Below are 50,320 nucleotides of genomic sequence, written 5' to 3'. Positions count from 1 at the left end.
GTCGGCGTCAAGTGCGCGACCATCACGCCGGACGAGGCGCGGGTCGAGGAGTTCGGCCTGAAGAAGATGTGGAAGTCGCCGAACGGCACGATCCGCAACATCCTCGGCGGCGTCATCTTCCGCGAGCCGATCGTGATCTCGAACATCCCGCGGCTGGTGCCGGGCTGGACCAAGCCGATCATCATCGGCCGTCACGCCTGCGGCGACCAGTACCGCGCCACCGACCTCAAGGTGCCCGGGCCCGGCTCGCTCACGCTGAAGTTCCAGCCGGCCGACGGCGGGGAGCCCATCGAGCTCGACGTGTTCGACTTCCCCGGCGGCGGCGTGGCGATGTCGATGTACAACCTCGACGACTCGATCCGCGACTTCGCGCGCGCGTCGATGCGCTACGGCCTCGACCGCGGCCTTCCGGTGTACCTCTCGACGAAGAACACGATCCTCAAGGCCTACGACGGCCGCTTCAAGGACCTGTTCGCCGAGGTGTTCGAGGCCGAGTTCAAGGCCGAGTTCGAGGCTGCGGGCATCACCTACGAGCACCGGCTCATCGACGACATGGTCGCCGCGGCGCTCAAGTGGGAGGGCGGCTACGTCTGGGCGTGCAAGAACTACGACGGTGACGTCCAGAGCGACACCGTCGCGCAGGGCTTCGGCTCGCTCGGGCTCATGACCTCGGTGCTCATGACGCCCGACGGGCGCACCGTCGAGGCGGAGGCCGCGCACGGCACGGTGACCCGCCACTACCGCATGCACCAGCAGGGCAAGCCGACCTCGACGAACCCGATCGCCTCGATCTTCGCCTGGACGCAGGGCCTGTCCTACCGCGGCAAGATGGACGGCACGCCCGAGGTGACCGAGTTCGCCCAGACGCTCGAGCGCGTCTGCGTCGAGACGGTGGAGCAGGGCAAGATGACCAAGGACCTCGCGCTGCTCATCGCGCCGGACGCGCCCTACCTCACGACCGAGGAGTTCCTCGACGCGATCGACGAGAACCTCCGCGCGGCGATGGGCGCCTGACCCACCCGCACCGCACGACGGCCCCCGGACACGAGTCCGGGGGCCGTCGTGGTCCGCAGGGCGCTACTCGCCGCTGCCCTCGGCGTGCCAGCCGCCGTGGCCGAACGTCCGATGGACCCACTCCCGGAACGAGCGCCCCTCGCCGTAGCCCGCGTCCGCCTCGAAGGCGACCGTGCCGGACGGTTCCGGCAGCGCGGCCGCTTCGGTGTCGTCGATGGTGCACCGGATGTACTCGGTGGTGATCTCGCTGATCTGGTCGCGGTCGATGAACCGGTGACCGTGCTCCGTGGAGACGATGACTCCGTCGAACAGGTCCTCGGACGCGATCTCGAGCACCTTCGCCAGGGTCCCGAACTGCTTCCCGGTCGAGGACAGCATCGGAACGCCGAGGGTGGCGCCCTCGTACGAGACAGGCTGGGCGTCGTCGGTCACTGGGGGCTCCTCGGCGGGACGGGCGGGCGGGTGGATCCGGGCACGGTCGACAACGCTACGCCGCACGCCTGAGTCGCGGACGCTGACTCGCGCATGGCGGCCCGGGTCGGGGCGTCGCGGCGGGGACGAGATGACCGCCGCGGCTGCGGGACCGCCGGGGTCCGGCGTCGGTCCGGACTGGTTGGATGGCGGCGTGCTCACCGTCGTCACCGCGAACGTCAACGGGGTGCGGGCGGCGGCGAGGCGCGGCGGCCTGGCGTGGCTCGCGGCCAGCGGTGCGGACGTGCTGTGCCTGCAGGAGGTCCGGGCGACCGACGAACAGTTCGCGGAGGTGCTCGCCGACGCCGGCCTCGGGCACCTGCACGTGGCGCACACGGAGGCCGAGGCCAAGGGCCGGGCCGGGGTCGCGGTGCTCACCACGGCGCCGCACCGGGCGGTGCGCACCGGCGTCGGTCCGGAGGAGTTCGCCGGATCGGGGCGCTGGATCGAGGTGGACGTCGACACCGCGGTGGGACCGCTGACCGTGGCGAGCACCTACGTGTTCACCGGCGAAGCCACGGACGAGCCGCGGCAGGCGGAGAAGTACCGGTTCCTCGACGCGGTCGAGGCGCGCCTGGTCGACCTGGGCCGGCCGCGCCGGCGCCGGCAGGCGATCGTGTGCGGCGACCTCAACGTGGCGCACCGCGAGGTGGACATCAAGAACTGGCGCGGCAACCGCGGCAAGGCGGGTTTCCTGGAGGGGGAGCGGGCCTACCTCGACCGGTGGTTCGACGTCCACGGCTGGACCGACCTCGGCCGGGCGCTCGGCGGCGACGGGCCCGGCCCCTACACCTGGTGGTCGTGGCGCGGTCGCGGGTTCGACACCGACGGCGGCTGGCGCATCGACTACGCGCTCGCCACGCCGGGACTCGCGGCGCGCGCGGTGAAGGCGGAGGTCGGCAAGGCCGCCTCGTACGCCGAGCGCTGGAGCGACCACGCCCCGCTGAGCGTCACCTTCACCTGACCGGCACCGCCGATGAGCTCGGGCTGGATCGTGATGTCCGACCCGGAGGGCAACGAGTTCTGCCTCGACTGAGGCCGCTTCAGCCGCTCGACGCCGGCGTGCCCACGGCCCGGGCGAGCCCGGGTGCCAGGGGCAGCCCGGGCAGCAGCACCGCCTGGAGCGCGTGGTAGACGTCGGGGGCGCCGGCCCACGTGCGCTCGGACGGGTGGTTGCCGGCGTCGAGCTCGTGCCACCAGGCGCCGGGGCGCGCGGGGTCGAGCAGGTGCCGGTGGACGAACTCCGCGAGCTGCTCGTAGCGCCCGGCCCACGTCGCGTCCGCGGTGCTGCGGTGCAGCGCCCACGCGGCGCCCATCGCCTCGCACACCACCCAGTGGAATCGCTCGCGCACCACCGGGGTCCCGTCGAGGTCGGTCGTGTAGACGAGCCCGCCCTGCGCCTCGTCCCACGCGTCGCGCCAGGCGACGGCCGCGAGCTCGCGGGCTGCCGGGCCGAACCACGCGGGCACGTCGTGGCACGCGCCGAGGGTGAGCACCAGGCGCGACCACTCGAACGCGTGCCCGGGCGTGACGCCGAACGGCCGGAACGGGTGCCGAGGGACGTCGCGGTTGTAGTCCGGCAGCACGCGCCACCGGGCGTCGAAGTGCTCGGGCACCCGCCAGGACGCCGCGCGGGCGGCCTCGAGCATCCGCGTGCACACCGCCGTCGCCCGGTCGCGCCAGGCCGTGTCGCCGGTGGCGTCCGCTGCCGCCAGGAACGCCTCGACGAGGTGCATGGCCGCGTTGCCGCCGCGGTAGTCCTCGCGGTCGGTGAAGCCGGCGGCGTAGGACTCGTACGGCATCTGCGCGTCCTCGTCCCAGAAGCGGTCGAGCACGGTGCCCAGCGCCGCCTCGAGCAGGACGTGGGCGCGCGGGACCCCGGCCACCGACGCGGTCGACGCCGCGAGAACCACGAAGGCGTGCCCGTAGGCCTCTTTGCGGCCGCCGGGGGAGTCGAGGTCGCCGACCCACCCGCCGTGCTCCTGGTCGCGGTAGATGTCGAGCAGCGCAGCGGTGCCGGCGCGGGCCGCCTCGCGGTCGTCCTCGCGGCCGAGCATCGCGCCCAGCGCCAGGCAGTGCACCATGCGGCACGCGATCCACAGGGGCCGCCCGCGCGAGGGGTCGAGGCCGCCGTCGCGGGTGCGCCAGCCGAAACCCCCCGCGGGATGGGCGGATCCGGCCGCCCAGCCGAGGAGGCGCCGGGCCTCGGCCGCGCGCCACAGCGCGTGCGCCGCGCCCGCCGCCGAGGAGGGGTCGAGCAGGCTCACCGGGCCCGCCGCCGCAGCAGAGCCGGCTTGCCCGGCCGTCCGCAGCGCCGGGGGCCGGGCAGGCCGGTCATCCCGGGACGCGCGGGTCGGTCACCCGCTCGCGGATCGCCGCCGCGGCGTCGTCGTCCGGGGCCGCCTGCGCCTCGAGCTCGGCCTCCACGCGCTGCCGGTAGCGGGCCACCTCGCGCTCGCGGGTCGCGTCGTCCCAGCCCAGCACGTCGCCCATGAGCCGGGCCGCGTGCGGCGCCGCGCCGAGACCGCGGTCGCCCGCCTCGAGGTAGAGCCGGGTGCGACGCGTGAGCACGTCCTCGATGTGCAGCGCGCCCTCGTGGCTGGCCGCGTGCACGATCTCGACCGCCAGCGTGCCGGCGCCTCCGGGCACCTCCCGCGCGAGCTCGGGCTCCTCGTCGACGTGGAGCAGCAGCTCCGGCAGCAGCCGGCCGTAGCGGTGCGCGAGCCGGTCGAGGTGGGCGGCGTCGATGTTCTCCGTGCCGGGCCAGCCGGCGAGCTCGGCGAGCAGCGTCTCGGGCTCGCACGCCCCGAGCAGGGGGACCTCCGCGCTGCGCGAGGGCGGGAGCAGGTCCGGCCGGCCGGGGAAGAGGTCCTCGCCGCACGCGTCGACGGCGTCCTCGGCCATGACGCGGTACGTCGTGTACTTGCCGCCGGTGATCGTCACCAGGCCGCGCAGAGGGGAGCGCACGGTGTGCTCGCGCGAGATCTCCGACTCCGCCAGCCCCTCGGTGTCGACCAGGGGGCGCAGCCCGGCGTAGAGCCCGATGACGTCGTCCTCGGTGAGCCCGGAGGTGAGCGCGGCGTTGGCCTGCTCGAGCAGGTAGGAGATGTCGGCGTGCGTCGCGGAGGGGTGCGAGAGGCCGTGGTGCCACGTGGTGTCGGTGGTGCCGATCACCCAGGACCGCCCCCACGGCAGGACGAACAGCACCGACGTGCGCGTCCTGGTGATGAGGGCGACGGACGCGTCGATCCGGTCGCCGGGCACCACGATGTGCACGCCCTTGCTCGGCCGCATCCGGATCGGCTGCTCGACGCCGGCCAGCTGCTCGGTGATGCCGGCCCACACGCCGGTGGCGTTGACGACCACCGTGGCGGGCACGTCGTGCGACTGCCCCGTGGTGGCGTCGAGGACCTGCGCGCCCACGACGCGCTCGCCCTCGCGGGCGAACCCGACGACCCGGGCCCCGGCGACGAGCGAGGCGCCGTGCGCGGCGGCGGTGCGGGCCAGCTCGAGGGTGTGCCGGGCGTCGTCGACCTGCGCGTCGTGGTAGCGGATGGCCCCGGCGAGAGTCTCCTCGCGCAGCGACGGGAAGGCGCGCAGCGCGGCGGACTTGGACAGGTGGCTGTGGCGGGGGAGCGACGGCACCAGGCCGCCGAGCGTGTCGTAGAGCGTGAGGCCCGCGCCGACGTACGGCCGCTCCCAGATGCGGTGCGCCAGCGGGTAGAGGAACGGCAGCGGGGTCACGAGGTGCGGCGCGAGGTGGTCGAGCAGCAGGGCCCGCTCGCGCAGCGCCTCGCGCACGAGCGTGAAGTTGAACTGCTCGAGGTAGCGCAGGCCGCCGTGCACCAGCTTGCTCGACCGGCTCGACGTCCCCGCGGCGAAGTCGCGCTGCTCGACCAGGCCCACCGAGAGCCCGCGCAGCGCGGCGTCGAGGGCGATGCCGCAGCCGGTGACCCCGCCGCCGACGACGAGCACGTCGACCCCGGCGCGCAGCCGGTCCCAGGACTGCGTGCGGTAGTCCGCGTCGAGGCGGCCCGGCTCGCTCATCGCAGCGGCCCCGCTCCGTCGCCGGGCGTGGCGTCGACGAACGCGGGGCGGTGCAGGCCCGCGTCGTGGAACGCCGCGAGCACGGCCTCGCGCACCGTCTCGACCTCCGCGACGTCGACCAGCGCGATCGCGGAGCCGCCGAACCCGCCGCCGGTCATCCGCGCGCCGAGCGCCCCGGCGCCCAGCGCGGTGTCGACCACGAGGTCGAGCTCGAGGCACGAGACGGCGAAGTCGTCGCGCAGCGACACGTGCGACGCCGTCAGCACCTCCCCGACACCGCGCAGGTCGCCCCGGTCGAGCCGCTCCACCACGTCGCGCACCCGGCCATTCTCACCCACCACGTGGCGCACGCGAGCCCGCAGCACGGGGTCGGGCAGCCGGGCGAGCGCGGCGTCGAGGTCGGTCACGTCGCGCAGGGCCGGCACGCCGAGCATCCGGGCCGCCGTCTCGCAGGCGGCGCGGCGGTCGGCGTAGCCGCCGTCCACGAGGGCGTGACGCGCCCTGGTGTCCACCACCAGCAGCGCGAGGCCGTGCGCCGCGGGGTCGAACGGCACCTGACGCACCGCCAGGCTTCGGGCGTCGAGCAGCAGCAGGTGGCCCGCCCGGCCCAGGGCGCTGGCCATCTGGTCCATCACGCCGCAGGGCACGCCGACGAACTCGTTCTCGGCCCGCTGGGCGAGCAGCGCCGTCTCCACGAGGTCGAGATCGGCGCCTGCGAGGGCCAGCAGGGCGCCGGCCGTGGCGAGCTCGAGGCTGGCCGACGACGACAGCCCGGCCCCGAGCGGCAGGTCGCCGTCCACGAGCACGTCAGCCCCGACGACGGGGACGCCCCGCTCCGCCAGGGCCCAGGCGACGCCCGCGGGATAGGCCGCCCAGCCCGTCACCGTGCCGGGCGCGAGGTGGTCGAGGTCGACGTCGACGGGCTCGGCCGCGTGCCGGTGCGTCACCAGGCGCAGCACGCGGTCGGGACGCGGTGCGGCCCGCACGGTCGTGCCCAGCGTGAGCGCGAGCGGCAGGACCCACCCGTCGTTGTAGTCGGTGTGCTCGCCGATGAGGTTCACCCGCCCCGGCGCCCGCCAGGCCACGGTGGGCTCCCGGCCGTGCACGGCCGCGAAGGCGGCGGAGGACCCGGTCCCCACCTCGCCGTCCGCGGGGGTCACGACGGGCCGGCCGCGCGCAGCCGGGCGGCGACGTCCTCCGGGGTCCGGTCGTTGACGAACGCGCCCATGGCGGACTCCGAGCCGGCCAGGTACTTGAGCTTGTCGACGCTGCGCTGCACCGAGAAGAGCTCGAGGTGCAGCGCGGCGAGGTCACGTCGCTCGCGCACCGGCGCCTGGTGCCACGCGGCGATGTAGGGCAGCGGGATGCCGAAGAACGCGTCGCCCCGGCGGAGCAGGTCGAGGTAGACGTCGGCGAGCTCGTCGCGCTCGACGTCGGTGAGCGCTGCCAGGTCCGGCACGCGCCGGCGCGGGTAGAGGTGCATCTCCACGGGCCAGCGCGCCGCGAACGGCACGAACGCCACCCAGTGCTCGCTCTCGAGGACCACGCGGCTGCCGTCGGCCAGCTCGGCGTCGACGACGTCGTCGAACAGGTTCCGGCCGGTGGCGGCCAGGTGGCGTGCGGCGGAGTCCAGCTGCGCCCGCGTGACCGGGGTGACGAACGGATAGGCGTAGATCTGGCCGTGCGGGTGGCGCATGGTGACGCCGATGGCCTCGCCGCGGTTCTCGAACACGAACACCTGCTCGACGCCGGGCGTGCGCGAGAGCTCGGAGGTGCGGTCGGCCCAGGCCTCGATCACCAGCCGGGCCCGGTCGTGGTCGAGGTCGGCGAACGACGCGTCGTGGTCGGACGTGAAGCACACGACCTCGCACCGGCCCCAGGCCGGATGGTGCACGTGCACGCCGTCGTCCGCCACCTCGGACGGCGTGCCGACGAAGGCCGGGAACCGGTTCTCGAACACGACCACGTCGTAGTCGTCGCTGGGCACCTCGGTGAGGCGCCCGTCGCGGCTCGGGCACAGCGGGCAGTCGTCGGGCCCGGGCAGGAAGGTGCGGTCGAGCCGGTGCGCGGCCACCGAGACCCACTCGTCGCGCAGCGGGTCGTGCCGCAGGTCCGGCGCGTCCCCGCGGGGGTCGAGGTCGCGCTTGTCGATCGTCTCGCGCTCCGGCGACGAGTCGTCGTCGAAGTGCAGCAGCTCGCGTCCGTCGGCGAGCGTGACCACCGTGCGGCGTACGGGCCTCACCTCGCCCCCTCGTGCAGCTGCTCGACGGGCAGCCCGCGCCGGGCGACGACGACCTCAGGGACGCGCTCGCGCAGCACCGCCAGCGCCTCGGGCGGCATCTCGTCGTCGGTGATGAGGATGTCGGCGACGTCGAGCGGCACGATCGTCGACAGGCCGACGGTGCCCCACTTCGTGTGGTCGGCTACCACGACGAGGCGCCGGCCGGCCTCGACGAGGGCGCGGTCGGTCTCGCTCTCCATGAGGTTGGGCGTGGTGAAGCCGCTGCGCTCGTCCATGCCGTGGACGCCCAGGAAGACGAGGTCGAGGTGGAGGCTGCGCAGCGCGGCCACCGCGACCGGTCCGACGAGCGCGTCGGAGGGGGTGCGGATCCCGCCGGTGAGGACCACGGTCTGGTCGGAACGGCCGCTGGACAGCACGACGTCGGCGATCCGCATCGAGTTGGTGACGACGGTGAGGCCGGGGATGTCGCGCACGAGGTGCGCGAGGGTCCACGTGGTGGTGCCCGCCGAGATGCCCACGGCCGAGCCGGGCGAGATCAGCTCGGCGGCCACGTGGGCGATGGCGTCCTTCTCCACCTGGGCCCGCACCTGCTTGGCCTCGAAGCCGGGCTCGTGGTTGCTGCGCTCGCCGATCGCCATCGCGCCGCCGTGCACCTTGGTGAGCAGGCCGCGCTGGGCGAGGGCGTCGAGGTCGCGCCGCACCGTCATGTCGCTGACGCCGAGGGACTCGACGAGGCGGCTGACGCGCACCGCGCCCAGCCGCTCGAGCTCGTCGAGGATGTGCGCCTGGCGCTGCGAGGCGAGCGCGGTCACGCCGGACCTCCTTCACGCACCACGGCGACACCGCCCGCCGGCACAGTGACCGAGCCGGCGACGTGCTCCCCGCTCACGAGGTCGAGACCCTCGGCCGCGACGGTTGCGGCGGAGTCGGTGTGGTTGAGCACGAACAGCCACGAGCGGTCGTCGGAGCGACGCCGCACCACCTCGACACCGGGGACCGTCGCCGTCACCGGGACGACGCCCGCCTCCGCCACGACCCGTCCCACGATCCGCGCGGTCGTCGCCGCGTCGGTGCGGGTGGCGACGTACCACGCGACGCCCTCGCCGAGGGGGTGGCGGGTGACCGCCGGCATGCCGGGCACGGGACCGTCGACGTAGCGCACGACGGCCTCGGCGCCCTCGAGCCGGAGGTCCTCGGTCCAGACGTCCGCGCGGCCGCCGTCGTCGAGCGACACCGACTCGCCGGCCAGCAGCGGCGCGAACTCCTCGACGACGATGCCGAGCGTGTCGCGGAACGCGCCCGGGTAGCCGCCCGGTCGGATGTGGTCGTCGCGGTCGACGACGCCGGAGAAGTACGTGACCAGCGCGTGCCCGCCGCCGCGCACGTACGTGTCGAGCCAGGGGCCCACGGCGTCGTCGACGAGGTAGAGGGTGGGCACCACGACGAGGTCGTAGCCGTCGAGCGGGGCCCCGGGCGCCACGACGTCGACGGTGACGCCGAGCTCCCACAGCGCCTCGTGCAGGGCGCGGGCACGGTCGGGGTAGTGCACGTCGACGCTGGGGTGGCTGTCGAGCTCGCAGGCCCACCAGGCCTGCCAGTCCCACACCAGCGCGACCGACGACTGCACCCTGCTGCCGGCCACCTCGCCGAGCCGCTCGAGCAGGCTGCCGAGCTCCACGACCTCGCGCCAGAGCCGCGTCCCGGTGCCCGCGTGCGGGATGAGGCCCGAGTGGAACTTCTCCGCCCCAGCCACGGACGCCCGCACCTGGAAGACGTTGAAGCCGTCGGCGCCCCGGGCCACCTGCTGCAGCGCGTCGCGACGCAGCGCGCCCGGCCGCTTGGCCGGGTTGCGCGGCTGCCAGTTGACCGCGCTCGGCGACGTCTCCATGAGCAGCCACGGCTCGCCACCGGCGAGTCCGCGCACGGTGTCGGCGGAGAGCGCCGCCTCGACGTGCGTGCGGGGGTCGGCGAAGTCGGGGTAGTAGTCGTTGGAGACGACGTCCAGCTCGCGGGCCCAGGCCCAGTAGTCGAGCTGGTTGAACCTGGTCATCACCATGAGGTTAGTGGTGACGGGGATGCCGGGGGACAGCCGGTGCAGCACGTCCCGCTCGGCGACGAGCTCCTCGAGCAGCAGGTCGGAGGCGAACCGGCGGTAGTCCAGCTGCTGGGTCGGGTTGGCCCAGGCGCCGTCCGGGGTGATCCGCGGCGGCAGCACCTCCGCCAGGGACCCGTATCGCTGGCTCCAGAACGCGGTGCCCCACGCGCGGTTGAGCCCGTCGACGTCGCCGTAGCGGTCGGCCAGCCAGTCGCGGAACCGTCCGGCGCACGTGTCGCAGTAGCAGCGGGCGGTGTGGCAGCCGTACTCGTTGCCCACGTGCCACATCACCAGGGCCGGGTGCCCGTGGTAGCGCTCGGCCAGCGTCTCGACCAGCGCCAGGGCGCGCTCGCGCCACACGGCGGACGACGGGCAGTAGGCCTGGCGCGCGCCCGGCCAGCGCCGCCGGCCCTCGCGGTCGACGGGCAGGGCCTCGGGGTGCGCCGCGGTCAGCCACGGCGGGGGCGACGCGGTGGCCGTGGCCAGGTCGACCCCGATGCCGGCGCCGGCGAGCCCGTCGAGCACGTCGTCGAGCCAGCCGAGCTCGTAGCGGCCGGGTGCGGTCTCGAGGTTGGCCCAGGAGAAGACGCCCACCGTGGCCAGCGACACCCGCGCCTGGCCCATGAGCTCGAGGTCGTGCGCCCAGACCTCGCGCGGCCACTGGTCGGGGTTGTAGTCACCGCCGAACATCAGGCGACCGGGAAGCCAAGCCACGTGCGCAGCGTGGACCCGTCGGGACCCAAAGTCAACAATTGGCAACAGATCCGCTCACGCGCCCTCTGGTGCCCTTTGTGGGGCGTTGCGTCCGGCAAACGCCGGATATACCCCGGTATCAGCGGCTTTAGCGCGGGTCGTGCCCCGTGGCGACGCGACACGAAGAAATGTCAACGAAACATCTTCCCTCGGGAACGCTCGGGGCCTACAGTGCGGTCCTGTTGGGATCTGTGGGATCCCGTTGCTTCAGGAGGTAGCATGACGCAGGGTGCCTCGTTCGGGGACCAGACTTCGTTGGTGAGCCGGCGGCGCGTGCTCCAGGGCCTGGCCCTCGGTGCCGGGGTCGTCGCGGCCTCGCCGCTGCTCGCGGCCTGCGGGTCCTCGGAGAGCCCGGGCGCCACGGGCTCCGCCTCGGGCGGCGCAGGGTCGCCCAGCGGCACGGTGACGTTCGGCTCGAACGCCTCGGACGCGGTTCCGAAGGCGGCCTACCAGTCCGTGTTCGACGCGTTCACGAAGGCGTCGGGCGTGCAGGTCAAGGTGAACTCGGTCGACCACAACACGTTCCAGGAGCAGATCAACACCTACCTGCAGGGCACGCCCGACCAGGCGTTCACCTGGTTCGCCGGCTACCGCATGCGGTTCTTCGCCGACCAGGGGCTCTCGCAGCCGATCGACGACGTGTGGTCCAAGGTCGGAAGCCAGTTCAACGACTCGTTCAAGCAGGCCTCGACCGGCAACGACGGGCACCAGTACTTCGTGCCCTTCTACTACTACCCCTGGGCCCTCTTCTACCGGAAGAGCGTGTTCCAGGAGCTCGGCCTCGACGCCTCGAAGATCACCACGCTCGACGAGCTCAAGGCCGCGATGAGCACCATGCAGAAGAAGGGCCTGATCCCGATCGCCTTCGGCGACAAGGACGGCTGGCCCGCCATGGGCACCTTCGACTACATCAACCTGCGCACCAACGGCTACGACTTCCACGTCTCGCTCATGGCGGGCAAGGAGTCGTGGACCGACCCCAAGGTCAAGGCCGTCTTCCAGAACTGGGCCGACCTGCTGCCCTACCACCAGGAGGGCGCGCTCGGCCGCACCTGGCAGGACGCGGCCGGTGCGCTGCTCAACAAGAAGGCCGGCATGTACCTGCTCGGCATGTTCGTGGGCCAGCAGTTCCCCGACGGCCCGGACCGCGACGACCTCGACTTCTTCCCGTTCCCGGCGATCGAGTCCGCGTACGGCACCGACACGGTCGAGGCTCCCATCGACGGCTTCATGCTCTCGAAGGCGACCGACAACGTCGACGGCGCCAAGGCCCTGATGGAGTACCTGGCCAGCCCCGACGCGCAGAACATCTACCTCGCGTCCGACCCGAACAACGTCGGCACCAACAACGGCACCGACACCAGCAAGTACAACGCCCTCCAGAAGAAGGCGGCCGAGCTGGTGGGTCAGGCCAAGCACATCTCGCAGTTCCTCGACCGCGACACGCGTCCCGACTTCGCCTCGACGGTCATGATCCCGTCGATCCAGCAGTTCCTGGCGAAGCCGACCGAGATCGACCCGCTCCTCGAGAGCATCGAGCAGCAGAAGCAGGCCATCTTCTCGAGCTGACCTGAGACGCTTCTCGCCATGGCGACCTCCGCAGCGACGGCGGCGACGACGGACAAGCGCCGTCGTCGCCGCCGCTCGGTCTTCTCACGCTCGGACAAGATCGTCCTGAGCCTCCTCGTCGGCGTCCCGACGTTCATCGTCATCGCGCTGGTGTGGGTGCCGACGATCCTGTCGATCATCCTGTCGTTCACCTCGTGGAACGGCATCGGCGGGATCGGTCGCATCAAGTTCGTCGGGCTGCGCAACTACGAGCAGATCTTCACGATCTACCCCGCCTTCTGGTCGGCGGTGCGCAACAACGTCCTGTGGCTCGTCGTGCTCCTGCTCATCGCGACGCCCCTGGGGATGCTGCTCGCCTACCTGCTCGACAAGGGGCTCAAGGGCAGCTTCTTCTACCAGACCGCCTTCTACATGCCGGTCGTGCTCTCGCTGGCCGTCATCGGCATCATCTGGCAGTTCATGTACGCGCCGGAGCTCGGTCTGATCAACAACGTGCTCGGCAAGACCGCGCCGGGCGACCAGATCGACTGGCTGGGCAACAAGGACCTCAACATCTGGGCCGCGCTGGTCGCCGCCTCGTGGCGCCACGTCGGCTACATCATGATGATCTACCTGGCCGGCCTGAAGGGCGTCGATCCGACTCTGCGCGAGGCGGCCGCCATCGACGGTGCCTCCGAGTGGCAGACGTTCGTCCGGGTGGTGTTCCCGGCGATGCGGCCGGTCAACGTGGTGGTGCTGGTCATCACCATCATCGAGGCGCTGCGCGCGTTCGACCTCGTGTTCATCATCAACGGCGGCCGCAACGGACTCGAGCTCCTGTCGGTGCTCGTCTACGACAACATCGTCGGCGAGGCCAGCCGGATCGGCTACGGCTCGGCCATCGCCGTCATCCTGCTGCTCATATCGATCGGACCGATCATGTACTACCTGATCAACGCCTTCCGCAAGGAGAACGCGTGAGCGCCGAGGCCGTGCCGAGCGGCGCGGCGCTGGTCCGGGACACCACGCACGACGAGGCCCGCGCCCGGGTGGGCCGGCGTCGGCGGCGGCGGCACTGGGTGTCGTACACGGTGCTCACGGTGCTGTCGGTGCTGTGGCTGATCCCGATCCTCTGGACCTTCTACCTGTCGTTGCGCCCCTACGACGAGACCCAGAGCGCCGAGAGCATCTTCAGCCGGCCCAAGACGCTCAACTTCGACAACTACGTCCACGCGTGGCAGCAGTCGGACTTCCTGCACTTCTTCATCAACTCGGCGATCATCACGATCCCTGCGGTGCTGATGACGCTCTTCCTTGCATCGCTGATCGCCTTTGCGGTGAGCCGGTACTCGTTCCGGTTCAACCTCGCGCTGCTGCTGGTGTTCACCGCGGGCAACCTGCTCCCGCCGCAGATCATCCTGGTGCCGCTCTACCGGATCTACCTGGCGCTGCCCCTCCCGCACGTCCTCAACGACAAGGAGGTCTGGTACGACTCCTACTGGGGCGTGGTGGCCATCCACGTCGCGTTCCAGATGGGGTTCGCGGCCTTCGTGCTGAGCAACTTCATGAAGGCGCTGCCCTCCGAGCTCACCGAGGCGGCGCTCGTCGACGGGGCCTCGGTCTGGCGGCAGTACCGCTCGATCATCCTGCCGCTCTGCCGGCCCGCCCTCGCGGCGCTCGGGGTGCTGCTCACGACCTGGATCTACAACGACTTCCTGTGGGCACTGGTGCTCATGAGCACCGGGGCGAAACGGCCCATCACCGCCGCCCTGAACAACCTCAAGGGCGAGTACTTCACCGACCTCAACCTGCTGGCTGCCGGCGCCATGATGGCGGCCATCCCCACGCTGATCGTGTTCTTCGTCCTCCAGAGGCAGTTCGTCGGCGGCCTCACCCTGGGGGCCACGAAGGGCTAGGCGCGGGGCCGGCGGCGTCCGGCGCGCCGGGTCCCCCACAGCGCCCCCCGTCCTTGCCTAGGATCGGCGCATGGACGGGCCTCACGCCGGGCGAGCGGCGCGCCGCCGAGCGGGGGAAGCGTGAGCGAGTTCCTGCTCAACCTCGGCGTGGTGCTCGTGTTCACGCTGATCGGTGGTTTCTTCGCCGCTGCCGAGATCGCCCTGGTGTCGCTGCGCGAGAGCCAGGTTCACCGGATCGCCGCCGAGCGCGGCCGCCGGGGCGCCCGGCTGGCGGCGCTCACGTCGGACCCCAACCGCTTCCTCGCGGCCGTCCAGCTCGCCGTCACCACGGCGGCCTTCCTGTCCGCAGGGTTCGGCGCCTCGCAGATGTCGCCGCAGGTGGCGCCGCTGCTGGAGAACATCGGGCTGTCGGCGGGGGTCGCCGACGCCACGGCGTTCGTGCTGGTGACGCTCCTGCTGGTGTACCTGTCGCTCGTGCTGGGCGAGCTGACCCCCAAGCGGATCGCGCTTCAGCGCGCGGAGGGCATCGCGATCGCCACGGCGGCCCTCATCGACCGGCTGGCACGGGTGGCCCGCCCGTTCATCTGGCTGCTCTCGGTGTCGACCGACCTTCTCGTGCGCGCCGTGGGCGGCGACCCCACCGCCAACAAGGAGATCATCACCGAGGACGAGCTGCGCGGGATCGTCGCCTCGCAGGAGACCCTCACGGCGCAGGAGCGCGCGCTGATCGACGACGTGTTCGACGCCGGCGAGCGCGAGGTGCGCGAGGTGATGGTGCCGCGCACCGAGGTGGACTTCCTCGACGCGACGCTGCCGGCGTACAAGGCCGCTCGGGCGGTCTCGGACATGCCGCACTCGCGCTACCCCGTGTTCCGCGGCTCCCAGGACGACATCGTGGGCTTCGTGCACATCCGCGACATCCTGAACCCGGACGTCGTCGACCGCGGGATCCGGCTCGAGGAGCTCTGCCGCGAGGTGCTGTCGCTGCCCGGGAGCAAGCAGGTGCTCCCCGCGATGTTCGAGATGCGCGCCGCCGGCGCCCACCTCGCGATCGTCGTCGACGAGTACGGCGGCACCGCCGGCATCGTGACGCTCGAGGACCTCGTCGAGGAGCTCGTGGGCGAGATCCGCGACGAGTACGACCTCGAGGAGGTCGTGTCCCGTCCCGTGGGCGGCGACCTCGAGGTCGACGGGCTGCTCAACCTCGACGACTTCGAGGACCAGACGGGGATCGAGCTGCCCGAGGGCCCGTACGAGACCGTCGCCGGCTACGTCGTCGCCGCCCTGGGCCGCCTGCCGGAGGTCGGCGAGACCGTGGAGCTCGAGGGCACCGTGCTCACGGTGACCGAGCTCGACGGCCGGCGTGCGGCCCGGATCCGCGTCACCCGCCCCGGGACAACCGGGTCGCGGGAGGGCGGGGCGCCGGTGGAAGAATCCCCCGCATGACCCAGCCCCGCGTCCTGTCCGGCATCCAGCCCACCGCCGGCTCGTTCCAGCTCGGCAACTACCTCGGTGCCGTGCGCAACTGGGTCTCGCTCCAGGACGACCACGACGCGTACTACATGGTGGTCGACCTGCACGCGATCACGGTCGAGCAGGACCCGGTCCGGCTGCGCGAGAACATCCGCCTCGCCTACGCCCAGATCATCGCCGCCGGCGTCGACCCGTCGGCGTCCACCCTGTTCGTGCAGAGCCACGTGCCCGAGCACGCGCAGCTGTGCTGGGTCATGGAGTGCATGACCGGGTTCGGCGAGGCGTCGCGCATGACGCAGTTCAAGGACAAGTCCGCGCGCAGCGGGTCCGACCACGCCTCGGTGGGCCTGTTCACCTACCCGATCCTCCAGGTCGCCGACATCCTCGTGTACCAGGCCGACGGCGTCCCCGTGGGCGAGGATCAGCGCCAGCACCTCGAGCTCACCCGCGACCTCGCGCAGCGGTTCAACCACCGCTACGGGCCCACGTTCACCGTCCCCACGCCGCTGATCGTGAAGGAGACGGCGAAGATCACCGACCTCCAGGACCCCACGGCGAAGATGAGCAAGTCGCTCCCGCACGGAGCGGTGTTCCTGCTCGACGACGCCAAGGTGATCGCCAAGCGGATCCGCTCGGCGGTCACCGACAGCGAGAGCGAGGTGCGGTTCGACCCGGTCACCAAGCCCGGCGTCTCCAACCTGCTCACGATCCTGGCCACCCTCACCGAGCGCAACGTCGAGTCGGTCGCGAAGGACTACGACGGCAAGGGCTACGGCGCGCTCAAGGCCGACACCGCCGACGCCGTCGTCGCCTTCGCCGAGCCGTTCGCGGCGACCGTGCGCGAGCTCGTGGGCGACCCGGCCGAGCTCGCCCGGCTCATGGCGCAGGGCGCGCACCGTGCCCGCGAGGTCGCCTCCACCACGCTGGCCACCGTCTACGACCGGCTGGGCTTCCTGCCGGCCGGAGGGTGAGCGGCACCCGCCTCATCGGGGTCGCCGTCGCGGTCCCGGACCCCTGGGGCGCCGAGCTGGAGGCCTGGCGGGCCTCGTTCGGCGACCCCCTCGCCTCGGCGATCCCGGCGCACGTCACCCTGCTCCCGCCCACCGCCGTGGCCGACCCGGACCTGCCCGGGGTCGAGGAGCACCTGGCGGCGGCGGCCGGCTCGGTCGCGCCGTTCCGGGTGCTGCTGCGCGGCACGGGCACCTTCCGCCCCGTCTCCCCGGTGGTGTTCGTGGCGATCGCCCGCGGGATCAGCGCCTTCGAGGCCCTGGAGCGGCGGGTGCGGTCCGGCCCGCTCGCCCGCGACCTCGACTTCCCCTACCACCCGCACGTCACGGTCGCCCACGACCTGCCCGACGCGACGCTCGACACCGCCTTCGACGCCCTCGCCGGCTTCAGCGCCGAGCTCGAGGTGCGCGAGTTCGTCCTGTACGTGCACTCCGAGGGTGCCTGGCACCCGCGGTCGACCTTCCCGCTGGGCGGTGCCCGGCGTCCGTCCGGAACCTCGACCGGCTGAGCGGCCCGGTCAGGACTCCGGCCGCTGCGGCGGACGGATCACCCGCACGTTGCCGCTGGAGCCACCCGCACCGGACGACGGCGGCCGCTGCGGCGACGGCGTGCGCCCCGGGGCCCGCGGCTCGGTCCGTTGCTGCTCGCCCGGGCCTTCCTCGCGGTCGTGAGCGGCCTCGTCCACCCGCGCCGCGGGGCGCGCACGCGGGGGCGCGGGGGGCTCCTCGACGTCGTCCTGACCCGCCGGGGCCGCGGCGGCCGGGGTGGTGCCGGCCGGCGGCACCTCGATGCCCCCGACCAGGGGGACCGGCCCGGTCTCGTCGCTCGCGGACGCCGACCCCTCGGCGAGCGGCCCGGAAGCACCGGCCGGCTCCGGCTGCGCGGCCGGCGGCGCAGGTGCGGCACCGGCCGGCGCCGGGCGCGAGGGCGGCCGCTGCACGCGGACCCCGGTGCCGGTGGGAGCGGCAGGCTGCTCGACCCGGTGCGCCGACGCGGCCGGCGCCCCCGTCGTTCCGGGCGCCGGCCCCTCGGCAGGAGGCTCGGGCCGCGCGGAGCCGTCGTCGCGCGACCACCGGCGCAGCCACAGCACGCCGAGCAGCAGCACGACCACGACGGCGACCACGGTGGCCACCATCACGGGGGAGGTGCCCGACGCCGCGACGGCCGCCGTCGTGCTGGCGGCGGCCGCAGCCACCCCGGGTGCGGCGGCGACGGGGCTCGAGGTCGTGGTGGCCGGCGGGTCGCCGGGCTCGACGAGGGTGCCGACGGGCCGCAGCTTGCCGAGGTTGGCGAAGCCCCAGTCGAGCAGGGAGCGGGCCGCGCTCTCGGTGGGCTCGTGGATCTGGAACAGCGTCACCACCAGCGTGTGCCCGTCGCGGCGGGCCGCCCCCCAGAACGTGCGGTGCGCGATGGAGGTGAAGCCGGTCTTGCCGCCGATCGTGCCCGGGTAGCCGTGGATGAGCAGGCGGTTCTGGCCGTAGATCTTGTAGGTGTGCCGCTTCTGGCCGGGCTTGACCGGCCGTCCGGGGAAGTCGTAGCTGATGGTGCGGGTCACCGTGCGGAAGTCCGGGATCGCGAGCGCGGCCCGGGCCATGAGCGCCATGTCGTAGGCGCTGCTGCGCTGGTGGGGGGCGTCGAGCCCGCTGTCGTTGCTGACGACGGTGTCGTCGGCGTGCAGGTGGGCGGCCATGGCCCGCATCTCGCGCACCGTGTGGACCATGCCGCCGTTGGCGTCGGCGAGCGCCGCGGCGGCGTCGTTCGCGCTGGGCAGCAGCAGGCCGTGCCACAGGTCCCACACGGTGTACGTGGCCCCGGGGACGATGCCCACGTGGCCGCCGTCCGCGCTGGCCTCGTCGTAGGTCGCCGTCCAGACCATGTTCCGGTCGAGCTTGGGCATGAGGGTGACCGCGGTGAGAGTCTTGAGCGTGCTCGCCGGGTACACGCGGGTGTGCGCGCCCTTGGCGGCCAGCACCTCGCCCGTGGTGAGGTCGGCGAGCAGCCAGGTGTCGGCCTGCACCGACGGCAGCTTGGTCGCGCCGGCCTGCCGGTGCACCACGATCCCGGGCGAGGCCAGCTCCGGGCCGCCCACGACGTCGGACCCGGCAGCGGCCGCCGCCCGTGCCGCCACGTCGTCGCCCGCCGTCGCACGCGCCGCTGCCCCGGTCGCCGCGGACGCCGGGACGCCGGCGGCGAGGAGGAGGCCCGTCGCGCAGGCCACGACCCGCACGACGGCCCAGCGGCGAGGCGTCAGCACCCAGGGAGGGTAACCCGGTGCGGCCCCCGCGGTGACCACCTCGACGCCGCCGGAGCCGCGGCACGCGCTCCCCGCGCGGCGAGGCGGGAGCCGTCCGCACTAGCGTGAGCGCGTCACCTCGAGGAGGTCCCGCATGACCCGCCGCACGGAGTCCGGACTGCCCTTCAAGCCGGTGTACGGCCCGGACGACCTCGCCGGGTGGGACCCGGCCGAGCGCATCGGCGAGCCCGGCGCGTTCCCGTTCACGCGCGGCGTCTACCCCACGATGTACACCGGCCGCCCCTGGACGATGCGCCAGTACGCCGGCTTCGGCACCGCGGCCGAGTCCAACGCGCGCTACCAGCAGCTCATCGCGGCCGGCACGACCGGCCTGTCGGTCGCCTTCGACCTGCCCACGCAGATGGGCTTCGACTCCGACCACCCGCTCGCGCACGGCGAGGTCGGCAAGGTGGGGGTGGCGATCGACTCCATCGAGGACATGCGCGTGCTCTTCGAGGGCATCCCGCTGGGCGAGGTCTCGACGTCGATGACCATCAACGCCCCCGCGGCAGTGCTGCTGCTCCTCTACCAGCTCGTGGCCGAGGAGCAGGGGGTCGCCGCCTCCGAGCTGACGGGCACGATCCAGAACGACGTGCTCAAGGAGTACATCGCCCGCGGCACCTACATCTACCCGCCGGCCGCCTCGATCCGCCTGATCACCGACATCTTCGCGTACTGCCGGGCCGAGATCCCGCGGTGGAACACGATCTCGATCTCCGGCTACCACATGGCCGAGGCGGGGGCGACGCCCGCGCAGGAGATCGCGTTCACCCTGGCCGACGGCATCGCCTACGTGCGCGCCGCCGTGGCCGCGGGGATGCACGTGGACGAGTTCGCCCCCCGGCTCGCGTTCTTCTTCGTGTCGCGCACGACCATCCTTGAGGAGGTGGCCAAGTTCCGTGCCGCGCGCCGGATCTGGGCCCGCGTCATGAAGGAGGAGTTCGGCGCGCAGGACCCGAAGAGCCTCATGCTGCGCTTCCACACCCAGACCGCCGGCGTGCAGCTCACGGCCCAGCAGCCCGAGGTCAACCTCGTGCGCGTGGCCGTCCAGGGGCTCGCGGCGGTGCTCGGGGGCACCCAGTCGCTGCACACGAACTCCTTCGACGAGGCCATCGCCCTGCCGACGGCCAAGGCGGCCCGCCTCGCGCTGCGCACCCAGCAGGTGCTCGCCTACGAGACCGACGTGACCGCCACGGTCGACCCGTTCGCCGGCTCCTACGTCGTCGAGTCGCTGACCGACGAGGTGGAGGCGGCCGCCCTCGCGCTCATGGCCCAGGTGGAGGAGCTCGGCGGCGCCGTGGCGGCGATCGAGCGCGGGTTCCAGAAGGGCGAGATCGAGCGGTCGGCGTACGCGGTGGCCCAGCAGATCGACGCCGGCGAGCGCGTGGTCGTGGGGGTCAACCGGTTCACCGTCGACGAGGAGGAGCACTACGAGCCCCTCCGCGTGGACCCCACCATCGAGGACACCCAGCGCGAGCGGCTGGCCCGGCTGCGCGCCGAACGCGACCAGGCGGCGGTCGACGCCGCGCTCGAGGCCGTGCGCGCGGCGGCGCGCGGCACCGACAACGTCCTCTACCCGCTGCGCGACGCCCTGCGTCTGCGGGCCACGGTGGGGGAGGTGTCCGACGCCCTGCGCGACGTCTGGGGCCTCTACACGCCGGCCGTCGTCTTCTGAGCTCGGATCCGTCCCAGGCGGGGAGGCCGGTTGCGGGCGGGGAGGCGTGTTCGGGCGGTGCGGGTCGGGCCGCCCGTCTCTCCGGGCGGTCAGGCTTGATCCCTGCGAGCCGGGCGGCCCGACCCTCCCCTCGCGCAGGGGTGCGGTCGGATGCGAGCCCTGGGGACGTGGTGCCGGTGCCGGTGCCGGTGCCGTGGCCGTTGCGGGCGGTGCGGGTCGGGCCGCCTGTCTCTCCGGGCGGTCAGGCTTGATCCCTGCGAGCCAGGCGGCCCGACCCGCCCCTCGCTGACGTCGGGGCGTGTCACAGGGCCGTGGACCGTGTCTACGGGTGGTCGAGTCGCCCCCGGTGCTGCCCTATGCCGGGTGGTGGTTGCGGGCGGTGCGGGTCGGGCCGCCCGTCTCTCCGGGCGGTCAGGCTTGATCCCTGCGAGCCAGGCGTCCCGACCCGCCCCTCGCTGTCGCCGGGCCGGGTCGCCGGAGGGTCGAATCGCGGGCTCGCGCCCACTGCGCGCCCGCCTCCGGTGGGGTCCGGATGCCGAACGTGGGGGTGGTCCGGGAGGGCTCGGAACTCACGGTTCGTTCACCTCGGTCACGGATCGGTTGCGGAGCCGGACGGCGACGCCGCTCGGGTCTCGACCACCACGCCGCGACCACTAGGGTCGGTCTGTTCACGCGCCCGGCCGAGCGGCCGGGCCTCGGAAGGAGACCCCCTTGCTGAAGGGCCTGAAAGTAGCCACCGTGCTCGCAGCCGGTGCGCTCGCGCTCGCCGCTTGCGGCAGCAGCACTGCCGACAACACGAGCAGCTCGCCTGCCGCGTCGTCGTCGGCGCCTGCCACGACCGTCAAGGTCGGCATGGCCTACGACATCGGCGGCCGCGGCGACAAGTCGTTCAACGACTCCGCCGCCGCCGGCCTCGACCAGGCCAAGACCGAGCTCGGCGTCGAGACCAAGGAGCTGTCCGCGGTCCCGAACGAGACCGACGCGCAGAAGGCCGCGCGGCTCACCCTCCTGGCGCAGGGCGGCTACGACCCGATCATCGCGGTGGGCTTCGCCTACGCGCCGGCGCTCAAGACCGTCGCGGCGAAGTTCCCGAACGTCCACTTCGCGATCGTCGACGACTCGACGATCACGGCGAACAACGTGGCCGACCTCATCTTCGCGGCCAACCAGGCGTCCTACCTGGTCGGCGTGATCGCGGCGCAGGCGTCCAAGACGCACAGCGTCGGTTACATCGGCGGCGTGAACGTGCCGCTGCTGGTCTCCTTCCAGAAGGGCTTCGACGCCGGCGTGAAGGCGACGGACCCGACCGCGAAGATCCAGGACAAGTACCTCACCCAGCCCCCGGACTTCAGCGGCTTCAACGCCCCTGACAAGGGCAAGGCCACCGCGGCCGGCATGTTCGACGCCGGTGCCGACGTCGTCTACGCCGCCGCCGGCGGCTCGGGCTCGGGTGTGTTCACCGCCGCCAAGGCGGCCAAGGGCTGGGCGATCGGCGTCGACTCCGACCAGTACCTCTCGGCCGACCCCGCGGTGAAGGACGTCATCCTCACCTCGGCGCTGAAGAACGTGAACGTCGCGGTCTTCGACGTCATCCAGGCTGCGGTCAAGGGCTCGCCGCTGTCCGGCGTGCAGACCTACGACCTCAAGAACGGCGGCGTGGGCTACTCCAAGTCCAACCCCGCCGTCCAGCCCTACGAGGCCAAGGCCGACGCCGCTGCCCAGGCGATCATCTCGGGCAGCATCACGGTGCCCGGCTCCTGACCTGACACCGGCTCGGGAACGACCACGGCTTCGGCTCGGACGCGATAGCGTCCGAGCCGAAGCACGTCAGGGCAGGGATGGAGGAGAGGGTCATCGCCACCGACAGCCCCGCGGGCGACATCGCCGTCGCGCTCCGAGGGATCACCAAGACGTTCCCCGGCGTCCGCGCGAACTACGACATCGACATCACGGTGCGCCGCGGCACCGTGCACGCCATCGTCGGTGAGAACGGCGCGGGCAAGTCGACCCTCATGAAGACGCTGTACGGGATGCACCGCCCCGACGAGGGCACGATCGAGATCGACGGCGTCCCGGTCACCCTGCGCTCGCCCTCGGACGCCATCGCGCGCGGCGTCGGCATGGTGCACCAGCACTTCCAGCTCGCCGACAACTTCACCGTCCTCGAGAACGTGGTGCTCGGCGACGAGCCGACGTCCGCGGGCTTCCTCAACCTCGGCGCGGCCCGCGCCCGGATCGAGGACATCGGCCGCACCTACCGGCTCACCGTCGACCCGGACGCCCTCGTCGAGGACATCGGCGTCGGCGACCGCCAGCGCGTCGAGATCATCAAGGTGCTCTTCCGCGGCTGCCGCACCCTCATCCTCGACGAGCCCACCGCGGTGCTCGTGCCGCAGGAGGTCGAGCAGCTGTTCCGGGCCCTGGCCGAGCTGAAGAGCCAGGGGCTCACCGTCATCTTCATCTCGCACAAGCTCGACGAGGTGCTCTCGGTGGCCGACGAGATCACCGTGATCCGCGGCGGCACCACGGTCACCACGGTGCTGCCCAGCGAGGTCGACGCGCGGCAGCTCGCCGAGCTGATGGTGGGCAGCGAGCTGCCCTCGCCCGGCACTCGCGAGTCGACCGTCACGGACCGCACGGTGCTCGAGGTTGAGGGCCTGTCGCTGGTGAACGACGCCGGCCGGCAGGTGCTCGCGGACATCGGGCTCACGATCCACGCCGGCGAGGTCGTGGGCATCGCCGGGGTCGAGGGCAACGGCCAGGCCGAGCTGGTCGAGACGATCATGGGGATGCACACGCCCGCGAGCGGCACCGTGCGGCTCGAGGGCGAGGACATCACCGGCTGGAGCACCCGCGCGCGGCGCGAGGCCGGCGTCGGCTACATCCCCGAGGACCGCACGCGCCACGGGCTGCTGCTCGAGGCGCCGCTGTGGGAGAACCGCGTCCTCGGCCACCAGACCCAGGCGCCCAACGCCAAGGGCGTGCTCATCGACCGGCGCGGCGCGCGCACGGACACCCAGCGGATCATCGACGAGTACGACGTGCGCACCCCCGGCATCGACGTCATGGCCTCGTCCCTGTCCGGCGGCAACCAGCAGAAGCTGATCGTCGGCCGGGAGATGAGCAACGACCCCCGCCTGCTCGTGGCGGCGCACCCCACGCGCGGTGTCGACGTCGGCGCGCAGGCGGCCATCTGGGACGAGATCCGCAAGGCGCGCGCCGAGGGGCTCGGCGTGCTGCTGATCTCCGCGGACCTCGACGAGCTCATCGGGCTGTCGGACACGATCAGGGTTCTGCTGCGCGGCCGCTTCGTCGCGGAGGCCGATCCGCTCACGGTCACTCCGGAGCAGCTCGGGTCCGCGATGACCGGCGCCGGAGGTGGGGAGTCGTGAGGAAGTTCGCCTTCGCGCTGGCCGCGCCGCTGCTGGCGCTGGCCTTCGCCTTCCTGGTCACCACGATCATCCTGATCGTGTCCGGGCACCCGCCGATCGACACGTACAAGCAGATGTGGGACTACGGCATCCAGCCGGACAGCCTCTCGCTGACGCTCAACCTGTCGACGACGTACTACCTGGCCGCCATCGCCGTCGCGATCGGGTTCAAGATGAACCTGTTCAACATCGGCGTCGACGGCCAGTACCGGCTCGCCGCGCTGTTCGCCGCCTACGTCGGCGGGCAGATCTCGCTGCCCCCCGTGCTGCACGTGACCGTCATCATCGCCACGGCGATGATCGTCGGCGCGCTGTGGGCGGGGGTGGCGGCCGTGCTCAAGAACCGCCGGGGCGTGAGCGAGGTCATCTCGACGATCATGCTCAACTACGTCGCCACCGGCATCATCGCCTTCCTGCTCACGGAGGGCCGGTTCGGCGTCCTGGCCGAGGGCAGCAACAACATCGGGACGCCGACCATCCCCGACAGCGGGCACGTGCCGGGGATCCCGCTGATCCCGGACGCGTTCGACCCCGTGTACGGCCTGATCTTCCTGGCCGCCGCGGTCGGCATCGGCTACTGGTGGATGCTCAACCGCACGAGGTTCGGCTTCGACCTGCGCGCCACCGGGCTCTCGCCCACGGCAGCCGCGGCCAGCGGCATCAACGGCAAGCGCATGGTGCTGTTCGTGATGCTGCTCTCCGGCGCGCTGGCCGGCCTCATCGGTATGCCGCAGCTGCTCGGCGTCTCCATGACCTACAACCTCGACTTCCCGGCGGGTCTCGGCTTCACCGGCATCGCGATCGCGCTGCTCGGCCGCAACAGCCCGATCGGCATCGTGTTCGGCGCGCTGCTGTGGGCCTTCCTCGACTCCTCGCGCCAGATCCTCGACCTCACCGGCGTCTCCAAGGAGATCGTCACGATCATGCAGGGCGTGGCGGTGCTCTCGGTGGTCGTCGCCTACGAGCTGGTCCGGCGCTACAGCATCCGCGCGCAGCAGCGCGAGGTGGGACGCCAGCTCGCGGCCGAGACGCCGATGGCGGAGGCCGCGGCATGACGACCAAGCTCGGTCTCCCGACCCCCGGCGAGGTCGCCGGCACCGTCGCGCTCCAGCGGCGCACCGTCCGCCTCACCGGCTGGCGGCTCGCGGTGGCGCTCGCCGGCCTGGTCGCCGTGATCTCGGCGGTGCGCATCATCACTGGGGCCCAGGAGCTCGACTCCGCCGGCACCATCGCCGCGGCGATCGGTTTCGCGATCCCGCTGGGGATGGCCGGTCTCGGCGGCCTGTGGTCCGAGCGCTCCGGCGTCGTCAACATCGGCCTCGAGGGGATGATGATCCTCGGCACGTGGGGCGCCGGCTGGGCCGGCACGCTCTACGGACCGTGGTGGGGTCTGCTGGCCGGCGTCGTGCTCGGGGCGATCGGCGGCCTGGTGCACGCGATCGCGACGGTGACCTTCGCCGTCGACCAGATCGTCTCCGGCGTCGCGATCAACCTGCTGGGGCTCGGCGTCACGCAGTACCTGTCCACGCTGGTGTTCCCGAACCAGCCCACCCAGTCCGACCAGATCCCGCCGATCAGCACGTTCACGATCCCGGGGCTCTCGGACTGGTCGGCGAGCCTCGCGGACCACCAGTGGTTCTTCGTCTCCGACCTCGGCAGCATGGTGCACGCGGTCACCACCGACGTCCCCTACACCACGCTCATCGCCGTGGCGCTGCTGCCGATCACGTTCTACGTGCTCTGGCGCACGGCGTTCGGCCTGCGGCTGCGCTCCTGCGGCGAGGCGCCGTACGCAGCGGAGTCGCTCGGCGTCAACGTGTACTTCCACAAGTACGTCGCCGTCGTCGTGTCCGGCGGCCTGGCGGGCTTCGGCGGCGCGGTGCTGGCGACGGTGCTCTCGGGCATCTACCGCGAGGGGCAGACCCAGGGCCAGGGCTTCATCGGCCTGGCCGCGATGATCTTCGGCAACTGGCGTGTGGGCGGCCTCGCCTCGGGCTCGCTGCTGTTCGGCTACACGCAGGCGATGCAGCTGCGCAGCGGCGACGCCGTGCACGCGCTGCTGCTCGTGATCGTGATCGGCCTGGTGCTCTTCGCCCTGTTCCGTGCCTACCGGCGTGCCGTGACCCCCGCGGTGGGTGCGCTCGTCGTCGCCGTCGTCGTGTTCCTCTGGTACCGCGCGACCGACCAGCTGCCCGACCAGGTCGCCTACGTGACCCCTTACGTCGCCACGCTGCTCGTGCTCTCGCTCGCCTCGCAACGACTACGCATGCCCGCGGCGGACGGGCGCCCGTACATCAAGGGTCAGGAGCACTGACCCGTGCCCGTCGAGGTCGACTGGGACCGGCTGCACGACGCGGCGGTCGAGGTCATGCAGCGCGCCTACGCGCCCTACAGCCGGTTCAAGGTGGGGGTGGCGGGGCTGGTCGACGACGGCCGCGTGGTGGTGGGCTGCAACGTCGAGAACGCCGCCTACGGCGTGGCCCTGTGCGCGGAGTGCGGCATGGTGTCCGCGCTGCACGCCGGCGGCGGCGGCCGGCTCGTGGCTGTGTCGTGCGTGGACGCCGACGGCGACGCGCTGATGCCGTGCGGCCGGTGCCGCCAGCTGCTGTGGGAGAACGGCGGACCCGACTGCCAGGTGATGTCGCCCGAGGGCGTGCTCACGATGGCGCAGGTCCTCCCGCTCGCGTTCGGCGCGGGGGACATCGACAAGGTCACCGGGGAGCCGCATGACTGAGCCGTTCGCCGCGGTCGACGTGATCGTGGCCAAGCGCGACCGCCACGAGCTCACCGACGCGCAGATCGACTGGGTGATCGACGCCTACACCCGCGGTGCGGTGGCCGACGAGCAGATGTCGGCGCTGGCCATGGCCGTGCTGCTCAACGGCATGACCCCCCGCGAGATCGCCCGGTGGACGGCGGCCATGATCGCCAGCGGCGAGCGGATGGATTTCGCGTCGGTGGGCCGCCCGACCTCGGACAAGCACTCGACCGGCGGCGTCGGCGACAAGATCACGCTGCCGCTGGCCCCGGTGGTGGCCGCGTGCGGTGCGGCGGTGCCTCAGCTCTCCGGCCGGGGCCTCGGCCACACCGGCGGCACGCTGGACAAGCTCGAGTCGATCCCCGGGTGGCGCGCGTCGCTGACCAACGACGAGATGCTGGCGGTGCTGCGCGAGGTGGGCGCCGTGGTGTGCGCGGCCGGCGACGGCCTCGCGCCCGCGGACAAGAAGCTGTACGCGCTGCGCGACGTCACGGGCACGGTGGAGGCGATCCCGCTGATCGCCAGCAGCATCATGAGCAAGAAGATCGCTGAGGGCACCGGCGCGCTCGTGCTCGACGTCAAGGTCGGCTCCGGTGCGTTCATGAAGACCCACGAGCGGGCCGCGGAGCTCGCCCGCACGATGGTGGCGCTGGGGGAGGACGCCGGCGTGCGCACCCGCGCGCTGCTCACCGCGATGGACACCCCGCTCGGCCTCACCGCCGGCAACGCCCTCGAGGTGCGCGAGTCGGTCGAGGTGCTCGCCGGCGGCGGCCCGGCCGACGTCGTGGAGCTCACCCTCGTGCTGGCCCGCGAGATGCTCGACGCCGCGGGCGTGCACGGGCCGGACCCGGCGGACGTGCTGGCCGACGGCCGGGCGATGGACGTGTGGCGCCGGATGATCAGCGCCCAGGGGGGCGACCCCGACGCGCCGCTGCCGGTCGCCGCGGAGACGCACGTCGTGACCGCCTCGAGCAGCGGGGTGCTCGCCCGGCTCGACGCCCTCGCGGTGGGGCTGTGCGCCTGGCGCCTGGGCGCCGGGCGGGCCCGCAAGGAGGACCCGGTGAGCGCGGGGGCCGGCGTGGAGATGCACGCGAAGCCGGGCGACCCGGTCGTGGCCGGCCAGCCCCTGCTCACCCTGCACGCCGACGACGCCGAGCGGTTCGAGCGGGCCCTCGCCGACCTCGACGGCGGCATCGAGATCGCCCCGGAGGGCACGCCGGTGTCGCGGCTGCCCCTGGTGCTCGAGCGGATCGGAGCCTGACCGTGTCACCTCAGCTGGTCGCCGCCCCCACGCGGATCCCCGTCCCCGGCGGCAAGACCATCGACGAGTACGTCGGCCGCGTCACCACCGGCACGGAGTCGGCCTCGGTGGCGCACATGGTGGCGCCGGGCGGCTGGGACGAGCCGGCCCAGACGCCCGAGTTCGACGAGATCACGGTGGTGCTGCGCGGCGTCGTCCGCGTCGAGCACGACGGCGGCACCCTCGACGTGGCCGCCGGCCAGGCGGTGATCACGCGGGCGGGGGAGCGGGTGCGCTACTCCGCGCCGACGGCGGACGGGGCGGAGTACGTGGCCGTGTGCCTGCCCGCCTTCGCACCGGACCTCGCCCACCGGGACGACTGAGCCCGCGACGCCCGGCCGGTACGGCGGGCGCGGTGCGGTCAGGCGCGGTGGTCAGGCTTGAAGGGGTCGCGCCGCGGCGCGTTGGAGATCTCCGCACGGGGGCAGGTCGCCAGGGTGAGTCCGCCGGCGTGCAGGGCGTCGTCGCACAGGGCGTTGACGCTCCACCCCATCGACGCTCCGGCCGGGGTGATCGTGACGCGGTAGATCGTGACCTCGTGGCGCACCGGCGTGTCGTACATGACCGCGACCGTGCCCATGAGCCGGGCGTCCCCGCGGGTGCCGCCGACGCCGTTCCAGGGGCGGTCGTAGCGCTGCCACACCGACGCCGAGGCGTTCCACACCCCGCCGGCCGACACGTCGTCGGCGCGCAGGGCGGCCAGCACCAGGCTCGCGACCCGGCTCTCCAGGACGGCGGCGGGTCGGATGACCTCGACGCGGTCGAAGGTCTCCACGGGTGCGGTCAGGGGGTCCACCTCGTTGTCATCGGCACGTGAGTGGCCGGGTTGAGTCCTGTCGCCCGACCGGTCCGGTGAGGCGGATACGGTGGGCGGGTGAGCGTCGAGACCGGACCGATCCACCCGTCATCAGCCCCGCGCGACCCGGATGCCGGACGCGGCGCAGCCCTGCCGCAGGAGCTCGTGCGTCGCGCCCCCAAGGCGCTGCTGCACGACCACCTCGACGGCGGCCTGCGCCCGGCCACGATCATCGAGCTGGCGGCGCAGGACGGCTACGACGCCCTGCCCACCACGGACGCCGAGGCCCTCGGCCGGTGGTTCGTCGAGGCGGCCGACTCCGGGTCCCTCGAGCGCTACCTGGAGACCTTCGCGCACACCGTCGGCGTCATGCAGACGCCCGACGCGCTCGCGCGGGTCGCGTCCGAGTGCGCCCAGGACCTCGCGGCCGACGGGTGCGTCTACGCCGAGGTGCGCTTCGCCCCGGAGCTGCACGTCTCCCAGGGGTTGTCCCTGCCCGAGGTGGTCGACGCCGTCCTGCGCGGGTTCCGTGAGGGCGAGATCGCGGCCGCGGACGCGGGGCACCCGATCCGCGTGCGGGCGCTGCTCACCGCGATGCGGACGGCCGCGCGCTCGCGCGAGATCGCCGAGCTGGTGGTGCAGTACCGCGACCGCGGTGTCGTCGGCTTCGACATCGCCGGGGCGGAGGCCGGCTTCCCGCCCTCACGCCACCTCGACGCGTTCGAGTACCTGCGGGGCGAGTCCTGCCACATCACGATCCACGCGGGCGAGGCCTTCGGCCTGCCGAGCATCCACGAGGCCGTGGCGTTCTGCGGCTGCGAGCGGCTCGGGCACGGCGTCCGCATTGTCGACGACATCACCGTCGAGCCGGACGGCACCGCCCGGCTGGGCCGGCTCGCGCAGTACGTCCGCGACCTGCGCATCCCGCTCGAGCTCTGCCCGTCGTCCAACGTGCAGACCGGGGCGGCCCCCTCGATCGCCGAGCACCCCATCGGGCTGCTCTCGCGGCTGCGCTTCCGGGTCACGGTCAACACCGACAACCGGCTCATGAGCGGCACGTCGATGACGCGGGAGATGCTGCTGCTCTCGGAGGCCTTCGGCTGGGGGCTTCCGCAGATGCAGTGGGTGACGGTGAACGCGCTCAAGAGCGCCTTCCTGCCCTTCGACGAGCGCCTCGAGCTGATCGAGAAGGTGGTCAAGCCCGGGTACGCCGCGCTCGCCTGATCCGGCCGCGCGCGCCGGACCGGGAGCGCGTCAGGAGCCGGACGCGGCCCGGGCCGCGAACTCGACCACGAGCACGACACCGGTGAGCAGCAGGAGCACGGCGGCGGCCACGTGCGCCCGCCGGACACCCGCGGGGGTCAGCGCCCGTCGCGAGCCGGCCACCACCGCGGCCACGACGGCCTTCGTGCCCACCAGGGTGCCGAAGAAGCCGACGAGGAACGCCACCGCCGACCACGGCGACTCGGCCCACGCCGCCACGAGGACCGGCCCGCCGACCACGATCCAGAACAGCCACGGGTGCGGCGAGAGCAGGTTCACCAGCGCGCCTCGGCGCAGCGACCCGGCCCGCGGCTCGAGCTCGATGCCCACCGCGCGCTCGCGCAGGGCGTCGACGCCGAGCCACACCACGTAGAGGCCGCCCACGACGCCGAGGATCCCCGCCGCGCGGTTGGGCAGCTCGCGCACCAGCAGCACGGCCACGGCGATCATGAGCGTGTCGGTCACCAGCGGCGACAGGGCGACGCGGAGTCCGGCCGCGAACCCCCGCGCCAGCGCGCTCGTGACGACCAACGCCAGCAGCGGCCCGGGTGCCAGCCCCGCCCCGAGCCCCAGGCCCAGGCCCACCACGAGGAAGCGCACGGGCGCAGCCTAGGTGGACTCCCCGATCCAGCGTTCGAAGTCCTCAGGCGCGACGTTGCTGCCGCAGATGACGGTGGCCACGCGCCGCCCGGCGAACCGGCCGGGATCCTCCAGGACGGCGGCCACGCCCAGCGCCGCGGACGGCTCGACGACCAGACCGGCTGCCCGGTACAGGATCCGCATCCCGGCCTTGATGCTGGTCTCGGCCACGAGCGCGACGTCGTCGACCACCTCCAGCAGGTCGTCGAGGACCTCCGGGATCGGGAACCGGCCCGCCACGCCGTCGGCGATGGTCTCGACGGACTCGGTGGTGACCACCGAGCCGCGGCGCCAGGACAGAGCCATCGCGGGGGCACCCGCAGGCTGGACCGCGATCACCTCCGTCGACGGGGACAGCTCGCGGAGCACGGCGCCGACGCCGCTCGCCAGGGCCCCACCCCCGAGGGCGACGATGACGACGTCGAACGATTGCGTCGCCGCCGCGAGCTCGAGACCGATGGAGGCGGCTCCCTCGCACGTGCCGAGGTCGAGGCTGTCCTCCACGAGGTAGCTGCCGGTCGACTCGGCATGCTCTCGGGCGAGCGCCCGCGGCGTCTCGATGTCGGGCCCCTCGAGGTGCACGGTCGCCCCGGCCGAGCGCATGCGCGCCACCTTGAGCGGATTCGCGTTCTCCGCTGCGAAGACCGTGACGGGTACGCGGCGGCGAGACCCGCTGTGTGCCAGCGCCAGCCCCAGGTTGCCCGCGCTGGCGCAGACGGCCGAGGTGTGACCCGAGGCCGTCATCCCGGCCAGCACGACCTCGGTCCCGCGCGCCTTGAAGCTGCGCACAGGGTTGAGTGTCTCGACCTTCAGTGTCAGGGAGCAGCCCACCTCGGCGCTCAACGGCGGCGACTCGAACTGAGGCGTGTCGAGGAACATCGCGTCGATGACCGTCGCGGCTCGACGGACCCGCTGGAGCGCAACACGTGCCATGCGCTCGGACCCTAGCGGCTCGGACTCTCGTGGCCCGGACCCTCGTGGCCCGGACCCGGAGCTGTCCGGGTCCGGACGCCAGTGCGCGCGCCGGCCACTGACTGCAATCGGCGTGCCGAGGTGGAGGTCGTGCGCCCTGCTGGTCAGGGCCGGAGTCGTCGACGGTGCAGGGACGGCGGGGTGAACTCCCAGCAGCCGCGGTCGTGCCCGCCGCTGAGGGCGCGCAGTGCCATGGCCCAGCCACCCTCGTGGACGGCGTGGTGGTGGGCGACGCACAGGAGCGCGAGGTTGGGGAGGTCGGTCGCGCCGCCGTGCTCCCAGGGCAGCACGTGGTGGGCGTGGCAGCGGCGCGCGTGGGCCCGGCAGCCGGGGAAGACGCAGTGGCCGTCGCGGGCCTCCAGCGCGCGGCGCAGTCGCGGGGGGACGGTGCGCTGGGCGCGGCCGACGTACAGCACCTCGCGCGCGACGGCGGCCAGGTCGCGGGCGACTGCGCGCAGCGGGCCCCCGGTGGCGTCCGACGACGTGTCGACCGGGCCGCGGGCAGTGAGGACCCGGGTGATCTCGGCGTCGCACAGCATCCGGTGCAGCGTCGCGGCGGGCAGCAGCGCGTCGTCGTCGGAACCGGGAACGGCCAGGCGGCCGAGCAGCGGCGTCGCGGATCCGGGGTGGTCGGTCCCGGCCACGTCGGCCAGGTCCGCGACGACGGTCAGGTGCGGCGCCACCCCGTGGTGCGTGCCGAGCCCGCCACGGTCGAGCTGGTCGGTCATCACCTCGCCGAAGGCTCGCGCGAGCAGCTGGTCGCGCTGGAGACCCGCCGCCCGGCGGGCTCGGTCGAGCTCGCCGCAGGTGCACCCCGACTGCGGCCTGGCCGCCGTCTCGCAGTCGGCGTCGTGCTCGAGGACGCCGAGCTGCTCGGTGGCGATCCGGCCGGCGACCTGCTCGAGCACCGTGCTCGCCGCCGCGGCGACCTCCGGTGTCAGGTCGCCGCGGAGCCGGTACATCGAGCCGGCCGCCACGATCGACAGCGACTGCCGCTCGAAGGCGAACAGCGCGTCCTCGGTGGCGCCGTCCGGGTCCAGGGTGAGGCGGAGCTCGACCAGACGTCGGGCGAGCGCCGCGGAGTCGCCGGCCTCGGCCACAGGAAGCAGTGCGGCCAGCGCCTGGGCCCGGGCGAGCCGGGTGTCCGTGCGGGCGCAGCGGCGCAGCAGGTCGGTGACGCCGAGGGTGAGCTCGCGTACGGCCCCGCCGGTGATCCGCCCGGCCAGCCAGGAGTCGGCGACCTGCGTGGAGTGGGTGTCCAGGTCGCGGCCCCGCGCGACGGCGGCCCGGGCCTGCGCCGGCGAGAGGCCTGCCTCTCGCTCGAGGAAGCGTGTCGTGCTGGGGTACCGGCCGGCCACCAGCTTCCCCCGCACGGACCCGACCCGGCGGTCGAGCCGGCCGGTGACCACCGTGGCCGCGGCGTCCGCGGCGTCGCGCGCGGCGTGCAGCTCCAGCCTGAACGACTCCAGCAGCTCGTCGGACAGCTCCGCCAGCAGCGACGGGTCCTCGGCCAGTGCACCGCTGACGGCGGCGGCCGCGTCGCGCAGGCCCTCGACGAGTCGCACGAGCCCGGGCACGCCGACGGCCGGCGTGGACGCCGTTCCGGCGCGCGTGACCGCCGTGGCCTCGCCCGTCGCCGCCGGGCCGGTTCGCTGGGCCCGCCGGCCCGAGGTCGAGGCACCGGACGGCACCGAGGCGGCAGAGGACACCGGGGCGGCAGAGGTCACCGGGCTGGAGGGCACCGGCACCGGGATGTCCCGCCTCGTCGACTGCATACCCGCACCCTACGAGCAGGGTCCGACAGTGGCATGCGCTGAGAGGCGTTGGGCCCCAACGAATTTCGACTGTCAGTAATCCACAGGAGGGCGCTCCCGGCGTGTCCTCCACAGCTCGGCCTGGCTGCGCGCGGACGGACGCGAGGACGGGTGCGGACGCGTCGGACCGCCAGGGTCCCTCCGTGCGGCGCCCCGCCGACCGGTGCAGCTCAGTCGAGGCAGAACTCGTTGCCCTCGACGTCCTGCATCACCAGGCACGACTCGTTCTCCTCGTCGGCGGGCAGCAGCCACATGCGCACGCCGCCGTGCCCGACCAGCCGGGCGCACTCCGCCTCGAGGGCGGCCACCCGCTCGGCGCCCACCATCCCCGTGCCGACGCGCACGTCGAGGTGCAGGCGGTTCTTCACCACCTTGCCCTCCGGCACGCGCTGGAAGAACAGTCGCGGGCCGGCTCCGGACGGGTCCGCGCAGGCGGCCCAGGCGCCCTCCCGGTCGGCGGGGAGGGCCTCCTCGGCCTCCTCCCAGCTCGCGAACCCGTCGGGCGGCGCCACGAGCTCGTAGCCCAGCGCCGCGCACCAGAAGCGCGCGACCCGCAGCGGATCCGCGCAGTCGAAGGTCACCTGCACCTGCCGGATGGTCGTCACGCCGTCACCGTAGGCACCGGGCCGCGACGCGACCAGGGCGTTTCGGGACGTCCTCGCGAGACAGCTCGGACGGCGGCACGGCGACGGTGGCACCGGCGCGACGACGGCGCTTCCCGCTCCGGCCGGAGGAGCAGCGCGGTCCGCTACTCCGGAGCGGCCACGGCGCCGGCGGACGTCCCGCCCGGACCGGTCCCGGGCGCCCGTCCGTCGCCGTCCGCGGGCCCGGTCGGGACCGGCGCGGCCAGCTCGGCCAGCAGCGCCGACAGCCCCCGCGCGTCGAGCGGCCGGCAGCCGCGGGCCACCGCCGTCGCGACGAGCGCCGGCTCCTCCGCCATGAGCAGGCGGCCGCGGCGCCACAGCGTGAGGGGCGGCTTGCGCCGCTCGGCGAGGTCGCGCGCAAGACGGCGCACGAAGTTCTTCCAGGGCGCCCGCTGCAGCACCACGGCCTCGGCGAGGATCCCGCGGTCGCGGCACACGGTCACGATCTCGGCGGCGAACACCCCCTCGGCCACCACAGCCCGGGCCTCGCCACGCGTCACCACCGACGACCCCACCGCGCGGTCCACCGAGATGTCGTACGCCGGCACCTCCACGGACCCGAGGCGGCACAGGGTCTCCAGCGCGTCGACGGCGCGGTCCGCGTGCCAGGCGCGCGGGTCGTCCCAGTCGACGATGCCGAGCTCCGCGGAGCGCGGCATCGACGGGTCGTCGCCGTCCTTGTAGAAGTCGTCGAGGCGGAACACCGGCAGCCCGCTGCGACGGGCGATGCGCGACTTGCCCGAGCCCGACGGCCCGCACAGCAGCACCACGAGCGCGGTCACGACCGCCCGAACCCCAGCGCGTCGGGACGGCGCAGCGCCTCCCACGAGCGGCCCACCTCGACGAAGCCGCGCCGCGCGTACCACTCGCGCGGCCAGTCCTCGACCAGGGCCGAGAGGACGGCGTGGCTGCAGCCGCGCTCGGCGGCCGCCGCGACCGCCGCCGCCAGGACGGCGTCGCCGTAGCCGTGGCGGCGGACCGACGCGCGCACGGCCACGGCGTCGACCTCCGCCGCCCAGCCGCGCACCGTGAGGTCGGCGCAGGCGGCGAGGTCGCGGCTCACCGGGTCGTGCAGCGCCGCGTCGCGGACCACCCAGGCCAGCGACTCCCCTGCGGGGAGCTCGGTACGCCGGCCGACGAGCTGCTCGACCTCCTCGTCGCCGACGCCGGGCAGCCACTCGGTGCGCCACAGCACGCGATGCAGGTCGGCGACGTCGTCGTCGGATGCGGGCTCCACGCGGACGTCTCCCCGCACGGGCAGCGGGGGAGCCGACGTGGGTCGTGCCATCAGCAGCAGGCCGTCGACGGCGTAGCCGTGCGCCGCGAGGTCCGCGCGGGTCTCGTCCGACAGGTCGCAGCTGGCCTGCACGTAACGGTGCGCGTACGGCGCGAGGTGCTCCTCGGCCCAGGCCCGCAGCCGGGGGCCGCCCGGGTCGCGGCGCACGACGACGGCGTTGGAGGCGAACGACTGCGCGAAGGCCGGCGTCGTCACCGCCCAGGCGCCGTCGTCGAGCTGGACCACCGACGCGGCGCGCAGCCGTGCCGTCTCGGCGTACCAGTCGGCGACGCGCTCGCCCAGGTCCGAGATGGTGACGGCGTCGGTCTCAGACACCGATGGGGTGCCAGACGGTCTTGGTCTCGACGAACGAGCGGATGCGCGAGAGGCCCGGGTCGGCCGACCAGTCGTCGGTGTCCGGACGCCGCACCCGCTTGACGTTGTCGGCCGCCGCCACCTCGAGGGTGCGGCGCAGATCGGCGTCCTCCACGCCGGCGAGGTCGATCGCGTTGACGTCCATGTGCGCCGCGAGCCACGGCGTCACCTCGGCCACGTGGCCGGTCAGGAGGTTGACGACGCCGCCCGGCACGTCGGAGGTGGCCAGCACCTCCGAGAGCGTGATGGCCGCCAGCGGTCGCTGCTCGGAGGCCAGCACCACGGCCGTGTTGCCCGAGACGACCACCGGGGCGACGACGGAGACGAGCCCGAGCAGCGACGAGTCCTGCGGCGCCACGACGGCCACGACGCCCGTGGGCTCGGGGATCGAGAAGTTGAAGTAGGGGCCGGCCACGGGGTTGGTGGCGCCGAGCACCTGGGCGAGCTTGTCGGCCCAGCCGGCGTACCAGACCCAGCGGTCGACCGCGGCGTCGACGACCGACTCCGCCCGACGGGTGGTCAGCCCTTCCGCGCGCGAGACCTCCTCGACGAACTGCTCGCGCCGGCCCTCCATCACCTCGGCGACGCGGTAGAGCACCTGGCCCCGGTTGTACGCCGTCGCCGCCGCCCAGCCCGGCTGCGCCTTGCGCGCGGCCACGACGGCGTCGCGGGCGTCCTTGCGCGAGGCCTGCGCGGCGTTGGCGAGGAACCGGCCCTTGGTGTCGGTGACCTCGTAGCTGCGGCCGCTCTCCGAGCGGGGGAAAGCCCCGCCCACGTAGAGCTTGTAGGTCTTGCGGACCTCGAGTCGCGATGCCATCTGTCGCTCTCCTCAGCTCACGTCGAGGTACGCCGCGAGCCCGTGCCGGCCGCCCTCGCGGCCGTACCCGGACTCCTTGTACCCGCCGAAGGGGCTGGTGGGGTCGAAGCGGTTGTAGGTGTTGGCCCACACGACCCCGGCGCGCATGGCCGAGGCCATCCGCAGGATCCGCGAGCCCTTCTCGGTCCACACGCCCGCGGACAGCCCGTAGGCGGTGTTGTTGGCCTTCTCGATCGCCTCGGACGGCGTGCGGAACGTGAGCACCGACAGCACCGGGCCGAAGATCTCCTCGCGCGCGATCCGGTGCGCCTGGGTGACGCCGGTGAACACGGTGGGGGCGAACCAGTAGCCCTTGGCCGGCAGGTCGCAGTCCGCCGTCCAGCGCTCGGCGCCCTCGTCGTCGCCCACGCCCGCGAGGTGGCGGATGCGCTCGAGCTGCTCCAGGGAGTTGATGGCGCCGATGTCGGTGTTCTTGTCCATCGGGTCGCCCAGGCGCAGCGTGGAGAGCCGCTTCTTGAGCCGCGCGACGAGCTCGTCGGCCACCGACTCCTGCACCAGCAGCCGCGAGCCCGCGCAGCAGACGTGCCCCTGGTTGAAGAAGATCCCGGCGACGATGCCCTCGACCGTCTGGTCGATCGGGGCGTCGTCGAACACGATGTTGGCCGCCTTGCCGCCGAGCTCGAGGGTGACGCGCTTGTCGCTGCCCGCGACGGAGCGTGCGATGGCCTTGCCCACCTCGGTGGAGCCGGTGAACGCCACCTTGTCGACGTCGGGGTGCTCGACGAGGGCACGGCCGGTGTCGCCCGCCCCCGTGATGATGTTGACGACGCCCGGGGGCAGCTCGGCCTGCCGGCAGATGTCGGCGAAGAACAGCGCCGTCAGCGGCGTGGTCTCGGCCGGCTTGAGCACGACGGTGTTGCCCGCGGCCAGGGCCGGCGCGATCTTCCACGCGAGCATGAGCATCGGGAAGTTCCACGGGATGACCTGCGCGGCCACGCCCAGGGGACGTGGGTCCGGCCCGAAGCCGGCGTGCCCGAGCTTGTCGGCCCAGCCGGCGTAGTAGAAGAAGTGCGCCGCGACGAGCGGGATGTCGACGTCGCGCGACTCCTTGATCGGCTTGCCGTTGTCGAGGGTCTCGAGCACGGCCAGCTCGCGGCTGCGCTCCTGCACGAGCCGCGCGATGCGGAACAGGTACTTGGCCCGCTCGGCGCCCGACGTCTTCGACCACACGCGGGTGTAGGCGCGCCGGGCCGCCTTCACCGCGCGGTCGACGTCGGCCTCGTCGGCGACCGCGATCTCGGCGAGCACCTCCTCGGTGGCCGGGTTGATGCTCTTGAAGTGGCCGCCGGTGCCCTCGACGAACGCGCCGTCGACGAACAGGCCGTAGGACGACGCGATGTCGACGACCGCGCGCGACTCGGGAGCGGGCGCGTACTCGAACGGGGTGGGCATGTGGTGAACCTCGTCTGTCGGTCGCGTCAGTCGACGGTGACGTAGTCGGGGCCGGAGTAGCGGCCGGTGGCCATCCGCTGGCGCTGCAGGAGCAGGTCGTTGAGCAGGCTGGACGCCCCGAGGCGGAACATGTCGGGGGTCAGCCACTCGGTGCCCACGGTCTCGTTGACGAGCACGAGGTACCGCATGGCGTCCTTGGTGGTGCGGATGCCGCCCGCCGGCTTCATGCCGACCATGCGGCCGGTGGCCTCGTGCCAGTCGCGGCACGCCTCGAGCATCACGAGCGTGACGGGCAGCGTGGCGGCCGGCGAGATCTTGCCGGTGGACGTCTTGATGAAGTCGGCGCCGGCCAGCATCGCCAGCCACGACGCACGCCGCACGTTGTCGTACGTGGAGAGCTCGCCGGTCTCCAGGATCACCTTGAGGTGGGCGTCGGCGCCGTTCTCGTGGCACACCTCGCGCACCGCGGCGATCTCCTCGAACACCTCGAGGTAGCGGCCGGACAGGAACGCGCCGCGGTCGATGACCATGTCGATCTCGTCCGCGCCCTGGAGCACGGCGTCGCGGGTGTCGGCGAGCTTCACCGCCAGCGACGCGCGTCCCGACGGGAACGCCGTGGACACAGCGGCCACCTTGACGCCGGAGTCGCCGAGCTCGGCGCGGGCCAGGCCGACGAGGTCGTTGTAGACGCACACGGCGGCGGTCATGGGCACGGTGGGGTCGCCGGGGTCGGGGCGGCGCGCCTTCGCGCACAGCGCGCGCACCTTGCCGGGGGTGTCCGCCCCCTCGAGGGTGGTCAGGTCGATCATCGAGATGGCGAGGTCGATGGCGAACGCCTTCGCCGTGGTCTTGATCGAGCGGGTCGACAGCGCGGCGGCGCGGGCCTCGGCGCCCACCTGGTCGACCCCGGGCAGGGCGTGCAGGAAGCGGCGCAGAGCGGCGTCGGACCGGGTGGCGTCGGCCACCGCCGCAGGATCGGAGAGCAGGGCTGCGGGGGACGGGCTCACCGGTCGATCCTAGACGCGTCGCCGGCACCCACGTCCCGCCGAGCGGCGCTCCGGGGCCCTCCGGCGGACGCGGGTCGAGCCGTGGGCCCGGTCCTCGCGTCGCGGCCGCCCGCCCCGGCCCGACCCCGCCCGCGGAGGCGGCCGGCGTCGCCCGGCGACCTGTACCGGCACCGCGGCACGGATTTCGGGCGGCCGTCGTCCGGCGCTAGAGTGCGCCTCCGGCGCCTGCTGCGTGGACGGCCATCGGCGCGCCGTGTGACGTGGAAGGCCCACCATCGTGGTCCCTGACCCCTCGGTCCCTGCGCAGCAGCGGATGCACGCACCGGACGAGCAGCTCACCCGCCTCGTCCTCGACTACGTCTCGCAGCGGCTCGCGATCCCGGAGACCCCGCTCGACCATCCCGGCCAGAAGGCCGAGGTCGACGCGATCCTGTCCGGCCTGGTCACCCGCGAGGGCATGGACCCCGAGCGCGTGCTGGCCATCTACGCCGACCACCTGAGCCAGACGGTGCTCTCCGCCGACTCCCCGCGCTACTGGGCGTTCATCCCCGCCGCGCCCACGAAGGCTGCGCTGCTGTTCGACATGGTCGTGTCCGCGGCGTCGCTCCAGGGCATCTCGTGGCTCGAGGCGGCCGGCGCCGTGGCGGCGGAGAACCAGGCGCTGCGCTGGATCGCCGACGCCGCCGGCCTGCCGCAGGGCGCGGGCGGCACCTTCGTGTCCGGGGGCTCGGCGGGCAACCTGTCCGCGCTGGTGGTCGCGCGCGACACCGCGCGACGGCGCCTCGTGCAGCGCGACGGCGAGGCCGCCCGTCACCGGCGGCTGCGGGTGGCGGTCTCCGACCAGGCGCACTCGTCGGTGAAGAACACGATGTCGATCCTCGACGTCGACCCGCTCGTCGTCACCACGCCGGACCACCGGTTCACCGGCGAGGCGCTGCGGGCCGCGCTCGAGGCCGACCCCGACCCGGGCTCCGTCGTGGCCGTCGTCGCCACGTCCGGCACCACGAACGCGGGGATCGTCGACGACCTGCGCGGCGTGGGCACCGTCGCGAACGAGCGCGGCCTGTGGTTCCACGTCGACGGCGCCTACGGCGCGGCAGGGCTGTTCGCGCCCAGCGTCCGGCACCTCTACGACGGCATCGAGCTCGCGGACTCCCTCGTCGTGGACCCGCACAAGTGGCTGTTCGCGCCCTACGACTGCGCCGCGCTGCTCTACCGCGAGCCCCGGCTCGCGAAGGCCGTGCACACGCAGGACGCGTCGTACCTCGACGCGATCCACCACGACGACGGCTCGTACGAGTGGAACCCCACCGACTACGCCTACCACCTCACGCGGCGCGCCCGCGGCCTGCCGCTGTGGTTCTCGCTGGTCGTCAACGGCACCGACGCCTACACCGAGGCCATCGAGAGCTCGCTCACGCTGGCCCGCGCGGTCGCCCGCGAGATCGAGGCGGCGCCGCACCTCGAGCTCGTGCGCGAGCCCACCCTGGGCATGGTGCTCTTCCGCCGCCTCGGCTGGGCCGCGGCCGACTACGACGCCTGGGGGCAGCGGCTCCTGCGCGCGCAGACCGCCTTCGTGACCAGCACGTCGTGGGAGGGCGAGACCGTCGGGCGGTTCTCGTTCATCCACCCCGCGACCACGCTCGACATGGTGCGCGAGGTGCTCGCCACGAGCGCCTGAGCACGTGCGCGCGGCGCCCGGCCCCGGCATGATCGCTGCGTGGAAGACCGCCGGGCCATCGACCTCTCCGACTCCGCCACGCGCGTGGTCCTGCACGGGATGACCGCCAAGGGTCTGCGGGTGTCGCTGGTCGCCTACGACGACGACCTCGCGCCGAAGACACCCTCGCCGTACGAGGACTGGCCGGACGGCGAGCGCGAGAAGCCGCGCGGGCTGGGCCGCTACCTCGTCGAGGTGACCGACGCGGCGGGGGCCACCGCGGTGGTGGGCACGGTCTCGTGGCACCTGGAGTCCTACGGCCCCACGCCGGGGTCGCACGCGTGGAACATCGGCATCGGTCTGATCCCGGCCGTGCGCGGCCACGGCATCGGCACGGTCGCCCAGCGGCTTCTCGCGGAGTGGTTGCTGGAGACCACGTACGTCGAGCGCATCGAGGCCTCGACCGACGTCGAGAACGTCGCCGAGCAGAAGGCCCTCGAGCGCGCCGGCTTCGTGCAGGAGGGCATCCTGCGCTCGGCGCAGGAGCGCGCCGACGGCCGGCACGACCTGTTCCTCTACTCGCTGCTGCGCGACGACGTCGAGTGATCGCCGCAGACCCGGTCAGCCCAGGCCGAGGACGCCCGTCATCGCGTCGGTGAGCTCGGCGAGACGATGCGCGGCGACCAGCCGCGAGGCCTCGACGTCGCTCGTGACGGGCACCACCACCTCGAGGTAGCACTTGAGCTTCGGCTCGGTGCCGCTCGGGCGCACCACCACACGGGTGCGCTGCGCCAGCCGCAGCCGGACGCCCTCGGTGGGCGGCAGCCCGTCGACGCCGTCCGCGAGGTCCTCGAAGGACTCGACGGCGAGCCCCGCCACCTCCGACGGCGGAGCCGCGCGCAGCCGGGCCATCGCGTCCGTGATGAGCGAGAGGTCCTCGACCCGGACCGAGAGCTGGTCCGTGGCGTGCAGCCCGTGCTCCACCGCGAGCGCGTCGAGCACGTCGTGCACGGTGCGCCCCTGCGCCGCGAGCACGGCCACGAGCTCCACCACCAGCAGCGCGGCGCTGATGCCGTCCTTGTCCGCGACGTGCGGCGAGTCGACGCAGTAGCCGAGCGCCTCCTCGTAGCCGAACGCGAGGCCCGGCACCCGGCCGATCCACTTGAAGCCGGTGAGCGTCTCGTGGTGCTCCACGCCGTACGCCGCGGCCATACGCGAGAGCAGCGACGACGACACGATCGAGCAGGCGTACGGGCCCGGGGTGCCCCGCTCGTGCACCCACCAGCCGAGCAGCCAGCCCACCTCGTCGCCGCGCAGCATGCGGTAGGCGGGGCCGCCCTGCGCGCCGCGGTCGCGCGTGGGCACCGCGACCGCGCACCGGTCCGCGTCGGGGTCGTTGGCCACGACGACGTCGGCGTCGGCCTCGAGCCCCTCCTCGAGGGCGAGGTCCATGGCGCCCGGCTCCTCCGGGTTGGGGAACGCCACGGTGGGGAACTCCGGGTCCGGCGCGAACTGCGCCGCCACCACCCGGGGCTCGGGGAAGCCGGCCCGGCGCAGCGCCTCGACCACGACGTCGCCGCCGACCCCGTGCATCGGCGTGTAGGCGATGCGGACCCGGCGCGAGGAGTCCTCGCGCACGAGCGCGGCCGCGGCGGCGAGGTAGGCGTCGAGCACGTCGTCGCCGAGCGTCTCCCACCCGGACCCGCGCGGCACGTCGTGCACGGGGCCGACCGCGGCGATCCGCTCGCTGATCGCGGTGTCGGCCGGCGGCACGATCTGCGTGCCGTCGCCGAGGTAGACCTTGTAGCCGTTGTCCTGCGGGGGGTTGTGGCTGGCCGTCACCATGACCCCCGCCGCGGCGCCGAGGTGGCGGATCGCGAAGGCGAGCACCGGCGTGGGGAGCGGTCGCGGGAGCAGCAGCCCGTGGATGCCTGCCCCCTCCATCACCTCGACGGTGTCGCGGGCGAAGGCGTCGGACTTGTGCCGCGCGTCGTAGCCGACCACCACCGTGAGCGGCCCGTCGCCCGGGACGTCGCGCAGGTACGCCGCGAGCCCCGCGGCGGCAGCGGTGACGACGGCGCGGTTCATCCGGTTCGGACCCGGGCCCAGCGCCCCGCGCAGCCCGGCCGTGCCGAACTCGAGCCGGCCCTCGAAGCAGTCGAGCAGCTCGGCGGCCGCTCCCTCGTCGCCGCTGCCCGCCGAGCCCAGCAGCCGGTCGAGGGCGATCCGCGTGTCCGGGTCGGGGTCGTCGTCGAGCCAGGCCCGCGCGCGGTCGAGCAGCGTGGGGTCCGGGAGGGCGGGGGCGGTCACAGCGCGGGCACCACCTGGGCGAGCAGGCGGCCCATGCGCTCGGCCGCGGCGCGGCCGGCGTCGAGCACCTCCTCGTGGTTGAGCGGCTCGCCGGAGAGGCCGGCGGCGAGGTTGGTGACGAGCGAGAGCCCGAGCACCTCCAGCCCGGCCTCGCGCGCCGCGATCGCCTCGAGAGCCGTGGACATGCCCACGAGCTGGGCGCCCATGATCCCCGCCATGCGCACCTCGGCCGGGGTCTCGTACTGCGGGCCGCGGAACTGCGCGTAGACGCCCTCGGGCAGCGACGGCTCGATCTCGCGGCAGCGGGCACGCAGCCGCGCGGAGTACAGGTCCGTGAGGTCGACGAAGGTCGCGCCCCGCAGGGGGGAGGCGCCGGTGAGGTTGATGTGGTCGCTGATGAGCACCGGCGTGCCCGGCGTCCACGACAGGTCGAGGCCGCCGCAGCCGTTGGTGAGCACGACGGTGCGGCACCCGGCCGCGGCCGCCGTGCGGACGCCGTGCACCACGGCCTCCACGCCGCGCTGCTCGTAGAAGTGGGTGCGCCCGAGCATCACCAGGGCGCGCACGTCGCCCGCGCGCACGCTGCGCACCCGGCCCGCGTGGCCGGCCACCGCGGGCGGCGCGAAGTGCGGGAGGTCGGCCACGGATAGCTCGGCCACGGTCTCGCCGATGAGGTCGGCCGCGGGCACCCAGCCCGAGCCGAGCACGAGAGCGACGTCGTGCTTCTCGACGCCGGTGATCCGCGCGAGCTCGGCGGCGGCCTCGGCGGCGGCGGCGGGCGGGTCGGTCTGGAGGAGGTCGGGGGTCTCGGGCACGCGGCGACGCTACCGACAACCGCGGCGGGAGTCAGCCGCGGCGACCGCTGGCCGCGGGGCCGCCGCGGCGCACCTCGCGCGGGCGGGTCAGCCGACGCTGCGGCACGGCCTGCGGCGCAGCTCCGCGACGTAGTCGTCCGGTGCCCCGGCGGCCTCGGCGGCGTCGGCGATCATCCCGAGGTAGCGGGCGCTGGGCAGCCCGCCCTCGTAGCCGTCGAGCACGTACAGCCATGCGGTGACGTCGCCGTCGAGCGTGGCGACGCGGACCCGGATCTTGGTGTAGATGCCGAGGTCGGTGCCCTCCCACCCGTCGAGCGCGGCCTCGTCGGCCTCGGAGATGTCGTAGAGCCCGACGAAGACCTGGCTGGTGGGCTCGGCGTCCTCGACCACCGTGGCGAGCGCGCCCTCCCAGCCGAGCTCCTCGCCGCCGAAGGTGAGCCGCCAGCCGACGAGCCAGCCGGTGCCGCGCCCCGGGGAGTGCGGTGCGCGCAGCAGCATCTGGACCGGGTCGAGGTTGGACCCGTAGGCCGCGTACAGCGTCACGCGTCGAGGCTAGCGACGCGGTACGCAAGGATGAGGGCATGACGCGCGTGGTGATCGTCGGCGGCGGCCCCGGCGGCTACGAGGCCGCCCTGGTGGCCGCGCAGCTCGGCGCCGAGGTGACCGTGGTCGACCGCGACGGCATCGGCGGCTCCGCCGTCCTCACCGACTGCGTGCCCAGCAAGACCCTCATCGCGACCGCCGAGGTGATGACCTCGGTGGCCGAGAGCGTCGAGCTCGGCGTGCGCACCGCGGCCGACGACGCGCAGGTGCAGCTCTCGGTGCGGCTCGGGGAGGTCAACGACCGGGTCAAGCGGCTCGCCGCGGCGCAGTCGGTCGACATCCAGGCCCGGCTCGAGCGCGAGGGCGTCCGCGTGGTCCGCGGGATCGGCCGGCTCGACGGCCCCACCGCGGTGGTCTCCGAGTCGTTCGACGGCGTCACCGAGAACCACCCCGCCGACGCCGTGCTGGTCGCCACCGGGGCGCGGCCGCGGGTGCTGCCCGACGCCGTGCCCGACGGCGAGCGGATCCTCAGCTGGGAGCAGGTCTACGACCTCGACGCCCTGCCGGAGCGGCTGGTCGTGGTCGGGTCCGGCGTCACCGGCGCCGAGTTCGCCTCGGCGTACGACGCGCTGGGCTCCGAGGTCGTGCTGGTGTCCTCGCGCGACCGCGTGCTGCCCGGCGAGGACCCCGACGCCGCGCAGGTGCTCGAGGACGTGTTCCGGCGGCGCGGCATGAAGGTGCTCGGTCGCTCGCGCGCGCAGGCGGTGCGGCGCACGGCCGACGGCGTCGTCGTGGTGCTCGCGGACGGCACGGAGGTCGAGGGCTCGCACTGCCTCATGGCCGTGGGGTCCCTGCCCAACACCGAAGGCCTCGGGCTCGAGGACGCCGGCGTCGCGCTGACGCCGTCCGGGTTCATCGAGGTCGACCGCGTCTCGCGCACCTCGGCCCGGGGCGTGTACGCCGCCGGCGACGTCACCGGCGTCCTCATGCTCGCCTCGGTCGCCGCGATGCAGGGCCGGCTCGCCATGTGGCACGCGCTCGGCGACGCCGTGCGCCCGCTGGACCTCTCGACCGTGTCGAGCAACGTCTTCACCGAGCCCGAGATCGCCACGATCGGCGTCACCCAGGCGCAGGCCGACGCCGGCGAGATCGACGTCCGGGTCGTCAAGCTGCCGCTGGCCACGAACGCGCGCGCGAAGATGCAGGGCCTGCACGACGGCTTCGTGAAGCTCTTCGCGCGCCCGGGCACCGGGATCGTGGTGGGCGGCGTCGTCGTGGCACCCAAGGCCAGCGAGCTGGTCTTCCCGATCGCGCTCGCCGTGGAGCACCGGCTCACCGTCGACCAGGTGGCGGGCTCGTTCACCGTGTACCCGTCGCTGTCCGGCTCGATCGCCGAGGCCGCGCGCCAGCTGCACCGCCGCGCCTGACCCGTCGTTACTGCCGCAATGACCGGAGACCGGCGGGTTCTCCGCGTCTTCGGGCAGTAACGACGGGGTCAGAGGCGCTTGGCGCGGGCCGAGCTCGTCGAGACGCGCAGGGCGACGGCGCTGACCGCCTCGAAGGCCTTCGCCGGCACCCGCGACAGCTCGGAGACCAGCGCGGCCTTCCACCGGGTGTCGGACGTGCCCTGGAAGTACCAGGGGCTGCCGTTGTCGGCGAGCACCAGGCCGTAGCGCTTCATCGCGCGCAGCACCACCTGCGCGTCGCGGGAGAACGACGAGATCGGGTACGAGGCCTTGAGCCGGAAGCGGGCACCCATCGGCGGGTACGCGTGGTTGCTGACCGACCCGGCCTGGTGGCGCGCCGGCCACACGTACGCGCGGTCGGTGATGCTCGTGGTGAACCGGATCGCGTGGTCCACGCGCCCCGCCGCCACCTCGTCGTAGCGCAGCAGCCCGGGCAGGATCGGCAGCCCGGCCGCGTCGGCCGAGGTCCATCCGGCCGGGCGCAGCGCGTCGGACGTGAGCGACCACACCGCGCCCGAGCCCGCGTGCCACCCGCTCGAGGTGCGCCGGGTGTCCCAGGTCTCGAAGAGCTGGCAGGTGGCGGCGTCCACGACGACGGCGTGCCGGTCGCCCGACGCCCCCGATCCGCCCTCGATCCGGGTCGAGGCGCCGAGCGGGTAGCGCACCCGGTCGCTCTCCGACGCGTAGGTGAACGACACCGGCACCCGGGCTGCGCCGTTCACCACCGTGATCGGGATGCCGTAGGGCACCGGCTGCGCGCCGAACGCGGGCCCGAAGTCGGCGTGCAGGTGGCGCGTGGACGACTGCATGTGGCTCAGCCACTGCGCCGAGCGCGGGTTGACCGGCAGCCGCGAGACGTCGGCGTGCCAGTAGTTGTCGGCCGGGAACGCGGTGCACGTGGTGCCCGGGATCCGCGCGGCGGTCGGTGCCGGCGTCGTGGCCGCCGGGGCGAGCCGGGTGGCGGCACGGGCCGAGTACGCCGTGGCAGCAGCCGGGGCGCCCGCCCGCGCCGCGGCCGAGACCGGGGCCGTCGAGGGGGCGAGCACGAGGCACGCCGCGACCAGGCCCGACACCGCGGCTGCGGCGCGGGTGCGGCGGGAGGCACGAGTCACGCCCCGGGTATCGGCATCCGTGGCTGCGGGCCGATCCGCCCTCCGGGTGGTGGACGCGCGTCCCGCGGGGCCGGCGCGACCCGCTCCTGGCTGCCGGACGTCCGCGGAGCTGCCGTCCGACGTCAGAAGTCGCCGCCCCCGCCGAAGCTGCCGCCCCCGCCGCCGAAGTCGCCGCCCCCGAACCCGCCGCCCCCGAAGTCGCCGCCGCCACCGCGGAAGTCGCCGCCGCCGAAGATGCCGCCGGCCTGGGCGCCGTGGTCGACGTAGGCGGGGTGGCTGAAGGCGCCCCCGAGCATGGAGCCGACGAACAGCGCGGTCATGAGGTCGGCGCCGCTGCTGGCGTAGTAGCCGCCGGCGTACGGCGCGTACTGGCGGCCCGCGGCCCAGTAAGGCATGCGCTGCCCGGCCATCTCCACCTCGCGGGGCCGCGGCAGCGCGCCGGACTCGAGCGTCACCGCGCAGGCCTGGCACACCGGGACGGGGCGCACCGCGCCGCCGTCCGGCGCCCACATGACGTCCTTCACGCTCGGGCCGTGGCGCGGGTCGACGAAGCACGGGGGCCGGCGCTCGGGCAGCGGGGTGCCGGCCAGCCGCGCCTGCACGCAGGCCAGGGCGAACCGGCCGTCCTCGAGCGCCGAGGTGACTGCCTGCGCGTCCTCCGGCCGGGCCATCCGCTCGGCGCCGGCCTTCGCGTTCTCGTAGGCGTCCAGCGCCCGCTGCGCGTCGGCGCGGCCGGCGTCGTCGAGGTGCGGGTCCTCCACGTCGAGCCTCGCGACGGCCTCGCCGTACGCCGTCACGTCCTCGTCGACGGTGCGCCGCACCGCCGCGGTGCGCTCCGCGGTGGCCGCCGCGTTCTTGCGGTAGGCGTAGACGCCGAGCCCGCCCACGGCCAGGGCGCCGACGCCGAGGACGGCCAGGACCGCCCCGCCCCCGGGGGCGCCGCCCAGCTCACCCGGCAGGCCGGTGCCGCCGTCGACGGGGAAGCCGGCGCCCGGGTCGCCGACCGTGCCGCCGTCGCCCGTCCCGGTGCCGGAGCCGGTGAGCAGGGGCGCGGACTGGTCGATGAACGCGGTGATCGTGGCGAACGCGCCCTCGGCCTTGTGCTGGCTGTAGGCGAGCGTCGCCACCGGCGCGACGACGCCGGCCTGGTCGGTGTCGCCCGCCCGGAACGCCGACGACGAGGAGTCGCCCATCCACAGCACATAGGTGCCCGACTCGCCGACGTCGCGCGCCAGCGTGGCCAGCGTCGTGCTGGAGGAGCCGTCGACCGCGGCGCTCTTGGGCAGCACGGCGACGAAGTACGAGTAGCCGCTGTCGCGCACCTGCGCGCGCACCTGGTCGGCCTGGGCGCCGGTCATGACGGCGGCGGACTCGGGCGCGACGTAGACGGTCTCACCCTGCAGCAGCGCGGCAGCGGCGTCCTCGACGGTGGTCGCCGCAGCCACGGCCGCCGGCTCTGCCACGGCCGCCGGCTCGGTCGCCGACGCGGACGTCGCTGCGGGCGATGCCACGGCGAGGGCGAGGCCCAGGCCGGCGGCGAGCGCGGTCGCCGCGGCGAGTCGCGGCAGGGCACGGGGTCGGCGGGTGCTCATGCGCCCATCCTCACATCCGGGCGCCCGCGAGTCCGCGCCGTTGCGGCCCGACCGGACGCCCGCCCGGCCGGCGCCCGGAGCGTGCGGCCCGGCCGCCCTCAGCCCGTGATCTCGAGCAGCACGGTGCCGCTGGGCACGGTGGCGCCGACCTCGGCCGCCAGACCGGTGACGGTGCCGGCCTTGTGCGCCGTGAGCGGCTGCTCCATCTTCATGGCCTCGAGCACCACGACGAGGTCGCCCGCCTCGACGGCCTGGCCCTCCTCGACCGCGACCTTGACGATCGTGCCCTGCATCGGCGCGGCCACCGAGTCGCCGGAGGCCGCCGAGCCGCCCTTCTTGGCCGTGCGCTTGGGCGCCTTCTTGGGCCCCGCGCCGCCGCCCCCGTTGCCGAGCGCGATGCCCGCAGGCAGCACCACCTCGAGCCGCTTGCCGCCGACCTCGACGGTGAGGCTCTGGCGCTCCTCCGGCTCGGCGAGGTCCGAGGCGGTGGCCGAGTAGGCCGGGATCTGGTTGTCGAACTCGGTCTCGATCCAGCGGGTGTGCACCGAGAAGGGGGTGTCGTCGTCGGTGGCGAAGGCCGGGTCGCGCACGACCTCGCGGTGGAACGTGAGCGCCGTGGCGATGCCCTCGACCCGGAACTCGTCGAGCGCGCGGCGGGCCCGCTCGAGCGCCTGCGCCCGGGTGGCGCCCGTGACGATGAGCTTGGCCAGCAGCGAGTCGAAGTTGCCGCCGATGACGTCGCCGGCCTGGAACCCGGCGTCGAGGCGGACGCCGGGGCCGGACGGCGGCTCCCACACCGTGAGGACGCCGGGGCCGGGCAGGAACGAGCGGCCCGGGTCCTCGCCGTTGATGCGGAACTCGAACGAGTGGCCGCGCAGCACGGGGTCGTCGTAGCCGAGCACCTCGCCGTCGGCGATGCGGAACTGCTCGCGCACGAGGTCGATGCCGGCGACCTCCTCGGACACCGGGTGCTCCACCTGGAGGCGGGTGTTGACCTCGAGGAAGGAGATCGTGCCGTCGAGGCCCACGAGGAACTCGCACGTGCCGGCGCCGTAGTAGCCGGCCTCCTTCACGATCGCCTTGGAGGCCCGGTAGAGCTCCTCGACCTGCGCGGGCGAGAGGTAGGGGGCCGGCGCCTCCTCGACCAGCTTCTGGTGGCGCCGCTGCAGCGAGCAGTCGCGCGTGGAGACGACGACGACGTTGCCGTGCTGGTCGGCGAGCACCTGCGTCTCGACGTGGCGTGGGTTGTCGAGGTAGCGCTCGACGAAGCACTCGCCGCGCCCGAAGGCGGCGACGGCCTCGCGCACCGCCGAGGCGAACAGCTCCGGGATCTCCTCGAGGGTGCGGGCCACCTTGAGGCCGCGGCCGCCCCCGCCGAACGCGGCCTTGATGGCCACCGGCAGGCCGTGAGCGCGGGCGAACTCGACGATCTCGTCGGCGTCGGCGACCGGGTCCGGCGTGCCCTCCACCTGCGGCGCCCCGGCGCGCTGGGCGATGTGCCGCGCGGACACCTTGTCGCCGAGGTCGCGGATGGCCTGCGGCGGCGGGCCGATCCAGGTGAGCCCGGCGTCGATGACGGCCTGGGCGAAGTCGGCGTTCTCCGAGAGGAACCCGTAGCCGGGGTGCACGGCGTCGGCCCCGGAGCGACGGGCGACGTCGATGAGCTTGTCGACCACGAGGTAGGTCTCGGCCGCCGTGGAGCCCCCGAGGGCGTAGGCCTCGTCGGCCGCCTTCACGTGCAGC

General features: G+C 73.7%; 42 protein-coding genes and 3 pseudogenes (1 of these 45 running past the window's edge). 21 read left to right on the top strand and 24 right to left on the bottom strand.

Translation table 11 applies throughout. The features are described from left to right. A partial coding sequence (locus GC157_18275; GenBank protein MBI1379400.1) for an NADP-dependent isocitrate dehydrogenase occupies positions 1 to 1,014 on the top strand: 1,014 nt, incomplete at its 5' end. A gap of 63 nt (positions 1,015 to 1,077) precedes the next feature. Here GC157_18275 and GC157_18270 read toward each other — a convergent pair. Then, positions 1,078 to 1,446 carry a hypothetical protein gene (locus GC157_18270; protein ID MBI1379399.1) on the bottom strand — a complete coding sequence of 123 codons (369 nt, stop codon included), beginning with the start codon at positions 1,444 to 1,446 and terminating at the stop codon, positions 1,078 to 1,080. A 130-nt stretch (positions 1,447 to 1,576) separates the two neighbouring features. On the opposite strand from GC157_18270, the gene xth reads away from it, so the two are divergent. After that, the gene (gene xth, locus GC157_18265) at positions 1,577 to 2,449 is read left to right on the top strand and encodes an exodeoxyribonuclease III (GenBank protein MBI1379398.1); all 873 of its coding nucleotides are present in this window, start codon (positions 1,577 to 1,579) and stop codon (positions 2,447 to 2,449) included. Beyond that, positions 2,450 to 2,521: pseudogene (locus GC157_18260) on the top strand (VOC family protein). A gap of 7 nt (positions 2,522 to 2,528) precedes the next feature. Here the strand turns inward: GC157_18260 and GC157_18255 are convergent. The 6 genes from GC157_18255 to GC157_18230 form a co-directional block, all read right to left on the bottom strand. Next, a complete protein-coding gene (locus tag GC157_18255; protein MBI1379397.1) occupies positions 2,529 to 3,707 on the bottom strand; it encodes an AGE family epimerase/isomerase in 1,179 nt (392 codons plus the stop codon). A gap of 112 nt (positions 3,708 to 3,819) precedes the next feature. Next, positions 3,820 to 5,532: an FAD-dependent oxidoreductase gene (locus GC157_18250; GenBank protein ID MBI1379396.1), complete on the bottom strand. Its 1,713-nt coding sequence runs from the start codon at positions 5,530 to 5,532 to the stop codon at positions 3,820 to 3,822. Next, positions 5,529 to 6,692, bottom strand: coding sequence for a galactokinase (galK, locus tag GC157_18245; GenBank protein ID MBI1379395.1), 1,164 nt, complete (start codon positions 6,690 to 6,692; stop codon positions 5,529 to 5,531). Before galK ends, GC157_18250 begins: the two co-directional genes overlap by 4 nt. Next, a complete protein-coding gene (gene galT / locus GC157_18240; GenBank protein MBI1379394.1) occupies positions 6,689 to 7,774 on the bottom strand; it encodes a galactose-1-phosphate uridylyltransferase in 1,086 nt (361 codons plus the stop codon). The genes galK and galT overlap by 4 nt, the downstream gene beginning before the upstream one ends. After that, a complete protein-coding gene (locus GC157_18235) occupies positions 7,771 to 8,586 on the bottom strand; it encodes a DeoR family transcriptional regulator (GenBank protein MBI1379393.1) in 816 nt (271 codons plus the stop codon). The genes galT and GC157_18235 overlap by 4 nt, the downstream gene beginning before the upstream one ends. Next, positions 8,583 to 10,559: a beta-galactosidase gene (locus GC157_18230; GenBank protein MBI1379392.1), complete on the bottom strand. Its 1,977-nt coding sequence runs from the start codon at positions 10,557 to 10,559 to the stop codon at positions 8,583 to 8,585. Before GC157_18230 ends, GC157_18235 begins: the two co-directional genes overlap by 4 nt. A gap of 282 nt (positions 10,560 to 10,841) precedes the next feature. Here GC157_18230 and GC157_18225 point away from each other — a divergent pair, with 282 nt between their 5' ends. The 6 genes from GC157_18225 (at position 10,842) to GC157_18200 (ending at position 17,075) form a co-directional block, all read left to right on the top strand. Next, complete coding sequence (locus tag GC157_18225) at positions 10,842 to 12,191, top strand: extracellular solute-binding protein (protein MBI1379391.1); 1,350 nt, start codon at positions 10,842 to 10,844, stop codon at positions 12,189 to 12,191. 18 nt (positions 12,192 to 12,209) lie between these two features. After that, positions 12,210 to 13,151, top strand: coding sequence for an ABC transporter permease subunit (locus GC157_18220; protein MBI1379390.1), 942 nt, complete (start codon positions 12,210 to 12,212; stop codon positions 13,149 to 13,151). Between the two features lie 68 nt (positions 13,152 to 13,219). Then, positions 13,220 to 14,086 carry an ABC transporter permease subunit gene (locus GC157_18215; protein MBI1379389.1) on the top strand — a complete coding sequence of 289 codons (867 nt, stop codon included), beginning with the start codon at positions 13,220 to 13,222 and terminating at the stop codon, positions 14,084 to 14,086. A gap of 120 nt (positions 14,087 to 14,206) precedes the next feature. Next, the gene (locus GC157_18210; protein MBI1379388.1) at positions 14,207 to 15,532 is read left to right on the top strand and encodes a DUF21 domain-containing protein; all 1,326 of its coding nucleotides are present in this window, start codon (positions 14,207 to 14,209) and stop codon (positions 15,530 to 15,532) included. Further along, positions 15,529 to 16,530, top strand: coding sequence for a tryptophan--tRNA ligase (gene trpS / locus GC157_18205; protein ID MBI1379387.1), 1,002 nt, complete (start codon positions 15,529 to 15,531; stop codon positions 16,528 to 16,530). Before GC157_18210 ends, trpS begins: the two co-directional genes overlap by 4 nt. Before the next feature lie 14 nt (positions 16,531 to 16,544). After that, entirely contained in the window at positions 16,545 to 17,075 is a 531-nt protein-coding gene (locus tag GC157_18200; protein MBI1379386.1) for a 2'-5' RNA ligase family protein, read from the top strand. A gap of 9 nt (positions 17,076 to 17,084) precedes the next feature. On the opposite strand, the gene GC157_18195 is transcribed toward GC157_18200, so the two are convergent. Then, complete coding sequence (locus tag GC157_18195) at positions 17,085 to 18,860, bottom strand: hypothetical protein (protein MBI1379385.1); 1,776 nt, start codon at positions 18,858 to 18,860, stop codon at positions 17,085 to 17,087. 94 nt (positions 18,861 to 18,954) lie between these two features. Between GC157_18195 and GC157_18190 the strand changes: the two genes are divergently transcribed. The 8 genes from GC157_18190 to GC157_18155 all read left to right on the top strand — a co-directional run bounded on the left by GC157_18190 (position 18,955) and on the right by GC157_18155 (position 28,347). Beyond that, positions 18,955 to 20,535 (top strand): methylmalonyl-CoA mutase, encoded by a 1,581-nt coding sequence (locus GC157_18190; GenBank protein MBI1379384.1) that lies wholly within the window; start codon positions 18,955 to 18,957, stop codon positions 20,533 to 20,535. 852 nt (positions 20,536 to 21,387) lie between these two features. Then, the gene (locus tag GC157_18185; protein ID MBI1379383.1) at positions 21,388 to 22,296 is read left to right on the top strand and encodes a BMP family ABC transporter substrate-binding protein; all 909 of its coding nucleotides are present in this window, start codon (positions 21,388 to 21,390) and stop codon (positions 22,294 to 22,296) included. A gap of 77 nt (positions 22,297 to 22,373) precedes the next feature. Further along, a complete protein-coding gene (locus tag GC157_18180; protein MBI1379382.1) occupies positions 22,374 to 23,927 on the top strand; it encodes an ATP-binding cassette domain-containing protein in 1,554 nt (517 codons plus the stop codon). After that, positions 23,924 to 25,021 (top strand): ABC transporter permease, encoded by a 1,098-nt coding sequence (locus tag GC157_18175; GenBank protein ID MBI1379381.1) that lies wholly within the window; start codon positions 23,924 to 23,926, stop codon positions 25,019 to 25,021. Before GC157_18180 ends, GC157_18175 begins: the two co-directional genes overlap by 4 nt. Further along, positions 25,018 to 26,280 carry an ABC transporter permease gene (locus GC157_18170; protein ID MBI1379380.1) on the top strand — a complete coding sequence of 421 codons (1,263 nt, stop codon included), beginning with the start codon at positions 25,018 to 25,020 and terminating at the stop codon, positions 26,278 to 26,280. The genes GC157_18175 and GC157_18170 overlap by 4 nt, the downstream gene beginning before the upstream one ends. Positions 26,281 to 26,334: 54 nt before the next feature. Further along, entirely contained in the window at positions 26,335 to 26,700 is a 366-nt protein-coding gene (locus GC157_18165) for a cytidine deaminase (protein ID MBI1379379.1), read from the top strand. Next, complete coding sequence (locus GC157_18160; protein ID MBI1379378.1) at positions 26,693 to 27,985, top strand: thymidine phosphorylase; 1,293 nt, start codon at positions 26,693 to 26,695, stop codon at positions 27,983 to 27,985. The genes GC157_18165 and GC157_18160 overlap by 8 nt, the downstream gene beginning before the upstream one ends. Further along, the gene (locus tag GC157_18155; protein MBI1379377.1) at positions 27,982 to 28,347 is read left to right on the top strand and encodes a cupin domain-containing protein; all 366 of its coding nucleotides are present in this window, start codon (positions 27,982 to 27,984) and stop codon (positions 28,345 to 28,347) included. Before GC157_18160 ends, GC157_18155 begins: the two co-directional genes overlap by 4 nt. A gap of 38 nt (positions 28,348 to 28,385) precedes the next feature. Here GC157_18155 and GC157_18150 read toward each other — a convergent pair whose 3' ends face one another. Continuing rightward, on the bottom strand, positions 28,386 to 28,820 hold the full coding sequence (locus GC157_18150; protein ID MBI1379376.1) for a hypothetical protein: 435 nt from the start codon (positions 28,818 to 28,820) through the stop codon (positions 28,386 to 28,388). Between the two features lie 150 nt (positions 28,821 to 28,970). Here GC157_18150 and GC157_18145 point away from each other — a divergent pair, with 150 nt between their 5' ends. Beyond that, entirely contained in the window at positions 28,971 to 30,044 is a 1,074-nt protein-coding gene (locus tag GC157_18145; GenBank protein MBI1379375.1) for an adenosine deaminase, read from the top strand. Between the two features lie 30 nt (positions 30,045 to 30,074). On the opposite strand, the gene GC157_18140 is transcribed toward GC157_18145, so the two are convergent. The 9 genes and pseudogenes from GC157_18140 to deoC form a co-directional block, all read right to left on the bottom strand. After that, the gene (locus GC157_18140) at positions 30,075 to 30,683 is read right to left on the bottom strand and encodes a LysE family translocator (protein MBI1379374.1); all 609 of its coding nucleotides are present in this window, start codon (positions 30,681 to 30,683) and stop codon (positions 30,075 to 30,077) included. A 9-nt stretch (positions 30,684 to 30,692) separates the two neighbouring features. After that, complete coding sequence (locus tag GC157_18135) at positions 30,693 to 31,655, bottom strand: pyridoxal-phosphate dependent enzyme (GenBank protein ID MBI1379373.1); 963 nt, start codon at positions 31,653 to 31,655, stop codon at positions 30,693 to 30,695. A gap of 143 nt (positions 31,656 to 31,798) precedes the next feature. After that, positions 31,799 to 33,469 carry a DUF222 domain-containing protein gene (locus GC157_18130; protein MBI1379372.1) on the bottom strand — a complete coding sequence of 557 codons (1,671 nt, stop codon included), beginning with the start codon at positions 33,467 to 33,469 and terminating at the stop codon, positions 31,799 to 31,801. A gap of 209 nt (positions 33,470 to 33,678) precedes the next feature. After that, positions 33,679 to 34,113, bottom strand: a complete 435-nt coding sequence (locus GC157_18125; GenBank protein MBI1379371.1) for a VOC family protein — start codon at positions 34,111 to 34,113, stop codon at positions 33,679 to 33,681. 248 nt (positions 34,114 to 34,361) lie between these two features. Next, positions 34,362 to 34,934, bottom strand: a pseudogene (locus GC157_18120) (ATP-binding protein). Next, a complete protein-coding gene (locus tag GC157_18115; protein ID MBI1379370.1) occupies positions 34,931 to 35,764 on the bottom strand; it encodes a GNAT family N-acetyltransferase in 834 nt (277 codons plus the stop codon). The pseudogene GC157_18120 and the gene GC157_18115 overlap by 4 nt, the downstream one beginning before the upstream one ends. Next, positions 35,757 to 36,620 carry an aldehyde dehydrogenase family protein gene (locus GC157_18110; protein ID MBI1379369.1) on the bottom strand — a complete coding sequence of 288 codons (864 nt, stop codon included), beginning with the start codon at positions 36,618 to 36,620 and terminating at the stop codon, positions 35,757 to 35,759. Before GC157_18110 ends, GC157_18115 begins: the two co-directional genes overlap by 8 nt. Before the next feature lie 12 nt (positions 36,621 to 36,632). Then, positions 36,633 to 38,072 (bottom strand): aldehyde dehydrogenase family protein, encoded by a 1,440-nt coding sequence (locus tag GC157_18105; GenBank protein ID MBI1379368.1) that lies wholly within the window; start codon positions 38,070 to 38,072, stop codon positions 36,633 to 36,635. A 26-nt stretch (positions 38,073 to 38,098) separates the two neighbouring features. Next, positions 38,099 to 39,037 carry a deoxyribose-phosphate aldolase gene (deoC, locus tag GC157_18100; GenBank protein ID MBI1379367.1) on the bottom strand — a complete coding sequence of 313 codons (939 nt, stop codon included), beginning with the start codon at positions 39,035 to 39,037 and terminating at the stop codon, positions 38,099 to 38,101. A 355-nt stretch (positions 39,038 to 39,392) separates the two neighbouring features. Between deoC and GC157_18095 the strand changes: the two genes are divergently transcribed. After that, positions 39,393 to 40,760, top strand: coding sequence for an aspartate aminotransferase family protein (locus tag GC157_18095; GenBank protein ID MBI1379366.1), 1,368 nt, complete (start codon positions 39,393 to 39,395; stop codon positions 40,758 to 40,760). 99 nt (positions 40,761 to 40,859) lie between these two features. Beyond that, a complete protein-coding gene (locus GC157_18090; GenBank protein ID MBI1379365.1) occupies positions 40,860 to 41,345 on the top strand; it encodes a GNAT family N-acetyltransferase in 486 nt (161 codons plus the stop codon). A 15-nt stretch (positions 41,346 to 41,360) separates the two neighbouring features. Here GC157_18090 and GC157_18085 read toward each other — a convergent pair whose 3' ends face one another. The 3 genes from GC157_18085 to GC157_18075 all read right to left on the bottom strand — a co-directional run bounded on the left by GC157_18085 (position 41,361) and on the right by GC157_18075 (position 44,407). Next, positions 41,361 to 43,049, bottom strand: coding sequence for a phospho-sugar mutase (locus tag GC157_18085; protein ID MBI1379364.1), 1,689 nt, complete (start codon positions 43,047 to 43,049; stop codon positions 41,361 to 41,363). Next, a complete protein-coding gene (locus GC157_18080; GenBank protein MBI1379363.1) occupies positions 43,046 to 43,864 on the bottom strand; it encodes a purine-nucleoside phosphorylase in 819 nt (272 codons plus the stop codon). The genes GC157_18085 and GC157_18080 overlap by 4 nt, the downstream gene beginning before the upstream one ends. Positions 43,865 to 43,951: 87 nt before the next feature. After that, positions 43,952 to 44,407 (bottom strand): gamma-glutamylcyclotransferase, encoded by a 456-nt coding sequence (locus GC157_18075; protein MBI1379362.1) that lies wholly within the window; start codon positions 44,405 to 44,407, stop codon positions 43,952 to 43,954. 38 nt (positions 44,408 to 44,445) lie between these two features. Here GC157_18075 and GC157_18070 point away from each other — a divergent pair, with 38 nt between their 5' ends. Beyond that, positions 44,446 to 45,834 carry an NAD(P)H-quinone dehydrogenase gene (locus GC157_18070; GenBank protein ID MBI1379361.1) on the top strand — a complete coding sequence of 463 codons (1,389 nt, stop codon included), beginning with the start codon at positions 44,446 to 44,448 and terminating at the stop codon, positions 45,832 to 45,834. Positions 45,835 to 45,902: 68 nt separating this feature from the next. Here the strand turns inward: GC157_18070 and GC157_18065 are convergent, their stop codons facing one another. From GC157_18065 to GC157_18055, 3 genes and pseudogenes are all read right to left on the bottom strand, one after another. Then, positions 45,903 to 46,682, bottom strand: a complete 780-nt coding sequence (locus GC157_18065) for a hypothetical protein (GenBank protein MBI1379360.1) — start codon at positions 46,680 to 46,682, stop codon at positions 45,903 to 45,905. Positions 46,683 to 47,116: 434 nt separating this feature from the next. Further along, a pseudogene (locus GC157_18060) lies at positions 47,117 to 47,227 on the bottom strand (methanol dehydrogenase). Between the two features lie 1,448 nt (positions 47,228 to 48,675). After that, positions 48,676 to 50,320 carry the 3' portion of a biotin/lipoyl-binding protein gene (locus GC157_18055; protein MBI1379359.1) on the bottom strand. Its footprint extends 113 nt past the window's final position, so the window shows 1,645 of its 1,758 coding nt (coding positions 114-1,758); its start codon lies beyond the right edge, outside the window; the stop codon is at positions 48,676 to 48,678.

The sequence above is a fragment of the Frankiales bacterium genome (assembly GCA_016125335.1).
In the GTDB taxonomy this organism is placed as follows: domain Bacteria; phylum Actinomycetota; class Actinomycetes; order S36-B12; family CAIYMF01; genus Longivirga.
The sequence above is the reverse complement of the archived record's forward strand: the minus strand, read 5'-3'. Positions and strand labels throughout refer to the sequence as shown.

What these genes read in the sequence shown, in the direction of transcription:
- xth (MBI1379398.1), top strand. Translation starts at nt 1,577, where the DNA reads ATGACCGCCGCGGCTGCGGGACCGCCGGGGTCCGGCGTCGGTCCGGAC.
- GC157_18250 (MBI1379396.1), bottom strand. Translation starts at nt 5,532, where the DNA reads ATGAGCGAGCCGGGCCGCCTCGACGCGGACTACCGCACGCAGTCCTGG.
- GC157_18230 (MBI1379392.1), bottom strand. Translation starts at nt 10,559, where the DNA reads ATGTTCGGCGGTGACTACAACCCCGACCAGTGGCCGCGCGAGGTCTGG.
- GC157_18225 (MBI1379391.1), top strand. Translation starts at nt 10,842, where the DNA reads ATGACGCAGGGTGCCTCGTTCGGGGACCAGACTTCGTTGGTGAGCCGG.
- GC157_18220 (MBI1379390.1), top strand. Translation starts at nt 12,210, where the DNA reads ATGGCGACCTCCGCAGCGACGGCGGCGACGACGGACAAGCGCCGTCGT.
- trpS (MBI1379387.1), top strand. Translation starts at nt 15,529, where the DNA reads ATGACCCAGCCCCGCGTCCTGTCCGGCATCCAGCCCACCGCCGGCTCG.
- GC157_18190 (MBI1379384.1), top strand. Translation starts at nt 18,955, where the DNA reads ATGACCCGCCGCACGGAGTCCGGACTGCCCTTCAAGCCGGTGTACGGC.
- GC157_18185 (MBI1379383.1), top strand. Translation starts at nt 21,388, where the DNA reads ATGGCCTACGACATCGGCGGCCGCGGCGACAAGTCGTTCAACGACTCC.
- GC157_18180 (MBI1379382.1), top strand. Translation starts at nt 22,374, where the DNA reads ATGGAGGAGAGGGTCATCGCCACCGACAGCCCCGCGGGCGACATCGCC.
- GC157_18170 (MBI1379380.1), top strand. Translation starts at nt 25,018, where the DNA reads ATGACGACCAAGCTCGGTCTCCCGACCCCCGGCGAGGTCGCCGGCACC.
- GC157_18165 (MBI1379379.1), top strand. Translation starts at nt 26,335, where the DNA reads ATGCAGCGCGCCTACGCGCCCTACAGCCGGTTCAAGGTGGGGGTGGCG.
- GC157_18160 (MBI1379378.1), top strand. Translation starts at nt 26,693, where the DNA reads ATGACTGAGCCGTTCGCCGCGGTCGACGTGATCGTGGCCAAGCGCGAC.
- GC157_18135 (MBI1379373.1), bottom strand. Translation starts at nt 31,655, where the DNA reads ATGGCACGTGTTGCGCTCCAGCGGGTCCGTCGAGCCGCGACGGTCATC.
- GC157_18130 (MBI1379372.1), bottom strand. Translation starts at nt 33,469, where the DNA reads ATGCAGTCGACGAGGCGGGACATCCCGGTGCCGGTGCCCTCCAGCCCG.
- GC157_18110 (MBI1379369.1), bottom strand. Translation starts at nt 36,620, where the DNA reads ATGGCATCGCGACTCGAGGTCCGCAAGACCTACAAGCTCTACGTGGGC.
- GC157_18105 (MBI1379368.1), bottom strand. Translation starts at nt 38,072, where the DNA reads ATGCCCACCCCGTTCGAGTACGCGCCCGCTCCCGAGTCGCGCGCGGTC.
- GC157_18095 (MBI1379366.1), top strand. Translation starts at nt 39,393, where the DNA reads ATGCACGCACCGGACGAGCAGCTCACCCGCCTCGTCCTCGACTACGTC.
- GC157_18090 (MBI1379365.1), top strand. Translation starts at nt 40,860, where the DNA reads ATGACCGCCAAGGGTCTGCGGGTGTCGCTGGTCGCCTACGACGACGAC.
- GC157_18070 (MBI1379361.1), top strand. Translation starts at nt 44,446, where the DNA reads ATGACGCGCGTGGTGATCGTCGGCGGCGGCCCCGGCGGCTACGAGGCC.
- GC157_18065 (MBI1379360.1), bottom strand. Translation starts at nt 46,682, where the DNA reads ATGCAGTCGTCCACGCGCCACCTGCACGCCGACTTCGGGCCCGCGTTC.